Origin of the sequence: Aestuariivirga sp. (genome assembly GCF_041738905.1) — a bacterium.
Lineage (GTDB): Bacteria > Pseudomonadota > Alphaproteobacteria > Rhizobiales > Aestuariivirgaceae > Aestuariivirga.
Window position 1 is genome coordinate 1 of the sequence record NZ_JBGSOZ010000215.1, and the last position, 52076, is coordinate 52076.

Annotated in this window: 54 protein-coding genes; 28 read left to right on the plus strand and 26 right to left on the minus strand. The window is 61.8% G+C overall.

Features of this window, described 5'->3' with window-relative positions; genetic code table 11:
- From ACEW8Q_RS21250 to ACEW8Q_RS21265, 4 genes are all read right to left on the minus strand, one after another.
- Positions 1 to 1021 (minus strand): DEAD/DEAH box helicase (locus tag ACEW8Q_RS21250; RefSeq protein WP_373506071.1); only part of this gene is annotated, 1021 nt, incomplete at its 3' end.
- Positions 1022 to 1281: 260 nt separating this feature from the next.
- Positions 1282 to 1956, minus strand: coding sequence for an HAD family hydrolase (locus ACEW8Q_RS21255; protein ID WP_373506072.1), 675 nt, complete (start codon positions 1954 to 1956; stop codon positions 1282 to 1284).
- A 55-nt stretch (positions 1957 to 2011) separates the two neighbouring features.
- Complete coding sequence (locus tag ACEW8Q_RS21260) at positions 2012 to 2509, minus strand: RNA pyrophosphohydrolase (protein WP_373506073.1); 498 nt, start codon at positions 2507 to 2509, stop codon at positions 2012 to 2014.
- Positions 2509 to 3696 carry a divergent polysaccharide deacetylase family protein gene (locus ACEW8Q_RS21265; protein WP_373506074.1) on the minus strand — a complete coding sequence of 396 codons (1188 nt, stop codon included), beginning with the start codon at positions 3694 to 3696 and terminating at the stop codon, positions 2509 to 2511. The genes ACEW8Q_RS21260 and ACEW8Q_RS21265 overlap by 1 nt, the downstream gene beginning before the upstream one ends.
- A gap of 175 nt (positions 3697 to 3871) precedes the next feature.
- Here ACEW8Q_RS21265 and ACEW8Q_RS21270 point away from each other — a divergent pair, with 175 nt between their 5' ends.
- Positions 3872 to 5251 carry a M10 family metallopeptidase C-terminal domain-containing protein gene (locus ACEW8Q_RS21270; RefSeq protein WP_373506075.1) on the plus strand — a complete coding sequence of 460 codons (1380 nt, stop codon included), beginning with the start codon at positions 3872 to 3874 and terminating at the stop codon, positions 5249 to 5251.
- Between the two features lie 72 nt (positions 5252 to 5323).
- On the opposite strand, the gene ACEW8Q_RS21275 is transcribed toward ACEW8Q_RS21270, so the two are convergent.
- Together ACEW8Q_RS21275 and ACEW8Q_RS21280 are read right to left on the minus strand one after the other, a co-directional pair.
- Positions 5324 to 6676, minus strand: a complete 1353-nt coding sequence (locus ACEW8Q_RS21275; RefSeq protein ID WP_373506076.1) for a S41 family peptidase — start codon at positions 6674 to 6676, stop codon at positions 5324 to 5326.
- Positions 6673 to 7929, minus strand: a complete 1257-nt coding sequence (locus tag ACEW8Q_RS21280) for a murein hydrolase activator EnvC (protein WP_373506077.1) — start codon at positions 7927 to 7929, stop codon at positions 6673 to 6675. The genes ACEW8Q_RS21275 and ACEW8Q_RS21280 overlap by 4 nt, the downstream gene beginning before the upstream one ends.
- 210 nt (positions 7930 to 8139) lie before the next feature.
- Between ACEW8Q_RS21280 and ACEW8Q_RS21285 the strand changes: the two genes are divergently transcribed.
- From ACEW8Q_RS21285 to ACEW8Q_RS21310, 6 genes are all read left to right on the plus strand, one after another.
- Positions 8140 to 9147 carry an AraC family transcriptional regulator ligand-binding domain-containing protein gene (locus ACEW8Q_RS21285; protein ID WP_373506078.1) on the plus strand — a complete coding sequence of 336 codons (1008 nt, stop codon included), beginning with the start codon at positions 8140 to 8142 and terminating at the stop codon, positions 9145 to 9147.
- A gap of 90 nt (positions 9148 to 9237) precedes the next feature.
- Entirely contained in the window at positions 9238 to 11733 is a 2496-nt protein-coding gene (locus tag ACEW8Q_RS21290; protein WP_373506079.1) for an arylsulfatase, read from the plus strand.
- A gap of 116 nt (positions 11734 to 11849) precedes the next feature.
- Positions 11850 to 12500, plus strand: coding sequence for a hypothetical protein (locus ACEW8Q_RS21295; protein WP_373506080.1), 651 nt, complete (start codon positions 11850 to 11852; stop codon positions 12498 to 12500).
- A 90-nt stretch (positions 12501 to 12590) separates the two neighbouring features.
- Entirely contained in the window at positions 12591 to 13604 is a 1014-nt protein-coding gene (locus ACEW8Q_RS21300) for a L,D-transpeptidase (protein WP_373506081.1), read from the plus strand.
- Positions 13605 to 13636: 32 nt separating this feature from the next.
- Positions 13637 to 14359 carry a hypothetical protein gene (locus ACEW8Q_RS21305; RefSeq protein WP_373506082.1) on the plus strand — a complete coding sequence of 241 codons (723 nt, stop codon included), beginning with the start codon at positions 13637 to 13639 and terminating at the stop codon, positions 14357 to 14359.
- Positions 14360 to 14518: 159 nt separating this feature from the next.
- Positions 14519 to 15058: an HdeD family acid-resistance protein gene (locus ACEW8Q_RS21310; RefSeq protein ID WP_373506083.1), complete on the plus strand. Its 540-nt coding sequence runs from the start codon at positions 14519 to 14521 to the stop codon at positions 15056 to 15058.
- A gap of 21 nt (positions 15059 to 15079) precedes the next feature.
- On the opposite strand, the gene rlmH is transcribed toward ACEW8Q_RS21310, so the two are convergent.
- Both rlmH and rsfS read right to left on the minus strand, forming a co-directional pair.
- Positions 15080 to 15562: a 23S rRNA (pseudouridine(1915)-N(3))-methyltransferase RlmH gene (gene rlmH, locus ACEW8Q_RS21315; RefSeq protein ID WP_373506084.1), complete on the minus strand. Its 483-nt coding sequence runs from the start codon at positions 15560 to 15562 to the stop codon at positions 15080 to 15082.
- Positions 15563 to 15581: 19 nt separating this feature from the next.
- The gene (gene rsfS / locus ACEW8Q_RS21320) at positions 15582 to 16148 is read right to left on the minus strand and encodes a ribosome silencing factor (RefSeq protein WP_373506085.1); all 567 of its coding nucleotides are present in this window, start codon (positions 16146 to 16148) and stop codon (positions 15582 to 15584) included.
- Between the two features lie 10 nt (positions 16149 to 16158).
- Between rsfS and ACEW8Q_RS21325 the strand changes: the two genes are divergently transcribed.
- The gene (locus ACEW8Q_RS21325) at positions 16159 to 16647 is read left to right on the plus strand and encodes a hypothetical protein (protein WP_373506086.1); all 489 of its coding nucleotides are present in this window, start codon (positions 16159 to 16161) and stop codon (positions 16645 to 16647) included.
- An 18-nt stretch (positions 16648 to 16665) separates the two neighbouring features.
- Here the strand turns inward: ACEW8Q_RS21325 and ACEW8Q_RS21330 are convergent, their stop codons facing one another.
- Positions 16666 to 17382, minus strand: coding sequence for a winged helix-turn-helix transcriptional regulator (locus tag ACEW8Q_RS21330; RefSeq protein ID WP_373506087.1), 717 nt, complete (start codon positions 17380 to 17382; stop codon positions 16666 to 16668).
- A gap of 189 nt (positions 17383 to 17571) precedes the next feature.
- Here ACEW8Q_RS21330 and ACEW8Q_RS21335 point away from each other — a divergent pair, with 189 nt between their 5' ends.
- Positions 17572 to 18738: an acyl-CoA dehydrogenase family protein gene (locus ACEW8Q_RS21335; protein ID WP_373506088.1), complete on the plus strand. Its 1167-nt coding sequence runs from the start codon at positions 17572 to 17574 to the stop codon at positions 18736 to 18738.
- A gap of 65 nt (positions 18739 to 18803) precedes the next feature.
- Positions 18804 to 19289: an N-acetyltransferase family protein gene (locus tag ACEW8Q_RS21340; protein ID WP_373506089.1), complete on the plus strand. Its 486-nt coding sequence runs from the start codon at positions 18804 to 18806 to the stop codon at positions 19287 to 19289.
- Here ACEW8Q_RS21340 and ACEW8Q_RS21345 read toward each other — a convergent pair.
- The 4 genes from ACEW8Q_RS21345 to obgE are packed head-to-tail and all read right to left on the minus strand — an operon-like array spanning position 19273 to position 23310.
- On the minus strand, positions 19273 to 19875 hold the full coding sequence (locus ACEW8Q_RS21345) for a nicotinate-nucleotide adenylyltransferase (RefSeq protein ID WP_373506090.1): 603 nt from the start codon (positions 19873 to 19875) through the stop codon (positions 19273 to 19275). The two genes, ACEW8Q_RS21340 and ACEW8Q_RS21345, sit on opposite strands and share 17 nt — an antisense overlap.
- Complete coding sequence (locus ACEW8Q_RS21350) at positions 19872 to 21143, minus strand: glutamate-5-semialdehyde dehydrogenase (protein WP_373506091.1); 1272 nt, start codon at positions 21141 to 21143, stop codon at positions 19872 to 19874. The genes ACEW8Q_RS21345 and ACEW8Q_RS21350 overlap by 4 nt, the downstream gene beginning before the upstream one ends.
- Positions 21140 to 22276, minus strand: coding sequence for a glutamate 5-kinase (gene proB / locus ACEW8Q_RS21355; RefSeq protein WP_373506092.1), 1137 nt, complete (start codon positions 22274 to 22276; stop codon positions 21140 to 21142). Before proB ends, ACEW8Q_RS21350 begins: the two co-directional genes overlap by 4 nt.
- Positions 22264 to 23310 carry a GTPase ObgE gene (gene obgE / locus ACEW8Q_RS21360; protein WP_373506093.1) on the minus strand — a complete coding sequence of 349 codons (1047 nt, stop codon included), beginning with the start codon at positions 23308 to 23310 and terminating at the stop codon, positions 22264 to 22266. The genes proB and obgE overlap by 13 nt, the downstream gene beginning before the upstream one ends.
- Before the next feature lie 362 nt (positions 23311 to 23672).
- Between obgE and ACEW8Q_RS21365 the strand changes: the two genes are divergently transcribed.
- Positions 23673 to 24200 (plus strand): transglycosylase SLT domain-containing protein, encoded by a 528-nt coding sequence (locus ACEW8Q_RS21365; protein WP_373506094.1) that lies wholly within the window; start codon positions 23673 to 23675, stop codon positions 24198 to 24200.
- A 20-nt stretch (positions 24201 to 24220) separates the two neighbouring features.
- On the opposite strand, the gene ACEW8Q_RS21370 is transcribed toward ACEW8Q_RS21365, so the two are convergent.
- The 6 genes from ACEW8Q_RS21370 to ACEW8Q_RS21395 all read right to left on the minus strand — a co-directional run bounded on the left by ACEW8Q_RS21370 (position 24221) and on the right by ACEW8Q_RS21395 (position 30455).
- A complete protein-coding gene (locus ACEW8Q_RS21370) occupies positions 24221 to 24745 on the minus strand; it encodes a GNAT family N-acetyltransferase (RefSeq protein WP_373506095.1) in 525 nt (174 codons plus the stop codon).
- A gap of 106 nt (positions 24746 to 24851) precedes the next feature.
- Entirely contained in the window at positions 24852 to 25118 is a 267-nt protein-coding gene (gene rpmA / locus ACEW8Q_RS21375) for a 50S ribosomal protein L27 (RefSeq protein ID WP_373506096.1), read from the minus strand.
- A gap of 21 nt (positions 25119 to 25139) precedes the next feature.
- Positions 25140 to 25778 (minus strand): 50S ribosomal protein L21, encoded by a 639-nt coding sequence (gene rplU / locus ACEW8Q_RS21380; protein WP_373506097.1) that lies wholly within the window; start codon positions 25776 to 25778, stop codon positions 25140 to 25142.
- A 240-nt stretch (positions 25779 to 26018) separates the two neighbouring features.
- The gene (locus ACEW8Q_RS21385) at positions 26019 to 27722 is read right to left on the minus strand and encodes a calcium-binding protein (protein ID WP_373506098.1); all 1704 of its coding nucleotides are present in this window, start codon (positions 27720 to 27722) and stop codon (positions 26019 to 26021) included.
- 340 nt (positions 27723 to 28062) lie between these two features.
- Entirely contained in the window at positions 28063 to 30057 is a 1995-nt protein-coding gene (locus tag ACEW8Q_RS21390; protein WP_373506099.1) for a methylmalonyl-CoA mutase family protein, read from the minus strand.
- Positions 30058 to 30131: 74 nt separating this feature from the next.
- On the minus strand, positions 30132 to 30455 hold the full coding sequence (locus tag ACEW8Q_RS21395; protein ID WP_373506100.1) for a hypothetical protein: 324 nt from the start codon (positions 30453 to 30455) through the stop codon (positions 30132 to 30134).
- Between the two features lie 413 nt (positions 30456 to 30868).
- On the opposite strand from ACEW8Q_RS21395, the gene ACEW8Q_RS21400 reads away from it, so the two are divergent.
- From ACEW8Q_RS21400 to ACEW8Q_RS21410, 3 genes are all read left to right on the plus strand, one after another.
- Complete coding sequence (locus ACEW8Q_RS21400; RefSeq protein ID WP_373506101.1) at positions 30869 to 33454, plus strand: calcium-binding protein; 2586 nt, start codon at positions 30869 to 30871, stop codon at positions 33452 to 33454.
- Between the two features lie 148 nt (positions 33455 to 33602).
- Positions 33603 to 34898, plus strand: a complete 1296-nt coding sequence (ccrA, locus tag ACEW8Q_RS21405) for a crotonyl-CoA carboxylase/reductase (protein ID WP_373506102.1) — start codon at positions 33603 to 33605, stop codon at positions 34896 to 34898.
- A complete protein-coding gene (locus ACEW8Q_RS21410; protein ID WP_373506103.1) occupies positions 34870 to 35157 on the plus strand; it encodes a TfoX/Sxy family protein in 288 nt (95 codons plus the stop codon). Before ccrA ends, ACEW8Q_RS21410 begins: the two co-directional genes overlap by 29 nt.
- 36 nt (positions 35158 to 35193) lie before the next feature.
- Here ACEW8Q_RS21410 and ACEW8Q_RS21415 read toward each other — a convergent pair whose 3' ends face one another.
- Together ACEW8Q_RS21415 and ACEW8Q_RS21420 are read right to left on the minus strand one after the other, a co-directional pair.
- Positions 35194 to 36093: a YihY/virulence factor BrkB family protein gene (locus ACEW8Q_RS21415; RefSeq protein ID WP_373506104.1), complete on the minus strand. Its 900-nt coding sequence runs from the start codon at positions 36091 to 36093 to the stop codon at positions 35194 to 35196.
- 27 nt (positions 36094 to 36120) lie between these two features.
- Positions 36121 to 36819 (minus strand): tellurite resistance TerB family protein, encoded by a 699-nt coding sequence (locus ACEW8Q_RS21420; protein ID WP_373506105.1) that lies wholly within the window; start codon positions 36817 to 36819, stop codon positions 36121 to 36123.
- 60 nt (positions 36820 to 36879) lie between these two features.
- Between ACEW8Q_RS21420 and ACEW8Q_RS21425 the strand changes: the two genes are divergently transcribed.
- Positions 36880 to 37773: a DMT family transporter gene (locus ACEW8Q_RS21425; protein ID WP_373506106.1), complete on the plus strand. Its 894-nt coding sequence runs from the start codon at positions 36880 to 36882 to the stop codon at positions 37771 to 37773.
- On the opposite strand, the gene ACEW8Q_RS21430 is transcribed toward ACEW8Q_RS21425, so the two are convergent.
- The 3 genes from ACEW8Q_RS21430 to ACEW8Q_RS21440 all read right to left on the minus strand — a co-directional run bounded on the left by ACEW8Q_RS21430 (position 37774) and on the right by ACEW8Q_RS21440 (position 39328).
- The gene (locus ACEW8Q_RS21430) at positions 37774 to 38121 is read right to left on the minus strand and encodes a YkvA family protein (RefSeq protein WP_373506107.1); all 348 of its coding nucleotides are present in this window, start codon (positions 38119 to 38121) and stop codon (positions 37774 to 37776) included.
- Between the two features lie 102 nt (positions 38122 to 38223).
- Complete coding sequence (locus tag ACEW8Q_RS21435; protein WP_373506108.1) at positions 38224 to 38403, minus strand: twin transmembrane helix small protein; 180 nt, start codon at positions 38401 to 38403, stop codon at positions 38224 to 38226.
- 94 nt (positions 38404 to 38497) lie between these two features.
- Complete coding sequence (locus ACEW8Q_RS21440) at positions 38498 to 39328, minus strand: SDR family oxidoreductase (protein ID WP_373506109.1); 831 nt, start codon at positions 39326 to 39328, stop codon at positions 38498 to 38500.
- Between the two features lie 96 nt (positions 39329 to 39424).
- Between ACEW8Q_RS21440 and ACEW8Q_RS21445 the strand changes: the two genes are divergently transcribed.
- Positions 39425 to 41092 carry a hypothetical protein gene (locus ACEW8Q_RS21445; RefSeq protein WP_373506110.1) on the plus strand — a complete coding sequence of 556 codons (1668 nt, stop codon included), beginning with the start codon at positions 39425 to 39427 and terminating at the stop codon, positions 41090 to 41092.
- Positions 41093 to 41149: 57 nt separating this feature from the next.
- Here ACEW8Q_RS21445 and ACEW8Q_RS21450 read toward each other — a convergent pair whose 3' ends face one another.
- Positions 41150 to 41512 (minus strand): winged helix-turn-helix transcriptional regulator, encoded by a 363-nt coding sequence (locus tag ACEW8Q_RS21450; protein ID WP_373506111.1) that lies wholly within the window; start codon positions 41510 to 41512, stop codon positions 41150 to 41152.
- Positions 41513 to 41596: 84 nt separating this feature from the next.
- Here ACEW8Q_RS21450 and ACEW8Q_RS21455 point away from each other — a divergent pair, with 84 nt between their 5' ends.
- Together ACEW8Q_RS21455 and ACEW8Q_RS21460 are read left to right on the plus strand one after the other, a co-directional pair.
- Positions 41597 to 41914, plus strand: a complete 318-nt coding sequence (locus ACEW8Q_RS21455) for a YdhR family protein (RefSeq protein WP_373506112.1) — start codon at positions 41597 to 41599, stop codon at positions 41912 to 41914.
- A gap of 35 nt (positions 41915 to 41949) precedes the next feature.
- Complete coding sequence (locus ACEW8Q_RS21460; RefSeq protein ID WP_373506113.1) at positions 41950 to 42519, plus strand: NAD(P)H oxidoreductase; 570 nt, start codon at positions 41950 to 41952, stop codon at positions 42517 to 42519.
- 9 nt (positions 42520 to 42528) lie between these two features.
- Here the strand turns inward: ACEW8Q_RS21460 and ACEW8Q_RS21465 are convergent, their stop codons facing one another.
- A complete protein-coding gene (locus ACEW8Q_RS21465; protein ID WP_373506124.1) occupies positions 42529 to 44172 on the minus strand; it encodes an acyl-CoA dehydrogenase family protein in 1644 nt (547 codons plus the stop codon).
- Between the two features lie 195 nt (positions 44173 to 44367).
- Between ACEW8Q_RS21465 and ACEW8Q_RS21470 the strand changes: the two genes are divergently transcribed.
- From ACEW8Q_RS21470 to ACEW8Q_RS21515, 10 genes are all read left to right on the plus strand, one after another.
- Complete coding sequence (locus ACEW8Q_RS21470; protein WP_373506114.1) at positions 44368 to 44889, plus strand: invasion associated locus B family protein; 522 nt, start codon at positions 44368 to 44370, stop codon at positions 44887 to 44889.
- 3 nt (positions 44890 to 44892) lie between these two features.
- Positions 44893 to 45627: a phosphodiester glycosidase family protein gene (locus ACEW8Q_RS21475; RefSeq protein WP_373506115.1), complete on the plus strand. Its 735-nt coding sequence runs from the start codon at positions 44893 to 44895 to the stop codon at positions 45625 to 45627.
- 53 nt (positions 45628 to 45680) lie between these two features.
- Positions 45681 to 46874, plus strand: coding sequence for a 23S rRNA (adenine(2503)-C(2))-methyltransferase RlmN (gene rlmN, locus ACEW8Q_RS21480; RefSeq protein ID WP_373506116.1), 1194 nt, complete (start codon positions 45681 to 45683; stop codon positions 46872 to 46874).
- An 8-nt stretch (positions 46875 to 46882) separates the two neighbouring features.
- Positions 46883 to 47272, plus strand: coding sequence for a hypothetical protein (locus ACEW8Q_RS21485; protein WP_373506117.1), 390 nt, complete (start codon positions 46883 to 46885; stop codon positions 47270 to 47272).
- A 64-nt stretch (positions 47273 to 47336) separates the two neighbouring features.
- On the plus strand, positions 47337 to 47741 hold the full coding sequence (locus ACEW8Q_RS21490) for a hypothetical protein (protein ID WP_373506118.1): 405 nt from the start codon (positions 47337 to 47339) through the stop codon (positions 47739 to 47741).
- A gap of 106 nt (positions 47742 to 47847) precedes the next feature.
- Positions 47848 to 49068 (plus strand): argininosuccinate synthase, encoded by a 1221-nt coding sequence (locus ACEW8Q_RS21495; RefSeq protein ID WP_373506119.1) that lies wholly within the window; start codon positions 47848 to 47850, stop codon positions 49066 to 49068.
- 203 nt (positions 49069 to 49271) lie between these two features.
- On the plus strand, positions 49272 to 50159 hold the full coding sequence (gene rfbA / locus ACEW8Q_RS21500) for a glucose-1-phosphate thymidylyltransferase RfbA (protein ID WP_373506120.1): 888 nt from the start codon (positions 49272 to 49274) through the stop codon (positions 50157 to 50159).
- Positions 50160 to 50166: 7 nt separating this feature from the next.
- Entirely contained in the window at positions 50167 to 50727 is a 561-nt protein-coding gene (gene rfbC / locus ACEW8Q_RS21505; RefSeq protein ID WP_373506121.1) for a dTDP-4-dehydrorhamnose 3,5-epimerase, read from the plus strand.
- Positions 50728 to 50745: 18 nt separating this feature from the next.
- The gene (gene rfbB / locus ACEW8Q_RS21510; RefSeq protein ID WP_373506122.1) at positions 50746 to 51804 is read left to right on the plus strand and encodes a dTDP-glucose 4,6-dehydratase; all 1059 of its coding nucleotides are present in this window, start codon (positions 50746 to 50748) and stop codon (positions 51802 to 51804) included.
- Positions 51801 to 52076, plus strand: a 276-nt coding sequence (locus ACEW8Q_RS21515; protein ID WP_373506123.1) for a sugar nucleotide-binding protein, incomplete at its 3' end; no start/stop codon positions are given. The genes rfbB and ACEW8Q_RS21515, both read left to right, overlap by 4 nt.

A 52076-nucleotide genomic window follows, 5' to 3' on the forward strand; every position in this document is an offset into this window, starting at 1 on the left:
CGCCGGCGCGCGCGGTGCGGCCGATCCGGTGGACATAGGATTCAGGCACATGCGGCAGGTCGTAGTTGATGACGTGGCTGACGCCATCGACGTCGATGCCGCGCGCCGCGATGTCGGTCGCGACGAGGACGAGGATCTTGCCGGCCTTGAAGCCTGCGAGAGCCCGCTCGCGGTTGGCCTGGCTCTTGTTGCCGTGGATTGCAGCCGCCGTGTAGCCCGCGGTCGAGAGGTGCTTCATGACCTTGTCGGCGCCATGCTTGGTGCGTGTGAACACCAGCGTGCGGGTCATGTTGTTGTCTTTCAGCAGCTCGGCCAGCAGCTTCACCTTGTTGGCGGGATCGACATGGATCACGCTCTGGTTCACGCGCTCGGCGGTGGTGGCGACGGGTGCCACTTCCACGCGGACGGGATTGGTCAAGAGCGCGTTGGCGAGACCTGCGATCTCCTTCGGCATGGTGGCCGAGAAGAACAGGTTCTGGCGCTGGGCCGGCAGCATGCCGGTGATCTTGCGGATCGCATGGATGAAGCCGAGGTCAAGCATCTGGTCGACCTCGTCGAGCACGAAGATCTCGACCTTGGACAGCGTCAGTGCCTTGCGCTCGATCAGGTCGACGAGACGGCCCGGCGTTGCGACGAGCACGTCGACGCCACCGCGCATGATGTCGATCTGCTTGCTCAGCGAGACACCGCCGAAGACGACGGCGCGCGAGACTTTCAGGAACTTGCCATAGACCTTGAAGCTCTCGGCGATCTGCGAGGCAAGCTCACGGGTCGGAGAGAGGATGAGTGCGCGGCAGGTGCCTCTGGCGGCACGTTCCGGCTTTGCGGCCAGCTTCTGCAGGATCGGGAGCGCGAAGGCCGCCGTCTTGCCGGTGCCGGTCTGGGCGATACCGAGCAGGTCCCGGCCTTCGAGAAGGGTGGGGATCGACTGGGCCTGGATGGGGGTGGGGCTCTCATAGCCCTCAGCGGTCAATGCGCGGAGGAGGGGTTCGGAGAGCTGGAGATCGGAAAAGGTTGTCACTTGCTTGTGTTCTTTCGACATTCGGAACGTTGGGTGAAGCGCAAGCCATGTCCGAATCACAATCCGCAGACAATCTGCGGATGGCGTGGCGGGCGCTTAAACCTACCCACGTGAAAGGTATGTTCGGGAACTCGCTCTTCTGGCCGGAACGGCAGCAAATCGACCCTCTAGGGATCAGCTGCGCCTCACGTATTCCTTGGCATCGGCCAAGAGCGACATCGCTCATATGGACGTGCTGCACTGCAATGTCAAAGTATTTGTCAGGCGTCGTGAAGAATTGCTTCCACGAGCACCGGCAATTCCGCCATGCGGGAGAAGGTGCGTGCTGCGCCACAGGCGAGGAGTTTCGGTGCCTGTTCACCGGGATGGGGGTGCGTGCCGGTGAAGCCCAGCACGCGGCAGCCGGCGCGGTGCGCGGCGGTGACGCCCGTCCCCGAATCCTCGATCACGATGCAGTCTGATGGCGCATAGCCCGCTCGGCGTGCCGCCTCGATGAACACGTCCGGCTCGGGCTTGCCGCGCGCCACATGCTCGAAGGTGGTGATGCGGTTGCCGAAAAAGGGGGTGAGATGAACGATGCGGAGGGCTGCTTCCACACGTTCGGCGGGCGAGTTGGAGGCCACGCTGAAATGATGGGGGCCAAGCGCTTTCAAGGCCTCATGCACACCCTCGACCGCCCTCAGTTCACGTTCATAGAGCGCGAGAAGGCGAAGGTCCTTCTGGGTAGATGCATCGGACGGGAAACTCACGCCATGCTCGCGTGCCATCTCGTCGATCATGGCGGCGAAGGTCTTGCCGACGAAGCGGGCATGGGCCTCGGCCTCGCTGATCATCACGCCGTTCTCGGCCAGGATCTCGACGTCGATCTTCATCGACAAGGGCTCGCTGTCGACGAGCACGCCGTCGCAATCGAATATGTAGTGGATCGGTGTCATGCGCCGCTTCTTAAGAGGCTTGGGCGTTGAGGGCAAGCCAGCCCGTCGGCCGGTATCAGCTTCCGAGATGCCGGAATTCGGCGATCACGTGCTCGTAGACGCCGCGCTTGAAGGGTACGATCAGGTCGGGCAGTTCGTCCATCCGCGCCCAGCGCCACCGGTCGAATTCCTGCTTGTGGCCGGGGGGCGCCAGGTTGATCTCACTCTCCTCGCCCAGAAAGCGCAGCGCGAACCATTTCTGGGTCTGGCCACGGTACTTGCCGTTCCACGACTTGCCAACGAGGTGATCGGGCAAGTCGTAATTATACCAGCTGGCGGATTCCGTGATGACCTCGGCGGAGGTGACGGCGGTCTCTTCCTCGAGTTCGCGGATGGCCGCGAGGCGCGGGTCCTCGCCCTTGTCGATGCCGCCCTGCGGCATCTGCCACCAATGGCCCTTGCCTTCGTCATTCTGCTTGTCGAAGCGGCGGCCGATCCACACGAGGCCCTGCGCGTTGAGCAGCATCACGCCCACGCAAGGGCGGTAGCCGGGGGCGGGCTTGTCGGTGCTCATCAGGAGGGCCGCCCGCGATAGGTGGCGCTCACCGGCACCAGGAGGATGCCCTTCTCCTGCAGCGACTTCGCCCACTCGGCGACGGTGTCGATCGTCACCTCGAGGCCGGAGCCGGTGCCAATGGCGAAGCCGTTGGCGATCGCTTCCTTCTCCAGCTTCTCGAGCATGTCGGCGATGGCGGGTGCGGTGGCCTCGCTGTCGATCACCATGCTGGCGCGCTGCATCGGAACGCGCACATCCTGCACGATCCTGGGCGACAGCGTGAGGTTGACCGTCGCATCCTCGAGATAGACGAGGCCGCGCTTCTTGATCTCCTTCATCACAGGCTTGAGAGCTGCCTCGGAAACGAGAAGCCGCGCCCCCATGTAGTTGGTGATCCCCGAATAGCCAGCGAAGCGGCTCATGTGCCAGCGCAGCGACTCGATGTTCTTCTCGGGCTCGACGCTGCTCAGCAGCGTGTTGGGCCCGGGATTGTTGCCGGGATAACCCACGGGTTCCATGGGAACCTGCAGCAGGATCTCGTGGCCCCGCGCGCGCGCCTTGTTCACTTGGGCCTGAAGATTTTCGCCATAGGGCGCAAAGCCCAGCGTGATGTCGCCGGGCAACTCCTTGATGGCCTTCGCGGTCAGCTTGGCATTCAATCCCATGCCGCCGAGAATGATGGTGATCTTGGGCCGTTCCGATGTGCTGACCGCCAGGGGCGTCACCTGAGAATAGACGTCGAAGGGCTTCTTGCCGCGATCCGAAATGCGTGGCAGCGGACCTTCTGCACCGTCTTCCTTCACCGCCGCGATGGGAGCGGGCTTCAGGGGCCGGTTCGGCGCCGTGAAGATGGCGGCTTCCTTCATGTAGGCCGGTTTTTCGGCCGGTTCGTTTGAGCTCTCGGCAATTCCGGCATTGCTGTCGATGATATCCTCGGGCGCCTCGGCGGCATCCGATGCGGATTTCGCTCCGTCCTCGGGCGACGTGGTGGACGAGGTCTGGAGTTCCTGCGGCGGCGGGATCACAGCCACCACCACGGGTTCGCCCGCGAAGGGATGGGGAATGCGCGAAATCCAGATACCGCCCACGACAAAGAGCGCCGCCAGAGAACCAGCCGTCAGCGCAAAGGCGCTCGGCCGCCGGGCCCAGAGCCTCTCCTTCAGGCTCCGTTTCCGCAAGGGTTGCCGCAACTCGTCGCGAGACATCACTGAACTCTGAGAAAAACCATGATTCGATCCCGCCGACATTGAGAGCCCAACCGTTAACGTCCTGTTAACCGCGTTTGCCTGTTCCCTGGGTAACAGCTTAAGCTGGCGCTACCGACTAGACAGAAAGCGAAGCAGCCGGGACCCGGCGGCGCAACAGGAGAGGAACTGAATCATGGCCACCGTCATCACCACCAACACCGGGTCTGTTTCGTCGGCCGCCAGCAACACCGTGCTCTATGAAATGGCTGGCGTCCTGATCGGAACCACGGGTCCCGAGATCGCCATCGATCTCTCGGGCAAGAACAACAGCATCACCATTCATGGCGGCGTGTTCGGCGCCGATACGGGCATACAGACGGGCAGTCTCACCAACGAATTCCTGGATGGCGACAACGACATCGTGATCGGCGCGACGGGCACGGTCGACGGCGCCGATATCGGCATTCACATGCTTGAAACCTTCAACAACATCACGAATCACGGACTTGTTTCCGGCCTTGTCGCAGTCAAGTTCACCTCGCCCGAACTTAGCGGCTTCGATCGTGTTTTCAACTTCGGCACCATTCGCGGCCAGGAGATCGGGATTTCCTCGTCAAGCGGCGAATCTCTCATCCTCGACAATTTCGGCGTCGTCAGCGGACGCAACCAGGCCATCGCCGGAAGCCAGACAGCCGACTTCATCACCAATGCCGGATCGATCTTCGGCGACGTCGAACTAAATGGCGGCGATGACGACGTCGATACCTCGGCCGGATCGATCATCGGCACCGTCAACCTCGCCGAAGGCAACGACAGCTTCATCGGAAGTGCCGGAACCGACCGGGTCGTGGGAGGCGCTGGGTCGGATGATGTTACGCTCGGAGCGGGCGACGACTTCTTCGGCAACGGCGTCATCAGCAACTTCTTTCCAGACGGCAATGACACCGTCGATGGCGGCGATGGCATAGACACCTACGAAGCCGGCTTCGACTTCAATGTCATCAACCTCGAAGAAGGGTTTGCCCATGGAAGTAGCCTGGGCCACGACACGATCCTGAATTTCGAGAACGTGACTGGCGGCTCGCGCGCCGACTCCATCACAGGGAGCAACGCCGCCAACATTCTCAATGGCCGTAATGGCGGCGACACCCTCATTGGCCTTGCAGGCGAAGACCGTCTCATTGGCGGCAGCGGACGCGACAAGCTCGATGGCGGCGCGGCGCGGGACATCCTGACGGGCGGTGCCGAACGTGATGCCTTCGTCTTCAATGCCGTTACGGATTCAAATCCGCTGGCCCGCCAGCGTGACCTCATCACCGACTTCCAGGCGGGTACCGACCTCATTGACCTGTCGGCGATCGATGCCAACGCGGCAACGGGCGCCAACGAGGCCTTCAGCTTCATCGGCGCGGCCGCCTTCACGCTTGGCGCGGCAGGGCAAGTCCGTTCGTCCTTCACTTCCAGCACGGGCAAGACGCTGGTCGAAGCGGATGTGAACGGAGACGCCGTCGCCGACTTCGCCGTGCAGCTGACCGGCCTCATCACCATGCAGGCGGCGGACTTCATTCTCTGACGGGCAACGCGGCACAACAGAAAGCCCGCCGAACCATGTCCGGCGGGCTCTTTTCTTGACGGTTGAAAGACCTCAGTTCGCGGTGGTGTCCGGCGTTCCGGCCGTGCCCGCGGGCTTTACGTCCCTCGGCTTCACGTTGGTGACGACCTTGACGCCGTTGAGGAGATCGATCGCCGCCTTCAGCTGCATGTCCTTGGTCTTGTCCTCGGGCACGTAGGCCGACGAACCGCCGCCCTCGTCGCCGCCGCCCTCGTTGGTGAGGTGGCCCTTGAGGCCGGCTTCGCCCGACGTCGAAACGTCCTTGCCCTGCAATTCGGGCGGAAGTTCCTGCTCGATCACGATGTCGGCGTCGATGCCCTTGGCCTGGATCGAGCGGCCCGCGGGCGTGTAGTAGCGCGCCGTCGTCAGCCTCACGGCACCCTGGCCACCAAGCGGGATGATGGTCTGCACCGAGCCCTTGCCGAAGCTGCGGGTTCCGATGAGCGTCGCGCGCTTGTGGTCCTGCAAGGCGCCGGCCACGATCTCGGAGGCCGAGGCCGAGCCGCCGTTGATCAGCACCACCACCGGCTTGCCATCGCCGAGGTCGCCCTTTGTGGCGTTGAAGCGCTGGGTCTCGTCGGCATGACGGCCGCGCGTCGAGACGATCTCGCCGCGGTCGAGGAAGGAATCCGATACCGAGATCGCCATGTCGAGCAAGCCGCCCGGATCGTTGCGGAGGTCGAGGACATAGCCCTTGACCTTGTCGCCCATGGTGGTGCGGAAGTGGTTCATCGCCTTCTCGAGGCCCTCCTGCGTCTGCTCCGTGAAGGAGGAGATGCGGATATAGCCGATGTCGTTGTTCTCGATCGAATACTTCACCGACTGGACGCGGATGCGGTCGCGGGTGAGCTTCTGTTCGAAGGGTTCCTTGCCCAGGCGCTGGATGGTCAGCACGATGTCGGTGCCGATCTTGCCGCGCATCTTGTCGACGGCGTCGTTCAGTGTCAGGCCCTGGATGTCCTGCCCGTCGATCTTGACGATCAGGTCATTGGCCATCAGGCCGGCGCGCGAGGCAGGCGTTTCGTCGATGGGCGAGACCACCTTGATGACGCCGTTCTCCATCGTCACCTCGATGCCGAGGCCGCCGAACTCGCCGCGCGTCTGGACGCTCATGTCCTGGAACTGCTTGGGGTTCATGTAGCTCGAATGCGGGTCGAGAGAGGCCAGCATGCCGTTGATAGCAGCCTCGATCATCTTGCTCTCGTCGGGCTCCTCGACATAGTCGGACCTGACACGGTCGAACACGTCGCCGAACAGGTTGAGCTGCTTGTAGGTGTCGGCGTTCGATGCCGCTCCGGCCGCTCCAAAGGCGTGCCACAGCAACGAGGCGGAAACCGCACCCGCCAGAACCAGACCGAAATTCTGCACCTTCGAATTCTTCTTCATCCACGCGCCTCTTTCAAACCGCCGATCCACCACGGACCAGAATCGATAGCCTCAGTGCTATTCCTGAATTCTATATACAGCACAGGACGGCCGTCCTGCACCACTTCACCGAAAAGTGTGACGGAAGCGGGGCCGCCGCCCATTTCGCCGACCGGTTCCCCGGCCCGGAGAAAATCTCCCACATTTGAGTTCACCTTATCCATTCCTGCGAGCAGTACGCGGTAACCGCCGCCGGGGTTCAGAATGATGACCTGACCATAGGAGCGGAACGGGCCGGCGAATTCCACCTTGCCATCTGCGGGCGTCGTCACCTGGGCGCCGCTGCGGGTGGCGATCATCACGCCCTGTGCCTCGCCGCCCAGTCCGTCGGGATCGCCGAAGCGGCGCACGACCTGGCCCTGGGCCGGGAAGGCGAGCTTGCCCCTGGCCTCGGCGAAGATCATTTTCGGGCGGCGCTGCAGGTCTTCCTGGCGCTTGCGTTCCTTCTCCTGGGCGGCCAGCTTTTCCGCCGCTTCGGCCTCGGCGCGCTTGCGCTCCTCGGCCAGGCTTGCCAGCAATTGTTTCAGTGACTTAGCCTTTTCGGCCAGGGCCGCGCTGCGCTTGCGCTCGGATTCGAGGTCGGCGCTGCTCCGGCTCACCAGTTCCTTCTTGCGGGCCACCAGCGTGCCGAGGTCGCGGCGCGCTGTCTCCAGCCGCGCGACTTCTTCCGACACGGCGGTCCTGCGTTCGTTGATCCGGGCTTCGAGCTGCTTCAATTGGTCGAGCTGGGCCACCAGCCGGTCGGCTTCTTCCTGAAGTTCAGGCACGATGGTGCCGAGCAGCATGGCGCCACGGAGAGCCGCCAGCACATCATCGGGCTTCACCACGAGGGCGGGAGGGGGGTTCTGTTCCAGCCGCTGCAATCCGGCGAGGAGTTCGGAGAGCACATTCTGCTTCTCGCCCAGATCGGCCAGAAGCGTCACGCGGTCCTTGGCAAGCCTCTCGAGTTCGACCTCGCTTTCGGCGATGATCCTTTCCTGCGCCTGGATCGACTGGGCGATTGCGGCGAGCTTCTCGGCAACGCCATCCTGCTCCTTGATCGCTGCGGCAATCTCGGCGGCGATCCGCTGTTCGGCAGCCTTCGCGCTTTCGATCTGTTGCTCGATCGTCTGCAGCTGCTGGTCCTGGGCAAGCGACGGGGTGACAAGCGTCTGGGTGCCCAGCGCCATAAACACCAGGATCAACGCCGCGCCCTTGCCGGTGACGTGCTGCATGAGAAATCGATAGGAACGCCGGTTGTTCAAATTGCGGCCTGAAACGGTCGTGTTCCGGGCATCCTCCAGAATTGCGCCGGGACGGATTTACAATTCGTTAATCATGATGGCGCCGCTCAGGTGCCGGCCTCCGGATGAAACCTCTCTTGTTGACTTGTGCCAGGTTTCCCGACACCACTGCGGGCCATGACCTCGCCGATCAAACCGCCAATGCAGCGTCTGGGCCCTGGAGCGGGGCTTCCGGACTTTCTTGCCCGGCATGGGCGAAGCATCGACGAGGTGCTCCACGGGCTTCCGGTCACGGCCAGTGATCTCCGCCCCGATGCCTTCATGCCGCTTCCCCTCGTGATCGAGATCTTCGAACGGGCAGCCGCCGCGACGCAGTGTGGCGACATCGGCTTTCAGCTTGGAAAGCAGCAAAGCTTTCCCGCGCTGGGAGCGGTTGGCCAGCTGATGAGCTACAGCCAGACGCTGGGCGAGGCACTCGCTGACTATATCACCGTCCAGATCAGCAATTCCTCTGCCGGGTCCGCCTACCTCCACCGGCTGGGCGACGACTATGCCTTCGGCTTCGGGCTCTATGGTCCCGGCTTCCGCAGTTCAGCCCATATCTACGACATTTCTCTCGCTGTCGGCATCAACATCATCCGCGACCTGACGCGTGGTGCCGTCATACCGCTCGAGGCCCTCCTGATCCGGTTGGTTCCGGACGATCCCGCCCCTTACCGCGAGCATGCCCGCTGCCCGGTGCGCTTCAACCAGAACCAGTGCTGCCTCATCCTGTCGGCACGCGATCTTGACTTCCCGCTCAAGACCTATGACCGGGAGGCCCATGGAAAGCTCCTTGGCGCGCTTCAGGCGAGGCTGAAGCGGGATCACAGCGGGGTTGCCGACCAGGTGCGCCATGCAATGCGGCCCCTCATGCTGACCGGCAAGACGTCGCTCGACGATGTCGCGGCCCATCTTGGCCTGCACCCTCGCACGCTGGAGCGCCGCCTCGATGCCTGGGGTACCACCTTTGGCGCCATCAAGGACTCGGTGCGCTTTGCTGTTGCCCGCGAGCTTCTGCTCATCACCGAACTCAGCGCCTCCGACATTGCCGCCTCATTGGGCTATGCGACGCCCAGCGCCTTTGTCCATGCCTTCCGCCGCTGGGCAAACGTCACGCCCACGCACTGGCGCCGCGAAGCCCGCGCTCAGGGCGCAGGTTCCGAGTAAGCGTCTCGATTTCCGAGTGTCGGCAAAAAGCAAACGTTGTCATCTTGAGTTGATGTAACCTCTCCCGAATCCGAACGGGAGGACTGCGGCATGAAACTCAGATATCTTGTGATCGTTACCGCGGGGGTGCTGTCGCTCCAGGTTGGATCGGCATCCGCCCAGCAGGTGAACGGCACGCTTGGGTCGCCGAGTGCCACCATGTCGATCGATGGCAAGCAGCTACCGGCACCTGATCTGCCCTTCGGCGGGGTCATCAAGGACGGCGCGCTGCAATCGGCGCCATGGTGGGAACCGCGCGTCGTTCCGCCCAGGGGCGCTCCCAACATCCTGCTCATCATGACGGATGATTCGGGTTATGGCGTGCCCTCGACATTCGGCGGCGTCATCCCGACGCCTGCCCTCGACCGCGTCGCGGCTGATGGCCTGCGCTACACACAGATGCATTCGACCGCTCTGTGCTCGCCCACGCGCGCCGCCCTTATCACGGGCCGCAACCATCACTCGGCAGGCTTCGGGGTGATTTCGGAACAGTCCACCGGCTACCCCGGCTACAACTCGATCATCGGCAAGGACAAGGCAACGATCGGTCGGATACTGAAGGACAACGGCTATGCCACGTCCTGGTTCGGCAAGGATCACAATACACCGGCCTTTGCCGCAAGCCAAGCCGGTCCCTTCGACCTGTGGCCGACGGGCATGGGCTTCGAGTACTTCTACGGCTTTGTGGGCGGCGATGCCAACCAGTGGCAGCCCAACCTGTTCCGCAATACCACGCAGATCTATCCCTTCGAGGGCAAGCCCGGCTGGAACCTCATCACAGGCATGGCGGACGATGCCATCGACTACCTGAACCGGATGAACCAGATCCAGCCCGACAAGCCGTTCTTCCTGCACTATGTGCCGGGCGGCGTCCATGCCCCGCATCATCCGACCAAGGAATGGGTCGACAAGATCCATGCCATGCACCTGTTCGACGATGGATGGGAAAAGCTCCGTGAACGGATCTTTGCCAACCAGAAGCGGCTCGGCGTCGTTCCGCAGGATGCCCAGATGGCGCCGTGGCCCAGCGACCTGCTGAAGCCGTGGAACCAGACCACGGATGAAGAGAAGAAGCTCTTCATCAAGCAGGCCGAAGTCTTCGCCGCCTACGTCGCCTATACCGACGATTCAATCGGCCGGGTCATCCAGGCCGTGGACGACATGGGCAAGCTCGACAATACGCTTGTCATCTACATCAACGGCGACAATGGCACGAGCGCCGAGGGTGGTCCGCTGGGCACGCCCAACGAAGTGGCCTTCTTCAATGGCCTCAACAAACTTCCGGTCGACGTGCAGATGAAATGGTACGACGTGTGGGGTACGGAGATGACGTACAACCACATGTCGGCTGGCTGGTCCTGGGCCTTTGACACGCCCTTCAGCTGGTTCAAGCAGATCGCCTCGCATCTGGGTGGCGTGCGCCAGGGCATGGCCATCTCGTGGCCGGGCCACATCACCGACAAGGGCGGCATCCGCAACCAGTTCGCCCATGTGATCGATGTGGTGCCGACGATCCTCGAAGTGTCCGGCATTCCCGCACCCGAGACTGTGGACGGCATCAATCAATCCCCCATCGAAGGCACCAGCTTCGCCTATACATTCGACGCGAAGAATGCCGATGCGCCGACCCGCCACACGACGCAGTATTTCGAGATGATGGGCGACCACGCGATCTACAAGGATGGCTGGCTGCTCAGCACCAAGGTGAAGCGCGCACCGTGGGACGCTTTCGGCCCCGCCAATCCCGATCCGCTCAACAATGTCGAGTGGGAGCTCTACGACCTCAACACCGACTATTCGCAGACGAAGGACCTTGCGGCGGCCAATCCGCAGAAGGTGGAAGAGCTGAAGAAGGTCTTCTATGCCGAGGCCCAGAAGTACAACGTGCTGCCGCTCGATGCGTCCGTTGCCGCCCGCATCGTAGCACCGCGCCCCAACATCACGGCGGGCCGCACGGAGTTCGTCTACACCACGCCGATGGTCGGCCTGCCGCAGGGCGATTCGCCCGGCCTTCTCAATGCGTCCTACACTGTCACCGCCGAGATCGAGATGCCCGCAACAGGCGGCGATGGCATGATCCTCACCTCGGGCGGACGCTTCGGCGGCTATGGCTTCTACATCCTCAATGGCAAACCCGTGTGGCTGTGGAATCTCGTCGATCTCAAACGCCAGAAGTGGGAGGGCACCGACGTATTGTCACCTGGAAAGCACACGGTCGTGTTCGACTTCAAGTATGACGGCCTGGGCGCCGGAACGCTGGCCTTCAACAACTTCGACGGCGTGGGCAAGGGCGGCACTGGAACGCTCTCGGTCGATGGCAAGGTGGTGGCGACGCAGGTCATGGAACACACCTTGCCCATGATCCTGCAGTGGGATGAAAGCTTCGACATCGGCTCCGACACGCTGACCGGCGTGAACGATGCCGACTACCAGCCGCCGTTCCCGCTCACAGCAAAGCTCGGCAAGCTGACTCTCAATGTCAACCGACCGCAACTGAGCGATGCAGACAAGAAAAGGCTCGAAGAGGCGATGCTGACCAAGGATTGAGCAAGACTGCCTGAAACAAGCTACCCGATGAATAGCCCGGCTGCCTGCACAAGCTTGACCTGTCATCAGTTTGTAGAAACCTGCGTTCAGTTTACCTCACACACGGAGACACCATCATGAACCTCATCAGGACGCTCGGCATGTTCGGCCTCGCAGCGGCAATCAGCATGCTCGTCGCGCCGCCCGCAGCCATGGCCCAGAACGCCATCAAGGCCCCGGCGGAAAAGACGATCGGCACGCCCAAGGCCGAGATCGTGCCGTCGCTCATCGTGCTCAATGCCGATGGTGCAACGCTGAACGGGACCACGCTGACCCTCACGGGCGTGTCGAACAACTCGATCATCTTCGCAGACCGACCGGTTCGCTCGGCCGGCCACGCGTTGACCAAGCATCTCATCGAGGAATGGGCAGAAGGCAGCGACAGCTTCGCCAAGGACCCGCCCAATGCCACGGTCTCTGTTTTCACCAAGGAGGCCGATGACGTCGAAGATGCGGTGGTCGTCCTGAGGAACCCGAAGCTCGACGGCACCACACTCACCTTTACCGTCGAGGTGCTCGAGAGCAACCTTGCCAAGGCCGATGGCCCCGCCTCGGTGTTCATCGACATCATCGGCTTGCCGCGCACGCCGCTGTCCTTTGCCGGCATGGCCCGCCGCACGGCATATCGCGGTGCCTTCTACGCCGGTGCCGCCGTTGGAGCGGCGGCAGCTTATCCCTATCATCCGCGTCCGCTCTGCGGCTACTATCCCTATCCTCCCTGCTACTAGACGCAGCCTTGTCACATGCCGCCGCAACTCTGTTGAATCCGGTTGCGGCGGCTTCTATCGTGACCCTGCAGGTTTCGAGGCGGCATTTTCATGTTTCCCAATACGATCCAACGCCGAAGGTTTCTCGGTGCCACCGCTCTGGTCGCACTTGCGCCGGCAAGCTGGTTTGCCGCGCATGTCCCGGGCATCGCCGACACGGTCGAAGACATTTCCCAACTGAAGCCCGGACAGTTCACCTGGCACCCGGACCGCTCGCCGGCAGGGCCTGTCGCCATCATCGTGTCGCTGCCCGATCAGATGGTGCATGTCTATCGCAATGGCATCCGCATCGCGGTGTCGACCTGTTCCACTGGAAAGCCCGGCCATGGCACGCCAACAGGCGTGTTCACGATCCTGCAGAAGGACAAGAACCACCATTCCTCCACCTACAACAACGCGCCGATGCCCAACATGAACCGGTTGACGTGGTCGGGCGTCGCGCTTCATGCAGGACAGCTTCCCGGTTATCCGGCGTCGCATGGTTGCGTGAGGCTGCCGCTCGAATTCTCGAAGCTGCTGTTCACCGTCACCCACGTCGGGACGCCCGTCATCATCGCCGATGCGCACTCAGCACCGAAGCTCGTCTCGCATCCGGGTCTCGTGCTTGGCCAATATGCCGAGCATGAGTTCGACGACGCCACGGCAAAGCTGAAAGCGAAGCCTGTAGCGCATCCCGATGATGCGAATGCCGCCGCCGTCTCGGTGATCGTCAGCGGTGCGGACAAGACGATCGAGATCATCGAGAATGGCGACACGGTCGCCAAGGGACCCGCAACCATTTCGGAGCCGGACAAGCCGCTCGGCTCGCATGTCTTCATTCTCAGTCATCCCGACAATGGCGCCAAGGGCCTTGCCTGGCACGCCATCGGCCATGCTGCGGGAGATGGCTCCGCATCCGAGCCCGACCAGAGCGTCATCACCCGCATCCGCGCCGAACCCGATGTGGTCGAAGCCATGAAGCAGCGCATGCACGCGGGCCTGGTGCTGGTGACCACCGACCTGCCCTCGACACCGGACAGCCGCACAGGCAAGGACTTCGTCATTCTCAACCAGGGCGACGCCTGACGCGCCGAGACATACAAAGGGGGTACTTCCACATGATCAACCGCAGATACTTCGGGTCCGGTCTTGCGCTTGGCGCAGCCATGCTGGCACTCGCCGGCTGCCAGATCGACACGCGGACACCGCTCCGCGTATCGCAGATCATGGCCGTTGCGGCATCCGGTGCGGCCCAACCGGTCAACGTGGCCCTGACCGGAACGTTCGCCAGTGAGGGATGGTGCGAGGACGAGGGCGCCATGGCAATCCAGACACTGTCCAGCCCTGCCGTTCCGATCCAGGCGGTGAGTTGCACCCCGGCCGGCAAGCATGCCACCGGCCAGTTCCAGGTGACGACCAGCCTCGTCCGCACGGCCGGTGGCCCTGACGACGCCACCATCCTTGAGAACGTGCTTGGCAATGATGCCGCGCGCTTCGCCGTCTTCCCGCATGGCAAACACAAGGGTCTTCTGTCCGTCGGCCTGTTCCTCAACCTCCCGAAACTCGCGGAAGGCGAGCAGAAGCTTCTCGCGATGCCGGTGTTCAAGCGCGGCAAGGATACTGGTCAGTTGAAGTACAGCTTCACCGTGGAGGTCATGAACGATCTCGACAAGCCGATGAAGTTCAATCTCGGCAATGTCAGCGCGGGCGGCGACCTGCCGGCGGACGAAGCGGTGCTCACCATTCCGCCCGGCGGGATGGACACGATCACGCTTGATGCCGCCTCGCAGCAGCAGCTGATGCAGAATGGCTGGGTGAATTTCTTCGCGATGCTGAAGTAAGCAAGGGGCGTGCCTCGATCATAAGTCTTTCGGGGCGCGTCGCTTGGCTTTGCCCTGGCAACCAAGTACACTCGAAACTTGTGACGCTGCTCGCGCCACATTACAGCGCTTCGGGGGAAGCGGAATGTCTCACGGCAACCAGCAAGAAGGGGTCGACGCATGAAGGGCTTTCTCGGAAAATACTGGTGGTTGTTCCTGCTGCGCGGCATTGCCGCCGTCATCTTCGGCATTCTCGCCTTCGTCAGTCCCGGCATCACGCTGGCGACGCTGGTGCTAGTCTGGGGCGCCTATGCGCTGGCCGACGGCATCTTCTCGTTGATCGCCGCCATCTCTGGCAAGACAGCCGATGAAGACCGCTGGATGGTCGGGCTGCAGGGCGCCATCGGCGTCATCGCGGGCCTCATCGCGCTGGTCCTGCCCGGCGCCACCGCACTTGGCCTGCTGTTCGCCATTGCCGCCTGGAGCCTGGCGATCGGCGTGCTGCAGATCGTCGCCGCCATCAAGCTCCGCAAGGAGATCACCGGAGAATTCTGGCTGGGCCTCTCGGGCCTCCTGTCGATCCTGTTCGCCTTCTTCGTGATCGCCCGGCCAGGTGCCGGCGCGCTTGCGGTGATCTGGGTGATCGGCGCCTATGCGCTTGTCTTTGGCGTCACGCTCATTGCCTTCGCCTTCCGCGTGAAGAAACACGCAGCACCCTGAGCCGAAGGCTCGGGTTTTCCATCACACACGATGATAAGGGTGGCCGGCGATGATCGTCAGCCCCCGGTAAATCTGCTCGAATAGCAGGACGCGTACCAGCCGGTGGGGCCAGGTCATGGGACCGAAGCCCAGCAGCAGGCTGGCGCGGTCGCGTGTCTCGGGGGCGTGGCCGTCGGGCCCGCCGATGATGAAGGCCAGATCCTGCGTCCCGCCATCGAGGTGGCGGCGCAGGAGATCGGCAAAGGCTTCGCTGGCCATGGGCTTGCCGCGTTCGTCAAGCACGACGCTGAAAGCCTTTGTGGGGTGTGCGCCCGCAATCAGCCTGGCTTCCTCACTCATCCGCGCGGCGGCGGACGAGGCCTGTGACTCGGAAAATTCGGTCACGTTGATCCTGGTGACGCCGGATTTCCGGCCAAGGCCTTCGGCGCGGGTCCGATAGTCCTCGGCCAGAAGTTTTTCGGGACCGGGCTTCAGCCGCCCGACCGCGATGACACCGATGCGCAAGGCGTCAGGTCACACTTCGTCAGGTCACGAGGCGTTCGTTCGGCGCGTGATCCGACCAGAGCTTCTCGAGATTGTAAAAGCTTCGAACCTCGGGCCGGAAGATGTGGACGACGACGTCGCCCGCATCGACCAGCACCCAGTCGCATTGCGGCATGCCCTCGATCTTGAGATCGCGGCGGCCTGCGGCCTTCAGCTTTTCGACCAGATGGTCGGCGATGGCGCCGACGTGGCGGTTCGAACGGCCGGTGGCCACCACCATGGTATCGGCGATTGCCGACTTGTCGTCGAGCGCGATGGTCACGACCTGTTCGGCCTTGGCATCGTCAAGCTGGGCGAGGATCATGTCGAGTGCAGACGCGGGGCGGGCGGGCTCGGCCTCTTCCTTTTTGCCACGGGCCTTGCGGGGCTTTGCAGGCTTCGGCGGATCGACAAGCAGTTCGGCCGGGATTACGGGCGCTGGCGCCGCAGCAATTTCAACGGGCGCCGAAGCGGGCTTCGGGCTGGCCCTGAACTTGAAGTTTCCGGTCCTGCCATCTGGCCGTGCGGGACGGCTCACCTTGGAACGGGGATTGGCGGGCTTGCCCATAGGAGGCTTCTTGCGCGCGGGCGCCCTGGTCTTGGGGGCTGCCTCTGCCTTGGTCGTTGTCGCAACGGCGGAAGAAACTTTCGCGCTGCTCCTGGCCGGGGCCCTCGCCTTGGTCTTCAATGGTGCCTTGGTCTTCACGGGTGCCCTGGACTTCAAAGGCGCCGTTGACTTTGCAGAGGGCTTGACTGACGGTTTGGCCGTGGTTCGGACCGGGGCCTTGGACTTGGCTGGAGCCTTCTTTGCCCTCAATGGAGCCTTTGCCTTCACGGGGGCTTTTGCCCGCGTGGGGGTCTTGCCCTTTGCAGGCGGCTTCGCCTTCGTCGTGGATTTGGATTTCACTGCCGTCTTGGGCCTTGCGGCAGACTTGGTCTTCGCCGCTGCCTTCTTGGCAGCGGACTTCTTCGCTGGAGCTTTCAGTGGACTGGTCCTCGGTTCCGGAAACGGATCTGCATGCGTTGCGAGTCACGTTCTCTTGTGTGGACAACGTTCCCCAAACTAAAGGGTTCGCCCCTTTCATTCAAGAGGCGTGACGAACCGGCTCTTTCGCACGTCTCGGCACGCCTGCAAAGGGGCTTAGGCCCAGCCACGCCTGCATGCTGCGCGACAGGGCACGGTCGCCTTCGATCTCGATTGAATCCCGGTCGATTTCCTCGGCGAGAGTGGTGATCCCCATCCACACCGAGGTCATGGCGCGCAGCGACGCATTGACGAAGATATCGACCTCATGTCCGGGATCGACCTGGCAGAGGTCGTTGTCGCCCGAGGGCTCGACCACCAGCCACCAGTTGCGGCGGGAGTCTGACAGTTCGGCGTAGGTGAAGCGGATGGTCACCCGGCGCTTGGGCAGCGGTTCAGGGTTGATCCCCCGCCGCATGTCCCACATCAGCAGGGTGGGATCGAGATTGCGGAGACTTAGGTTGGAATCGATCCAGCGCTGGCCCCAGGTACCGAGCGCCAAGATGATCGGGCGCAGGTCTTCGCCCGCCTCGGTCAGGTGATATTCGCCAGTGCCGGTCTTCGGGTCCTTCACCTGCCTGACGATCCCGGCATCCTCAAGTTCCTTCAACCGCTTCGACAGCAGCGTGGGCGACATGCGCGGAACGCCCTTTCGCAAGTCGTTGAAGCGGTGATTGCCACAGAGCAACTCGCGCAGAAGAAGTGCTGTCCACCGTGTACAGACAATTTCCGCTGCCATCGCAACGGGGCAGAACTGGCCATAGCCCGCTTGATCCATGTCGTTCTCCGTCCGCCCGGAGGTGATCATGCCCACATTGTTTGGAGATAGTCCAGAAACTGTATCGCGAACTTCGCTATCATTTGCGTGTTTTCAGCGAACCAGAGCCGTGCCGGTACAGTTTCTGCACTATCGGGCGCGTGCCGTTCTGCCGATACTCAACCTCACCAATAGCGAAGGAACAGGCACATGAACGCAACTGCTCTCACTGCTCTCCACATGGTCGAGTCCCAGCCCCGCACCGATATCGTGGCTCTCGCCGAAACACTCGGACAACAATTTGCGGCCAACGCGGCCGCCGCCGACGAGCAGGATTGCTTCGTCGCCGACAACTACAAGGTGTTGAAACAGTCAGACCTCGTCGAGGTGGGCGTGCCTTGCGAGCTTGGCGGCGGCGGCGCCACGATCCCGGAACTCGCCGAAATGCTCCGCTCTCTGGCGCATCACTGCAGCTCGACAGCACTTGCCTTCTCCATGCACACGCATCAGGTGGCGATCCCAGCCTGGCGATGGAACGTGCAAAAGGCGGCACCCGTCGAGCCGCTGCTGAAGCGCATCGCGGCCGAGAAGATCATCCTGCTGTCCAGTGGCGGATCGGACTGGATCTCGGGCTCAGGACGGGCAGAACGCGTGGAGGGTGGCTATCGCATCACCGCGCGCAAGATCTTCACCAGCGCCGCTCCCGCAGGCGATCTCCTGATGACGGGTGCCATCGCGCAGGAGGAGGGCGAAGAGCCTATGGTGCTGCACTTCGGCATTCCGATGACATCTCCGCATGTGAAGATCGATCCTGTTTGGAAGACGCTCGGTATGCGCGGCACCGGCTCGCATGACGTGATGATCGACGGCCACGTGGTGCCAGACGCAGGCATCGCGCTGAAGCGCAAGGCGGGCGAATGGCATCCGCTCTTTCACATCATCGCGACCATTGCATTCCCGCTCGTCTATGCGGCTTATCTCGGTGTTGCCGAGAGCGCTTGCGCAATCGCTACTGATCTTGCCCGCAAGCGCCACGCCGATCACAACGTCGTGCAACTCGTGGGGCGCATGCAGACCGAACTCAAGGGCGCGCAGCTTGCCCACGCCTTCATGATCGAGGCCACGCAGCGCGGCGCGTGTTCGGCAGAGACTGTCAATGACGTGATGATAGGCAAACATCTCGTCACCGATCATGCCATCCGTGCGGTTGAACTGGCGATGGAGGCTGCGGGTGGTGCAGGATTCTATCGTGCGGCCGGTCTCGAACGTCGCTTCCGCGACATACAGGGCGCGCGCTATCATCCACTGCAATCCGGCGCGCAAGCGGAATACGCGGGCGCCATCGCGCTCGGGCTTCCCACGGCCAGGATATTCTGAGCGTCTGATGTCCCCTGAACTGGGCCGGGCTCGTCCCGGCCATTTTCTTTTGCTAAATGGGGCGCATGAATATCCGTGCCTTTGTTGCAACCGATGCCGACGCCGTATGGGCGATCCTCGAACCCATGCTGCGCAAGGGCGATACCTACACGCTGCCTTCGCACTGGAGCCGTGCGGAGGCCATGGACTATTGGCTCACACCCGGCCACCATGTCTTCGTGGCGGAGGAGGGTGATCGCATCCTCGGAACCTACTATCTCAAGACCAACCAGAAGGGCGGCGGCGAGCATGTCTGCAATTGCGGCTTCGTCACCGGCGTCGAGGCGATGGGAAGGGGCATTGCCCGCGCCATGTGCGCCCATGCTCTGGAAACCGCCAAGGCGCTTCAATACCGCGCCATGCAATTCAACTTCGTGGTAGCGAGCAACACGCGCGCCGTGGCGCTGTGGAAAAGCTTCGGATTCGAGATCGTGGGAACGTTGCCCCGCGCTTTCCGCCACCCGCAGCACGGCTTCGTCGATGCCTATGTGATGTTCAAGACCTTGGCTTGAGCTTGCGGCGGATCGCCGTCGAGCTCTCGGCACGCAACGGCATGGGAATGAAGCACCAGGCGGGGGGCTTCATGGTGGAAAGGCGCGGCGCGAGCTGGCTCGGCACTTGTTCATTATCGAAGCGCGTGGCAGCTGGACCGCCGAGCGCGCGAAGCGAATAGCCGGGCCGCGCAAGAACCGCGAGGGGAAGGGTTTCGGTGATCTCAAGCCAGTCATGCCAGCGGTGCAGGTTGGCGAAACTGTCAGCCCCCATGATGAAGACGAAATGGCCGCGCTTCAGCACGGGTGCAAGGCCGCGCAGGGTCTCCGCCGTGGTGCGGGCGCCCATCTGCTTCTCGATGTCGGTGACCACGAAGCGAGGGTGCCGCGCGATCGCCTGCGTGTATGCTAGCCGTGTTGAATATTCTCCCGTCTCGGATGTGTCCTTCAACGGATTTTGCGGCGACACCAGCCACCACACCCAGTCGAGTTGCAGCTTCTTCAGCGCATAGAGCGCCACCATCAGGTGACCGCGATGCGCCGGGTTGAAGGAACCGCCGAAAAGCCCAATGCGCTGGCCCTCGCCGAAAGGGGGCGCGATGATCATGGACGGGTCTGCCCCGAACCCCGCACCTGGTATTTGAAGGTGGTGAGCTGCTCGACGCCGACGGGCCCCCTCGCATGGAGCTTGCCGGTGGCGATGCCGATCTCGGCTCCAAAGCCGAACTCACCGCCATCTGCGAATTGCGTCGAGGCATTGTGCAGCACGATGGCGCTGTCCAGTTCATTGAGGAAGCGCTCGGCGGTGGCTGCATCCTCCGTCACGATCGAATCCGTGTGCTGTGATCCGTAGCGGGTGATGTGCTCCATGGCGTCGCCGACGCCGTCAACCAACTTCATCGAGACGATGGCATCCAGATATTCAGTCGACCAGTCGGCTTCGCTTGCGGGTTTGACGCGCGGGTCCGCGGTCATGGTTTCCGCATCGCCCCGCACTTCGCAGCCCGAATCGATCAGCGTGGCGATGATGGGCTTGAGGTTTCTCCCGGCGCCAGCGCGGTCGATAAGGATCGTCTCGGCTGAACCGCAGATCCCGGTGCGGCGCATCTTGGCATTCAACACGATTTTCCGGGCCATCTCCGCGTCGGCGGCCTTGTCGACATAGACATGGCAGATGCCTTCGAGATGGCTGAACACCGGCACGCGCGCATCCTGCTGGACGCGGGCGACAAGGCTTTTACCGCCGCGCGGCACGATCAGGTCGATGGTGCCGTTCAGCCCTTCCAGCATGAGGCCTACGCAATCGCGGTCGGCATTGGGCACCATCTGGATCGCGGTGCGCGGCAGGCCCGCAATATCGAGACCACGCTGCAGGCAGGCGATGATGGCGGATGAGGAATGGAAGCTGTCGGAGCCCCCCCGCAGGATCGCCGCATTGCCGGACTTGAGGCAAAGGCCGCCCGCATCCGCCGTCACATTGGGCCGCGACTCGTAAATGATGCCGATGACGCCGATGGGCACGCGCACGCGGCTGATCTCGAGGCCGTTGGGTCTCGTCCATTTCGTCATCACCTCGCCCACCGGGTCGGGAAGTGCCGCGATGTCTTCCAGACCCTTCGCTATTGCGTTGAGGCGCTGCTCGTTCAGCGTGAGGCGGTCGAGGAAGCTGCCCTTGAGATCCTTGGCTCTCGCATTCTCGAGATCGCGCTGGTTCTCTGAGAGAATATCGGCGGCCGAGCGCCGGATCTTTGCCGCCATGGCGTTCAGCGCGTCGTTCTTTTGCGCGGTTGGCGCCAATGCAAGGATGCGGGCTGCTGCACGGGCGGCGGTGCCGAGCACCTGCATCAGTTCCTGGTTGGTGATGTTCAAATTCATGTGCGCTCTCCGCCCATCAGGACCATGTCGTCACGGTGAATGAGTTCATCGCGGCCCCGGAAGCCCAGAACGTCCTCAATCTCGGACGACTTGAGGCCGATGATCCGCGAGGCGTCGCCCGCGTCATAGGCCACAAGTCCGCGCGCGATCTCGCGGCCGGATGCCGCGATGATCGACACCGTATCGCCCCGCGTGAAACTGCCTTCAACCTTCCTGACGCCTGCCGGAAGCAGGCTCTTGCCCTTGGCCAGAGCTATCGCTGCGCCATCGTCGACCACGAGGTGGCCGATCGGCTGAAGCGTTCCCGCGATCCAGCGCTTGCGCGACTGCAGTGCCGAGGCATTGGCGACGAACCATGTGCAGCGCTCGCCGTCGAGTACGCGCTTCAGCGGGTGAAGCTCATGGCCAGACGCAATCACCATGTTGCAGCCTGCGCCAAGTGCGATCTTGCCCGCCTCGATCTTGGTGATCATTCCGCCCGACCCCAGGCCCGACACGGGCCTGCCCGCCATCGCCTCGATCTCGGGCGTGATGTCGTTCACCAGCGGCAGGAAGACGGCGCCCTTCTGGCTGGGGGGTGCAGTATAAAGCCCGTCGATGTCGGAGAGCAGCACGAGGCAATCGGCCGACATCATGGAAGCGACGCGGGCCGCAAGACGGTCGTTGTCGCCATAGCGGATTTCGGACGTCGCCACGGTGTCGTTCTCGTTGATCACGGGAATGGCGTCCTGCTCGATCAGGGTCGAGAGCGTGGCGCGGGCGTTGAGATAACGGCGGCGCTCCTCGGTGTCGGTCAGCGTCACCAGCACCTGGGCTGCCACCATGTTCCGTGTACGGAGCGCTTCGGACCAGGCGTGCGCCAGCGCGATCTGGCCTACGGCGGCGGCGGCCTGCTTCTGTTCCAGCTTCAGGTTGCCCTTGGGCAGGCCCAACGTGCGGCGGCCGAGCGCAATAGCGCCCGACGATACGAGGATGATCTCGGCGCCGCGCACGCGCGCATCCGCAAGGTCATCGATGAGGGAGGACAGCCACGAGGCCTTGATCGTTCCGGTCTTGCCGTCGACGAGGAGGGCAGAGCCGATCTTGACAACGATCCGCTTCGCTTTCGCCAGGCGCGAAATCACGGACGCCATTCCTCCGTCTTCACCCCCGGCCCGTCATCGGAACGGCCGCCGCGGCGTGATGTATCGATCACTTCGAGCAGCTTCTTCATTGCTTCGGGAACGCCCTTGGTCGTGGCGCCCGAGAGCAGGATCGGCGTCTTCTTGATGCGCTTCTTGAAGTCCTTCAGCTTGGCTTCGATCTCGTCCGGCTGGAGAAGGTCGATCTTGTTGAAGGCGATCACTTCGGGCTTCTCGGCGAGTTCGGGCGAATAGGCCTTCAGCTCTTTGCGGATGACTCGATAGGCCCCGACCGGGTCTTCACCGGTGATGTCGATCAGGTGAAGCAGCACCGCACAGCGTTCCACATGGCCGAGGAAGCGCGTGCCGAGGCCATGGCCTTCATGCGCCCCCTCGATGAGGCCCGGAATGTCGGCCAGCACGAAGCTCTGTGTGCCGACACGCACGACGCCCAGTTGCGGGTGCAGCGTGGTGAAAGGATAATCCGCGATCTTGGGCTTGGCCGCCGAGACGGCCGCCAGCATGGTCGACTTGCCCGCGTTCGGCATGCCGAGAAGGCCCGCATCGGCAATGAGTTTGAGGCGCAGCCAGATCCAGCGTTCCTCGCCCTCTTGCCCCGGGTTCGCATGGCGCGGCGCGCGGTTGGTGGACGACTTGAAATAGGCATTGCCGAAGCCGCCGTTGCCACCCTTGGCGATACGGTAGCGATCGCCGACATGCGCGAGGTCGGCCAGCATCGTCTCGTTGTCTTCCTCGAAGACCTGGGTTCCCGCCGGCACCTTCAGGATGATGTCGTCGGAATTGGCGCCGGCGCGAAGCCGGCCCATGCCGTGGCCGCCGGTCGAGGCCTTGAAATGCTGCTGGTAGCGGTAGTCGATCAGGGTGTTGAGCCCGTCCACCGCCTCGATCCAGATGTCGCCGCCCTTGCCGCCATCGCCGCCGTCGGGGCCGCCCATTTCGATGAATTTTTCGCGCCGGAACGAGACGGAGCCTGCGCCGCCGTCGCCCGAACGCACATAAACCTTTGCCTGGTCGAGGAATTTCATGATTTCGCCTTGTATCCTGCCAGGGCTTCCGCGCCTAGCCCCCTGTGGCCGATCGGCCACTGTTCCCGTCCGATGTTGCTTTGCAGCATGATTTCCGCATTCAGAACACATTCCGCCGCTTTAGGGGTGCCCTTCACCCGAACATCGGCAGTCGTGTGAAGGTGATCGCCACTCATACGGAGATCATCGCTAGTGTAGTTGCGTAATGCGAAAGGATAAAAATGAGAAAACGATTGTTTGCAGGGCTTATCGCCGGTGCTCTTCTGGGCGCGGCTTCCGCTATACCTGCCGAGGCCTCTTGCCGGGATAGCGGAAACTGCGCGGCGTCTCATACCGCGAAGAAAACCGCGAAACACACGTCGGTGTCCCATTCCCGCACGAAGACCAAGGCCGCCAAGAGCCGGTCCGTGCGCCAGGTGTCCGTCCAGTCGAAGAAGCGCGTTCATGCCGGTGGCAAGGCCCGCAAGTCCGCCAGCCTGCGGAGAACGTCGCGGAGCGGTGCAGCCCTTGCAATCGCTCCGGCGCGCTCCAGCACCGCCGCGCGCGGCCGCGTCGTCTCGCTGATCCAGTCCATGGCGCCAGCCCAGGGCGTGCCCACCTGGTTCGCGCTGCGCATCGCGCATGTCGAATCCAACTACAATTCCCATCTGCGCGGCGCTGCTGGCGAATATGGCGTGTTCCAGATCAAGTGCGCCACCGCCAAGGGCATCGGCTTCCGGGGCAATTGCGGCGCTCTGCTCGATGCGCGCACCAATGTGCAGTGGGGCCTGAAGCATCTCTCGCTCGCCATGAAGTCGTCCGGCGGCAATCTGCGTCTGGCTGCGTCCAAGCACAATGGCGGGCTGGGCCGAAAGACAGAGGTCCGGTCCTACGTCGCCAAGGTATTCTGACCATTCGAAGGAGCGGTGGTTCATCGCCGCCGCTCCTTGGCGCTTTTCCAGTCTTCGCGGGTGAGAGTGAGGCACATCACGTCCACTTCGGCGTTATGGGCCGCCGAGAACTCCCTTCCCGGAACGGTTTCGACAAAGCCGAGACCCAGCAGAATACGCCGCGAGGCCGCGTTGCCGATGCCATAGTTGGCCGCCAGCGATTGCACTGTGGGGTTCGCGAAGTGGATGTCGGTTATGGCCCGTGCCGCTTCGCGTCCAAAGCCTTTCCCCCAGAAGGCTTCGGCCAGCCAATAGCCGATCTCGTTTTCCTCGATGCTGACGACGCCAATCAACTGGTCTTCAATCGTGATGGCGAGGCGCAGCAGTTCCGCCCCGGCTTCGCTGGTCAGTCTCAGGAACGCTCGCGCATCGCCTTCGCCATAGGGAAAGGGAATGCTCGACGTCCATTGCGACACGGCAAAATTGTTCAGCCCCCGGACAATGTCCGGAATGTCGCCCACTTCTGGAGCGCGCAGCACAAGCCTTGGCGTGGCGATGACGGTCATGAGCAACCTCAAAAAGCAAAACGGAGAGGTGGAATGCCACCTCTCCGCTTCGAATGATTGACGCCGGATCGGTGGACCCGGCGGCATGTCAGAAGGAGCCCGCCGGTTACTCCGCGGCCACTGGCGGGATGACAGACACGGTCTGCCGGTCGCCCTTGGTGCGGCGGAAATTCACGGTGCCGGCCACGACCGCGAAGATCGTGTGGTCGCGGCCAATGCCCACGCCCGTGCCGGGGTGAACCTTGGTGCCGCGCTGGCGGATGATGATGTTGCCCGGAATGACGGATTCGCCACCGAACGTCTTGACGCCGAGACGGCGGCCTGCCGTGTCGCGTCCGTTGCGGGATGAACCGCCTGCCTTTTTATGAGCCATGGTGTGTTCTCCTTGATCCTGTTAGGCGCGGGCCTTGTCGGTCTTCGCGCGCGGCGGCTTGCCGGCGAGAAGCTCCTTGGCCTGCTCGATCCACTCTTCGCGGGCAACGCGGCCCACCTGCTTCAGTTCGGTCTCGACGCGCTCGACCTCTTCGGGTGTCCACGCCGCGATCTGGGTCAGCGTGGTGACACCAAGGTCATGCAGACCCTTCATCAGCTTGGGGCCGATGCCACCGATGAGCGAAATGTCATCGGCCGAAACGCCTTCGGCAAGACCAGACGCCAGCGCCATCGGGGCTGCTGCCTCTGCCTTCTTCGGGGCCGCGGCCTTGGCAGCCGGCTTGGCGCCGCCGAGAAGTATCTCGCGGATCGTCACCGAGGTGAGGTCCTGGCGATGGCCGTTGCGCCGGCGGTAATGCTTGCGGCGGCGCTTCTTGAAAATGATGATATGGGGACCACGATCCTGCGATGCGATCTCACCCACGACGGTGGCGCCGGCCACGAAGGGCGCGCCGATGTCGATGGTGGCACCGTTGGTGACCATCAGCACGTCGGTGAAATGGATCTGGTCGCCCGGATTGCCCTCGAGCTTCTCGATCTGGATCTTCTGGTCGGCTGCAACGCGATACTGCTTGCCGCCCGTCTTGATGACTGCGTACATCTGTTTCGTCCTTGTTATACCGCGCCCTTTGGCGGCACCGGGGACCCGTGATCCGGTGCGCTTTGGTCATCGGCGCGAATTCTTTCGAAAGCGCGCAAGTGCCTGATTTCTCAAGCCGATATGGGTTGCCGGAGGCAGCGCAAAACGCACCTCGGGTATCAACCCTCCGCGCGGATGGCGGGGGAATAGGGGAAAAGGGCAGGGGAGTCAAGGATTGGAGGCCGCACGTCCGGCGGGAATTCAAATCACTTGGAAGTCGGTGTCATCAATTGTTGGCCTGCCCAGCAGGCGGGCAAATGCGACCTTTGCGAACGCGTCGCCAACTCCATCTGCATCAAAGTAAAGCAAACCGCTCGATTGGTCATACAGCACCTTCTCGTCTAGGTCTGTAGATGACACCCCGGCTCTGAAATGTTGCTGATGAAGTTGGCCCATCGGTAATCCAGTGAATATCGCATGGTGGAGCCAGATGACATCAGTGAGAGGGTCGAAGTCAGAAATCACATCAATATTCGTCAGCGGATTGAGCACTGAATCAAAAACAAACTTATCCTTCCCCGCGTTGCCCGTCAGACGGTCGTTGCCGTCTCGGCCGTTCAACACATCGTTTCCTTGTCCACCTGCGAATGTGTTGACAATGCTGTTGCCGGTTAGTTTGTCATTAAATGCACTTCCAACAAGATTTTCGATGTCCGGCAGAAAGTCTCTATCCAGTCCAGATATTGCATTCCAGTTGTTCAGGTTGGCAACTACACGTGTCTCGAGATCATGGAATGAAACAGTGTCTCTTCCCTTGCCGCCGTGAACAATATCTGACCCACTGCCAGGAGCAAAGAAATCGGCGCCGATGCTGCCACCAATTTCGTCATTGCCTTGTCCGCTGTAGACAATGCCTCCAGGCCGCTCCAGTAAAATTCTGTCATCAAATATCGATCCACCGAAAAAAGTTCTCTTGCCCAAAAATGCTTCAAGGCTCGAAACGCTGAATGACCCCAAATAGGTATCACCGCCGTAGGCGATGTCGTAGGGAATCAACCCCTCGGAGTCGGCGTCGGGAATGGCATAAGCAATTACGCCCTGGACGGTTGTTTCGGCAATCCAATTGACAAAGTCGGGAGCGAACCAGTCCGCCGCTCGCTGCAGAGCTTCGCGATCCGCCGCCGGAAGATCGTTGAGTAAAATATTCAATGCAGAGTCCTGCGATGTTTGCTGCGCATTCCACAAGGTGCTGTCAAGTACGTCACTGATCTCGCGCGCGGAAAGTTTCTGGTTGGTCATCAAGGAGTCGAGTGCCAAGTACGCGCTTTTGTGCATATCGAGCAGCGCATCGCGGACTGTAGCGACATTTTCCAGCATGTCCCGATAGTTCTTCAGGGCATTTGTCAATCCAAGTTCTGAAAAGGTCTCGCCAAAGAAGTACTCATCGTAAGACTCAAACTCACTTTGTTGCCTGTCCAGGCGTTCCGACATGGTCTTCTTTGAAAACTCGACAAACAGATCCTCGATCTTTGTCCGGTTCGCTTCAGAGACCGCGTTCCCATTCTCATCAACCAACTGACCGTCTTCGTCCAGCTTGTGCCGTCCGAAAAGAACAAACTGACCGTCACCGGATAGCGAAACCCCTTCCGGTACCGCGTATTCAGCGGGAATGATGTAGTCATCAGGAACGAAGAGAACTGCATATTGATTGATGTTAAAATTGAATTTTGAATCAGGTACGAAAAGTTGGGCACTTTCAAGGTCAGCCGGCCTTGTAAAAGATGCAGAATCTATGGCGAACTCTGCGAAGTCAATTTCCAGGGTACGGTCATAAAAGGCGCCATACTTGGTAACGACGGCACGGCCGTCCAGAAGCAGAACTGGAATAGTTTCGGGTGAGTAGTCGCTCGGTTGGTTCTCATGAGTCGAGACATACGCAATCTTGACATAGAGCTCTTTCGTCATTTTGATCCCCCGAAGTTACAATCCCAACTATTGCTTGAGAAAACTGGAAGTCAATAGTGCGTATGCACTCACCGCTCAACATCATGTGCGTTGAAGCCGGGGAGTGAGTATCCGTGGCCGCTCAAATCATGTTTGCATTGCGGCTCCCGGGCGGATTTTGCCCTGCATTTCGGAGGGATGTCACTTGCCAGCGGGGTGGCTCGCTGTCTTCGCGAACACATTTGAGGTGGTGATGGCGACCGAAATTCCAAAATCCCTCGCAACGCGAAATCGACCGGACTATGGCAATGCAGCCCACAGTCAAGTCCGAAGCAAAGCAGTTACGACGAGCAGCACAGGTTCAAGCTGCCCTTGTCCCCGCCGTCTTCTCGATCAGGCCCACAAGGTCGCTCATGATGCGGTTCAGGTCGAAGTCCTTCGGGGTATAGACCGCCGCAACGCCCAATTGCTTCAGCACGTTGACATCGTCTGCGGGAATGATGCCGCCAGCCACCACAGGCACGTGGCCGAGGCCCGCCGCGCGGAGGCGCTGCATGACCTCGCGGATCAGGGGCACGTGGCTGCCTGAGAGAATGGAAAGCCCGAGGACGTGGACCTGGCGCTCGGCAACCGTCTTCACCAACTGCTCGGGCGTCACGCGGATGCCGTCGTAGATGACTTCGAGCCCGGTGTCGGCGGCGCGGACCGCGATCTGCTCGGCGCCATTGGAATGACCGTCGAGGCCGGGCTTTCCCATCAGGAAGCGCGGCGTCTCGCCCAGCCTGTCCGCCAAAGCCTTCACGCGGGCGCGGATCGCTTCCAGGCTATCACTCGAGACCGCCGTCATGGTCAGCGCTACCCCGGTAGGTGCGCGGTATTCGCCGAAGATGGCGCGGAGCGTTCCGCCCCATTCGCCGGTGGTGACGCCAGCCCTTGCGCAGGCAATCGAAGGCTCCATGATGTTGCGGCCTTCCGAGGCGGCGCGGCGAAGCTCTTCGACTGCTGCGGCGACGGTTTTGGCGTCACGTTGGGCGCGCCACGCCTTCAGCCGCTCGATCTGCTCGTACTCGACATTGTCCTTCACCGTCATGATCTGCTCGCCGTCACCGCCTGACAGGGGCGAGGGTTCCGTCGTGGTGAAGACGTTGACGCCGACGATCTTCGTGCTGCCATCCTCGATGGCGCGCAGCCTAGCGGTGTTGCTCTCGACGAGTTGCCGCTTCATGTAGCCGATCACCTCTTCCGAGGTGCCGCCGCCCATGGAAAGCACATTCGCCAGTTCGGCGCGGGCTTCGTCCTTCAGGGCTTCCACCTTGCGTTCGATCTCCTTCGAGCCGTCGAAAATGTCGGCATAGTCGAGGAGGTCGGTCTCGTAGGCCACCACCTGCTGCATGCGGAGCGACCATTGCTGGTCCCAGGGGCGGGGCAGGCCCAGCGCCTCGTTCCAGGCGGGAAGTTGCACGGCGCGGGCGCGGGCGTTCTTCGAGAGCACGACCGAGAGCATCTCGATCAGGATGCGGTAGACGTTGTTCTCCGGCTGCTGCTCGGTGAGCCCCAGCGAGTTCACCTGCACGCCATAACGGAAGCGGCGGTGCTTCTCGTCCGCGATGCCATAACGCTCACGCCCGATCTCGTCCCAGAGTTCGGTGAAGGCGCGCATCTTGCAGATTTCGGTGATGAAGCGGATGCCGGCATTGACGAAGAAAGAGATGCGCCCGAAGACTTCCGCAAAATCCTTCTCGGCCACCGTGCCGCTGGCCTTCACGCCGTCGAGAACCGCGATGGCGGTGGCGAGCGCGTAGGACAGCTCCTGCACCGGCGTCGCACCCGCCTCCTGCAAGTGATAGGAGCAGACATTCATCGGGTTCCACTTCGGGAGTTCCTTCGTGGAGAAGGCGATGGTGTCGGTGATGAGCCGCATCGAGGGGGCAGGCGGAAACACATAGGTGCCGCGCGAGAGATATTCCTTGATGATGTCGTTCTGCGTGGTGCCCGAAAGACTGTTGCGCGAGGCGCCCTGTTCGTCGGCGACCGCCACATAGAGCGAGAGCAGCCAGGCCGCCGTCGCGTTGATCGTCATCGAGGTGTTCATGGTATCGAGGGGAATGCCCTCGAAGAGGGTCCGCATGTCGCCGATGTGCGATACGGGAACGCCGACCTTGCCGACTTCGCCGCGCGCCAGCACGTGGTCGGAATCATAGCCGGTCTGGGTGGGGAGGTCGAAGGCGACCGAAAGTCCGGTCTGGCCCTTGGCCAGATTGGTGCGGTAGAGCCTGTTCGAGTCCGCCGCCGTCGAGTGGCCGGCATAGGTGCGGAAGAGCCATGGTTTGTCGCGCGTGGTCATGATGAGGGCCATGCAAGCATGGCCCATATTGCGCCGCAACCACGACTTTTGGGCAGTTGCCCGGCCCTCTGGCCCCAGGCGGGCCTTCAGTCCCTCACGCTGTCGCCTTGCAGCCACCAGAGCATGACCAGCGAGGAGATCGTCATGCCGATCATGGAGACTGCCATCGGCGTCTCGACCGCACCGTTCAGCGGCAATTCGAAGTTTTGCATCAGCCAGTTCGCGGTCATGGCGCCGATGAAGAGTACCGAGCAATTGATCGGCAGCGTGAGATTGCCGATGGACCCGGTGTAGCGCGACAGTATCAGACCGCCCACGAGGGAAAAGAAACCCGTGAGAGGCAGGATATCGGGTGACAGGCTTTGGTAGTCCCGGAGATTTCCGAAGATCAAGAAGATCAGGTCAGACATGGCACTGTTCCTCCGCTTTGAAATGGGGCCGTTTTTCAGTGATCGGATTATGACTCTGTTTACGGTCGGGGCCAACCGCAGGCTGTAGCGACGGTGGAGGAAAGCTTTACGGCCGGGCCATAAATTTTCTCGAAATTGCGGGGGATTTGAGGAATTGAGTCCGTTCCTCGACTGCAATCTGGTGACCGACGAACGCCAAGGATACGAGCCGATGACAGAAGGCGGCATCAAACTTGTCATGCCTGCGCGGCGATCAATGCGCCGAAAGGTCTGAAACAACCTTGCTTCGGTCCCGGAGGACGTGAAGATGCCGTCAGGTTGTATGCCACTCTGGTGGGGATCCCCGCTATCCAATGTTGACCGACATTCTTAACGAGCATATCCTTTATTTTAACAATTCAAGATGGTGCCAAATGGGCCAAATCTACATCAATGTTCAGTATGTGGGCCATAGCTTTTCGACCAGAGAAGACTTTGTTGCAGAGGCGTTGAGATACCCCAACGGTCTTGAGCTGCAACTTGGAGGAGGACAGCCAAGCATAAATGTCGCGTGGGTAGTCGGGTTCTCTGATGCAAATCCAGGCAGTTGGCAGGGAGCGAAGTTTTTCTCGGGATGGTACGAATCATCCGGGCCGCGTGAAGGGGACGGTTGGCAAGCTTTGGGTCCATTTGAAGTCTTTGCAGGGTCAACCCCATCGATGAGTGGGGGAGACGGCGAGCCACCTATCTCCCCAGTCAGCCCACCGCCTGACTTACCCACTGATACTTCGTCCACCTCAAATCCTGGCGGGGGTCACCCATCTTCACCTGGCAAGGACTGGAGCAGCAGCACATCAACAAACAACAACTCTGGCCCCTGGTATGGAAATGCTGCCGGGAGTACATACGGTCAAACGCATAGTAATGCCGCAGGCAATGGATCGCCTCCCTCGGATGCGGGAAAGGGCGGCATCATAGAAATGATAAGAAACTTCATCAATACGGTTAAGGAAGGCTACAACTTCTTTACGCAGCCGGAACAACAGAACAAATTGATGATCGCTGCCGCTTCGATGGATGCCCTGTCGCTAGCCGATAGGGCTTTCGCTGTGGAAAGCTACAGCTACGAGCAATATCGGGCCAATACCGCTGGCCTCATGGAGGCTAGAGGCGCCACTGCTCAGGATCTGGAGATATTCTCAAATATCCAAATGTTCGCTGAAGTCAGCAATGAACAATCGAAAATGACGAGCTACTATGGCACTTCTTCTGTCACGCTGACAGGCAGAATAACCGTTGCCTGGGGTTCAGACGCTGGCGACACTGTATATGGCGGTGTCGGTATCGACATCATGCTTGCTGCGCGGGGAAATGACGTTCAAGTGGGCCGCGGTGGAGATGACGTCATTCTGGGAGGGACCGGCAATGACAGGTTGTTTGGCGGCTCTGGGAATGACTACCTGGTTGCCGGTGCTGGCACGGACGTGCTCAACGGTGGCGAGGGCAGCGATACGGCTAGTTTCCGCAATGCCAGTGAAGGCGTTTTCGTCGATTTGCGGCTGGCCGGGCCGCAGCGCGTTTCTGCCGGTGACGGCCGCAAGAGTATTGCCGCCATCGAGAATATAGTGGGAAGTCAATACTCCGACGACATCCGTGGCAACGACCTCAGCAATTTCGTCGATACCGGCACCGGCGGCGGAGGTGTCTGGACTTTTGCGGGCGATGATATTGTCATCGACAACAGCACCTTTGCCCGAGACATAGACCTCGGGACGGGAAATGACCGGCTATATGTGAGATCGTATGTCGCTGGCACCGTGAACGGCGGCGCCGGTCGTGATTGGCTTGATTTTTCCGGTCAACCGACGCCTGCTGGGACTGTTGATCTTCGACGCGGCTTCAATTCCGTCGGCGAAACCATCTTTGTTGGTTTTGAGAACGTCATTGGCAGTTCCGGTGATGACGACGTGATCGGCAATGGAGGCGCTAACGCGATCGATCTCGGCGTCGGCAATGACAAGCTGCAGGGCATGGGTGGTGCCGATCGGCTGCTTGGCGGCGACGGCGACGACCTGCTGGAAGGCGGGGCCGGTGCGGATTGGCTGTTTGGCAATCTTGGCAATGACACCGCCAGCTATGCCAATTCGCAATCCGCAGTGACCATTGATCTCGATGTGGGCACAACAGCCGGTGGAGATGCGGCGGGGGACATTGTCGTGGATGTCGAGAATGTAGATGGCAGCATCTATGATGACGTACTGATCGGCGATCAGTTTGCCAACCGACTTTCCGGTGGAGCAGGCAATGACAGGTTAAATGGGCGAGACGGCGATGACGTGCTGCTTGGCGGTTTTGGCAGTGATACACTAGCAGGTGGAGCCGGTGACGATCTCCTTGATGGTGCAGCGGGAGATGATAGCATCGATGGCGGTGCTGGTATCGATACAGTTACATATGCAAACGCGGAAGGAAAGGTGATTGTTAGGCTCGATGCAATGTCCGTCATCGGGGCCGCGGCAAGTAGGGACGCTCTCATTCGAGTAGAGAATGTTATTGGTTCAGCCTTTGGTGACACACTCGTTGGTGATGCCCAAGCCAACACGATTGAGGGTGGCTCTGGCAACGACCGGATCATAGGCGCTGCCGGAGCCGACAATCTTATTGGCGGTTTGGGCTCTGACAAGTTCATTCTTCGCCTTGCCGAAGAGAGCGATACTGCCGGAGGCCCTGACCGCATCTTGGACTTTGATCAGGGAAATGGGGGTGCCGGTTTCCGTGATGCGTTGGACTTCTCGGCCATCGACGCACTCGCCTCGGTCGATGGCAACAATGCCTTTGCCCTAACGGCAAACGAAGGCGTTGACGGTTTTACGAGTAACCCTGGTCAGATTAGATGGTATCTTGACGAAATTGATATCTTGACGATAGTCGAAGGAGACGTCGACGGCGACGGTCATGCTGACTTCACTGTCGAATTGGTAGGACATTTCGGTTTAGGAGCCGTCGATTTTATCCTTTGAGTAGGTCGAGACTGAACCTCTGGGCCGGCTTTTCATCCGGCTGTGTAAAGATTGTTATCAAACGAGCAAGAGTGCTCTACCCCCTCCTTTTGTTGCGGTGCGGAATGGGATAGCGTCAGGTATTCTCTTTCGAAAAGGAGACGACGACATGACAACTGCCGCCGCCAAGCCGCTTCAGCCTGCCAATGGGAACCTGCCGGTGAAGGACCTCTACGCCGTGGGTGAAATCCCGCCCTTGGGCCACGTGCCGGAGAAGATGCATGCCTGGTGCATAAGGCAGGAGCGGCACGGGAGCCCCGACACGGCCATGCAGGTCGAGGTCGTCCCCACATGGTCCATCGGCGAGGACGAGTGCCTCGTGCTCGTCATGGCGGCGGGCGTCAACTACAATGGCGTCTGGGCGGCACTCGGCAAGCCCATTTCCCCCATCGACGGCCACAAGAACCCCTATCATATCGCGGGCTCGGACGCGTCGGGCATCGTCTATGCCGTCGGCGCCAAGGTGAAGCGCTGGAAAGTGGGCGACGAGGTGGTCGTCCACTGCAACCAGGATGACGGCGACGACGAGGAGTGCAACGGCGGCGACCCGATGTTCTCGAACTCTCAGCGGATCTGGGGATACGAGACTCCGGACGGATCGTTTGCCCAATTCACGCGGGTTCAGGCCCGGCAACTTCTGCCGAAGCCGCTCCATCTCTCATGGGAGGAAGCCTCCTGCTATACGCTCACCCTTGCCACCGCATACCGCATGCTGTTCGGCCACAAGCCGCATGTTCTGGGGGCGGGGCAAAGCGTTCTCGTGTGGGGCGCATCGGGGGGCCTGGGCTCGATGGCGATCCAGCTCATCGCGACGACGGGGGCCAATGCCATCGGCGTCATCTCGGAAGACGACAAGGCCGATTTCGTGATGCAGCTTGGCGCCAAGGGCGTCATCAACCGCAAGAAGTTCCAGTGCTGGGGTCAGATGCCCGCCGTCGGCACCAGTGAATACAATGACTGGATGAAGGGTGCGCGCGACTTCGGCAAGGCGATCTGGGCCTTCACCGGCAAGGGCAACAATGTCGACATGGTGTTCGAGCATCCGGGCGAGTCGACGTTTCCCGTCTCGGTGCTGATGGTCAAGCGTGGCGGCATGGTGGTGATCTGCGCAGGCACCACGGGCTTCAACCTCACCATGGACGCGCGGTACCTGTGGATGCACCAGAAGCGCGTTCAGGGGTCGCATTTCGCCAATCTCATGCAGGCCGCCGCCGCCAACAAGCTGGTGATGGCAAGGCGTATCGACCCCTGCATGTCGGAGGTCTATTCCTGGGCCGACATCCCCAAGGCGCACATGAAGATGTGGAAGAACGAGCATCGCCCCGGCAACATGGCCGTGCTGGTGAGTGCGCCGACGACCGGCCTCAGGACGCTCGATGATGCCATCGAGGCCGCGGCGAAATAGCAGGCCCGTTGCGGCGCTGCGCAATATCGGGCCGAAGTCGGCGATGATGCTGGCGGAGGCCGGCATCCGCACGCTGGACGAACTCGAGGCGCTGGGTGCCGTGAAGGCCTATGCGCGGGTCAGGGCGTTGCGCCCGGCTTTTGCATCACTCAACCTGCTATGGGCGCTTGCTGCAGGCCTCGAAGACCGCGACTGGCGCGATCTGTCGGCCGATGAGAAGGATGCTCTGCTCCGGCAGCTCAAGACTTTTCGGGGCTGATCTTGCGCGGTACGGTTGCCACAGGAAACGCACCCGTCACACCTCGTCGTCGCGGTCCCGGTATCGCGCCACCCGCAGCATGCGGCGGACCTCCAGTACGCGGTTCACTTCACCGCCGAGGATCAGCACAAGGGCCGACAGATAGAGGAAGAACATCGCCGCGAAGAGGCCCGAGAGCGAAGCGTAGGTCGAGGCGAATGTGTTGAAGTTGACGAGATAGACCGAGAAGGCCGAGGACATCCCCACCCATACGACGACGGTGAGCACCACGCCGGGCAGGACTTCGAGAACGTTCAGCCGCTTGGCCGGCAGAACCCGGTGACACAGAAGAACGCCCGCGGTGAGCAGCAGGATCGCGATCGGAAAGCGCAGCTGTTCGAAGGTCACCAGATGACCGCGCACGGCGGGCGCATGGGTCTCGATCAGTTGCAGCACCACGGGCGCGAAGACGATCAGCAGCGCGAAGGCCAGGAGGAAGAAGGCCGAGCCGATGACGAAGAGCACGTTCTGGACATACAGCCACCAGGTGCTGCGCGTCTCGCGGATGTCATAGGCGCGGTTGAGGCCCACCCGCACGCTGTCGACGCCACCCATGGCGCTCCAGATGGTGATCAGGGCCGAGAGGCTGAGCAGCCCGGTGCGCGGCACGGTGAGGATCGAGCGGATTTCCGGCACCAGCGGCTTGACGAGTTCCGCAGGAGCCACGCCCAGCAGGAAGGTGACGACGCCCGATGCGAGGTCGTCGTTGCCGAAGAAGCCGGCAAGGGCCGTGAGGAAGATCAGGAACGGAAACACCGAGAACAGGGTGCGGAAGGCGATGTTGCCGGCCAGCGGAATGGCTTCGTCCGCGAAGAGCCGGTAGAAGCTCTCCCGCACGAGTGCGCCGATGGTCGGATTTCCGTTCTCGTCGCCGTCATTCCTGCCTGTCCTCGTCATGGGCGATCAATAGCCCATGCCCAACGGTCAGGCCATCGCCTTGGTAGCTTCGGTCTCGATGCTGTGCTTCAGGCCGGGATCGAGCTTCAGGCGGGATGCGAGCATGGCGAGATAGGCTTGCTCCGCCGGGTCGTCGGGATCAATGGCGAGGAAGGAGGCCGCATAGATCTCGACAGCGAGTTCGAGCGTCGTTGCGGCTGCTACGACGGAATCAATGTCCAGCGGCTTTCTCAGCTCGTCCATCACGAAGGCCTTTTCTTCGGTGCCGAGGTTCAGTTCGTCGAGCCTCCCGAAGATCTTCTGCTGTTCCATTGCGTCGATGTGGCCGTCAGCCTTGGCTGCCGCGATCATGGCGCGCAAAATCGAAAGGCTCATCTCGTCGCGCTGTTTGGGGATCGCGGGAAGAAAGGGCGTGCCTTCCGGCTTCGGCGTGATGTCCTTCATGGTAGCTGGCGCTTCGGCCACCGGGACTGGCTGCTTCGAGGCCTGCCAGTCGTTGTAGACCTTGTAGGCCAAGCCCGCGAGGGCAGCGGTGCCGCCCAGTTTGACGGCGCCCTTGGCGAGCTTCTTCGAGGTCTTGCCGCCGAGCAGGATGCCGGCAAGCCCACCCGCGACACCGCCCGTGGCGAGGCCCTTCACGAAATCGGGCGACATGCCCTTCTTCGAACCATCCGGATTGGTGCCGCCACCCAGAAACTGTTCCAAGAGCTTTTGCGGATCGAACATGCCTGCTTCCCGTTTTTTAAGCCTCGCAAGCCCGCCTGAATCGGCGCATCTGACCGGCGCATGAAGGATACGCCATCGACACGCCTGCTGATCGCAGCGGCACCCGCCTTGTTCGTCCTAATGTGGGCGACTGGCTTCGTGGTTGCAAGACTGTCGGCGCCACATGCCGATCCGCTGACTTTTCTGGCGATCCGCTTTCCCATCGCGGGCGCCCTGTTCGCGGCCATCGCGCTGGCGATCAGGGCGCCCTGGCCCGGCAGGCGGCAGGCATTTCATGCGAGCGTGGCTGGCGCATTCCTGCATGGCGGCTACCTGGGGCCGGTCTACTGGGCCGTGGCGCATGGCATGCCGGCGGGCGTTTCGGCCCTGATCGTGGGTCTCCAGCCGCTGATGACGGCCATTCTTGCCGCCTGGCTGGTGAAAGAAGCGATTTCAACCCGCCACTGGCTCGGGCTTGCCGTCGGAATCCTCGGAGTGGCGCTCGTCGTGTGGCCGAAGCTCCATCTGGGTCTCACCGGCGGCATCACGCCGCTCACTACGGCGGTGAATGTGCTGGGCGCGCTGTCGATCTCGTTCGGCACCGTCTACCAGAAGCGTTTCGCGACCGCGCTGAACCTGGCGAGCGGCGGGGCGTGGCAATATGTGGGCGCCACGCTCGCCGTCTCGTTCTTTGCGCTTGCCATGGAAGACATGCGCTTCGATGGAACGTTCAACGCGTGGTTCGCGCTGGCGTGGTCGGTGCTGGTGCTGTCGCTTGGTGCCATCACGCTGCTGATGCTGCTGATCCGGCATGGCGGCGTGGCGCGCGTCTCAGGGTTGATCTTCCTCGTGCCGGGCGTATCCGCGCTGATGGCCTATGTGCTGTTCGGGGAGACGCTCACACTCGTGCAGGTGGCCGGCATGGCGGTGTGCGCAGGCGCGGTGCTGATCGTGACCCGCAAAGCGCCCGCCTGACTATACCGACACCGGCTCACCCTTGCGCAGGCGGTCAAGCGTTTCGCGGGCGCGATCGCGATGCGCGGGCGTCACATGCGTGCGCACCACGTTGAAGGCCGCGAGCAGCACCGCCATGTCGTCGGTAAAGCCCAAGCCCAGGATCAGGTCGGGAATGACGTCGATGGGGAGGACGAAATAAGCGAGCGCGCCAATGAGCACGCCCTTTGCCCGCATCGGGGTGGCGCGGTCGAAGGCGCAGTAATAGGCCGCGACGAGATCTTCAGCAAAGGGCACCTGCGCCAGCACACGCGCCAGTTTCGGAAAGAACTTGTCCTTCACCTGCGCTTCGTTCCCGGTGAGATTCATGGAAAACCCCCAGCCATGACAACATGCCGGCGAAATTGCCGGATCGACGCAAATAAGTGGCGAGAGCAGCCCTGTTTTTCAAGGGCGAGGCGTTGACCTTTGTCAGCCCTTCGAGAAATAGAGCGACGCCATCAGCACGATGATGGCAGCGAACTGCAGGCCCACGCGCCAGCGCATCAGTTTTTGCGAGGTGTTGGAGGAGCCGCCGCGGAACATGTTCAACAGGCCGAGCAGGAGAACGACAAGCACCGCGCCGACGGCGACATAACTCACATATTGCATGATCTCTTCAGGCTCCGGAGACGGATATCAGCTTCTGGGCAGTCCCATGGCCCCCCGCGCCCGTTCCGTCAAGGCGGCAAGTGTCGCGCTCCCGCTACTGGTCGGAGACCTTGTCGAGCAGGTGGTCCAGCAGGCGCTGTGGCAGAATGCGGCGCGCGATGGCCATGTAGGTTGTGGGTTTCGTCACGAAATAGCGCGCGTGCGGGCGTTCCGATTCCACGGCGCGCACCAGCTTTTCCAGGACCGCCTCGGGCCCCAGCTTGTAGCGGCCCGACCCGCCGCGCCCGAGCCTTGCGCGCTGGCGCTCATAGGCGGCCTTGTAGTTCGATTTCGTCTCGTCAATGTTCTTCTCGAAATTCTTCAGCGACGTCTCGACGAACTTCGAGGTGATGGGGCCGGGCTCGATGAGGCTGACATAGATGCCTGAGCCGCGAAGTTCGAGCCTCATCGTATCCGACAGGGCCTCGACCGCAAACTTCGATGAATTGTAGGCGCCGCGCCATTTCAGTGCGACGAGCCCCAGCACGGACGAGCACTGCACGATCCGGCCGCCACCATTGGCGCGCATCATCGGTAGACAGGCGCGCGTCAACTGGTGCCAGCCAAAGAAATTGGCCGCGAACTGCGCCTCCAGAACTTCGCGGGTCAGGTCCTCAACAGCACCGGGCTGTCCATAGGCGCCGTTGTTGAACAGGGCATCCAGCTTGCCGCCGGTACGAGTCGATACTTCGGTGGCGCAGGCCTCGACCGAGGCACGGTCTGCGTAATCGAGATACAGTGGCTCGACGCCTTCAGACTCCAGCCGCTTCAGGTCCTCGTCCGTCCGCGCCGTGGCGATGACGCGCCAGCCGCGCTGCTTCATGCCGATGGCGCAGTGCCAGCCGATGCCGGTGGAACAGCCGGTGATGAGAATCGTCCTGGTCATGCGCGAATCATCCGGTGATTGAGTCAGGTCTCGCTTATCGCCCATGTCCGCGGGCTTGAAATGTGGTAATTTCTGCACACCACTGAGGAGGCCGGAATGTCGGACTACTACGATCTCGGAAGCTATTCGCGCCGCATCACGACCACCTCACCGGAAGCCCAGAAGTGGTTCGACCGGGGCCTTGCCTGGACCTATGGCTTCAACCATGACGAGGCGATTTCCTGCTACCGGACGGCGCTTGAGCATGACCCGGCTTGCGCAATGGCGCACTGGGGCATCGCCTATGCGGCTGGCCCCAACTACAACAAGCAATGGAAGCATTTCGACCCGAGCGACCTTGCCGCCACGCTGGAACTGGCCTGCAGCGCCACCGAAAGGGCGCTGGCACTCTACGCCGGGGCGAGTGCCGTGGAACAGGCCATCATCAAGCCGCTCGCAAAACGCTATCCCACACGCGATGCCGGCATGGTGACGGCCGTGTGGAACGACAATTACGCGGACGCGATGCGCGAGACATGGCGCGCCTTCGGCGATGATCCCGATGTGGCCGCACTTGCCGCCGAGGCGCTGATGAACCGCACGCCCTGGGCCATGTGGGACATCGTGAAGGGGGTTCCCGCCGAGGGCGCCGACACGATCGAAGCGATGGCGTTGCTGGAGAAGGCACTCGCGCAGCCCGGCGGAATGCAGCATCCGGGACTCTTGCACATGTATATCCATCTCATGGAAATGTCGCCGCACCCTGAGCGCGCGCTGAAAGCCGCGGACGCGCTCCGCAACCTGGTGCCCGATGCGGGCCATCTCTGCCACATGCCCACCCATATCGATGTGCTTTGCGGGCAGTACCGCGACGTGGTTGACACGAATTCGGCCGCCATCGTGGCGGACCGCAAGTATCTGGCGCGCCGGGGAGCGGTCAATTTCTACTCGCTCTACCGCTGCCACGACTATCACTTCAAGATCTACGGCGCGATGTTCCTTGGCGATCCCGACGCAGCGATCTCGGCTGCCGATGAAATGGTGGCGACACTTCCCGAAGAACTCCTGCGCGTGCCGTCGCCTCCGATTGCTGACTGGCTCGAGGGCTTCCTGCCGATGAAGATGCACGTGCTAATTCGCTTTGGCCGCTGGGACGGCATCATCGCCACCGAGCTTCCGAAGGACCAGGATCTCTATTGCGTCTCAACGGCGATGATCCACTACGCAAGGGCCGTGGCCCATGCGGCCACCGGAAACGTGAGGTCCGCCGAAGCGGAAGCTGTGCTGTTCGAGGCGGCGAGGGCGCGCGTGCCTGACACCCGCTATCTCTTCAACAATAGCTGCATCGACATTCTGGTGATTGCCGCTGAAATGATGCGCGGCGAAATCGAATACCGGAAAGGGAATTTCGATGCCGCCTTCGCGCATCTGAGGCGTTCCGTCGAACTTGACGACAACCTGCCCTATGACGAGCCGTGGGGATGGATGCAGCCGACGCGGCATGCCCTTGGCGCACTCCTGCTGGAACAAGGGCATGTGGAAGAGGCAGCCGCCGTCTACCGCGCCGATCTCGGATTCGATTCGACACTCAGCCGGCCATGCCAGCACCCGGACAATGTGTGGAGCCTACACGGCTACCATGACTGCCTGTTGCGGCTTGGCCGCGACGAGGAGGCCCGTATCGTGGGCCGCCGCCTCGACATCGCCAAGGCCCGCGCCAGCGTGCCGGTCGAGGCCTCATGCTTCTGCAGCCGCAACGCAGGCGCTGCCTCCTGCTGTGACTGAAGCTCGGTTCCAGGCGCTGCTCCTGCGATCCGGAGTACAGCTGGTCAAACGGGCCAGTCAGTTCTGGCCGACCGCACGGCTCCTCTGTGCCAGAATGGCTGGATAGTTGGCCACAGCCCACTGCTGCATGACTAGCGTCAGCTCGCTCAGGGAGTGGCCAAGGCCTGTCAGCCGATACTCCACCCTTGGCGGCACTTCCGGATGGCTGATCCTTTCGACGAACCCATTGTATTCGAGGTCGCGGAGGGTCTGCGTCAGCATCTTCTGGGAAATGCCAGTTGCGGCCCGCATCAGTTCGCCCGTGCGCAATGGGCCGCTCTTGAGGCAGCACAGGATCATGATCACCCATTTGCTGCCGATGAGATCGAGCACATCGCGCGGCGGGCAATCCGTGTTGCAGGTGTTGTCGCTATCGAGCATGTCGCTGAATGTTACAAAAAGGTGCGTACTTCACAGTCACAAGCATATCAATAGAATGGCCTCTCAACAAGCAAGGGGCCGCAAATGAGCGAACCGCGACGTGTCTTCCTCTACGCTGAGTTCCAGTCCTCCGTCCCGTTTACCGAAGACGTCTGGCGCCGCGCCAACCCCGCCATGCAGGACGTTCCGGGATTGAGAAGCAAGACATGGCTCAGTGGCATCAACACGCATTCGGTCGGCGGCTTCTACGAGTTCGATTCCGTGCAACACGCGCGCGCCTATGCCGAAGGCATGCTGGCAGGCTTTGCCAGAGGGGCCAATGCCAGCCTTTCCGTCAAGCTGGTCGACGGCGACGTTGTGGCAGAGGCCAGCAGGGCCATGAACTCGCCTTACTATCCTTGACCTCGAAATCATCTCAGCCACCGGGAGCCTTGTCCATGAATATCCTCATCGTCTTCGATCACCCCCGCCGCGACAGTTCCTTCTGCGGGGCGGTGCTCGACCACCTGCGGGATGGGATCATCGCCGCGGGCCATAGTTCCGAAGTGGCCGATCTCCGTGCAGAAGGTTTCGATCCGCGCCTTCCGGTCGCCGACGAGCCCGACTGGGATAATCCGGACAAGGTCTACAGCGCGGAAGTACTGCGCGAGCAGGAGCGCATCAGCCGAAACGATGCGCTGGCTTTCGTCTTTCCGGTGTGGTGGTGGTCGTTCCCGGCGGCGACGAAAGGCTGGATCGACCGGGTGTGGAACAACGGCTGGGCCTATGGCGCGCGCACACTTCCGCATCAGAAAGCGCTGCTGATCGGCGCTGCCTCGAACGATGTGGCAGGCTATGCCAAGCGCGGCTACGACAGCGCAATGCAGACCCAGCTCGTCACCGGCATCATGGACTATTGCGGCATCCCGGAAGCTCGCCTCGAATTGCTCTACGACGTGATGGCAGGGCCTGAGACGCGTAAGGAACAGCTGTCCCGTGTGCGGGACCTGGGCGCCACCTACTTCTAGAACCTCCGCTCAGTTTCCGCCTTCCAGCAGCCGTCTCGCGATCACCTGCGCCTGGATTTCGGCGGCGCCCTCGAAGATGTTGAGGATGCGGGCATCGCAGAGCACGCGGCTGATCTGGTATTCGAGTGCGAAGCCGTTGCCGCCATGAATTTGCAACGCGTTGTCGGCGGCGGCCCAGGCGACCCTTGCGCCCAAGAGCTTCGCCATTCCGGCTTCGAGGTCACAGCGGCGCCCTGCATCCTTCTCGCGCGCGGCAAACAGCGTGAGCTGGCGTGCCGCCATCACCTCAGCCGCCATCAGGGCCAGCTTGTCGGCGATGCGCGGGAAATTCAGGATGGACTGGCCGAACTGCGAACGGTCCTTCGCATATTTGAGGCCGAGGTCGAGCGCGTTCTGCGCCACGCCCACGGCGCGCGCGGCGGTCTGGATGCGGGCCGCCTCGAAGGTCTGCATCAACTGCTTGAAGCCCTGTCCCTCGATGCCGCCCAGAAGGTTCTCGGCCTTCACCTCGAAATCCTCGAAGCGGATTTCATATTCCTTCATGCCGCGATAGCCGAGCACCTCGATCTCGCCGCCCGACATGCCTTTGGCGGGGAAGGGATTATCGTCGCTGCCGCGCGGCTTTTCGGCGAGGAACATCGAAAGACCGCGATAACCCGTCTCGTCGGGATTGGTGCGGGCCAAAAGAGTCATCACGTCGGCGCGGACGGGGTGCGTGATCCAGGTCTTGTTGCCGGTCACCTTATAGATGTCGCCATCACGCACCGCGCGGGTGCGCAGGCTGCCAAGATCGGAGCCAGTGTTGGGCTCGGTGAAGACGGCGGTCGGGAGAATTTCTCCGCTCGCGATCTTCGGCAGCCACTTTTCCTTCTGGGCCGGGGTACCGCCGCAGAGGATCAGCTCGCAGGCGATTTCGGCTCTCGTGCCCAGCGAGCCAACCGCGATCCAGCCGCGCGACAGCTCTTCCGAGACGACGCACATCGATTCCTTCGACAGGCCGAGGCCACCATGTTCCTCGGGCAAGGTCAGGGCGAAGACGCCGAGATCGGCCAGTTCCTGAACGATCTCCATGGGCACATAGTCATTGTCGAGGTGCCACTGGTGGGCGTGGGGCGAAACCTTCGTCTCGACGAAGCGGCGCATGGTCTCACGCATTTCAGTGAGCGTGTCGTCAAGGCCGGATGAGCCGAAATTGCCGTCGGCGATGAGTTCCACCAGCCTCTGGCGGGCCGCAGGGGTGTTGCCGCGCTCGATCAGCACGAGATCGTGCAGGGGAGCCCCGTCGGCGCGGGTCAGCCCCATGTCGGTGAGCCGCGCGAACTCGCCCTGGTTCATGGGGATGCCACCCGCGACATGGTTCAGGTACTCACCGACCGCGATCTGCACGGTGAGCTTTTCCGTCTCGCCAAAGCGGCCTTCGGCCTCCATGCGCGCCGCAAATGCGGAGAGCTCTCGAATCGCGGCCGCGTAGGTCGCGAGCCAGGACAGGCCATGGGCCATGTGCTGTTCGGCGTCGAGGAGGCCCGCGTTCAGCTTGCCGCCCGGCATCAGTTTCGCTGCGAGCTTGGCTTTGGCCCGCGTGAAAACCGTGTCCACGGCATGCGCAGCCTGTTCCAGGTGGCTTGTCAGGTGGGTCACGCAAATGCCTGTCATCGCTTCGCTTTCAACTGCCGCCACGATCAAATCCCTTCAGAATTCAGATGCGAAACGCTAGCGCAGGAGCTTTTGCGCTGCAATAATCCATCCGGCCAATCTTGCGCTGCGTCACTCGATGCCAAAATTGGGCCGGAATCCTCGCGCATTGGGGCCTGATGGATTTTCGGTTTTGCAGGGGGTAAGGTCGCGTACATGATTCCTATACGGCGAAATGGCGCTCTGGCGCTCTCCTTCATGGTGATTTTTTCAGGCGCGGCGCTCGGTCAGGGCAACGAGCCGAAATCGCTCGGCACCTTCGACGACTGGGTGGCCTACAGCTATGACGCGGCTGACAGCAAGGTCTGCTACGTTTCCTCGGTCCCGAAGTCGAGCGAACCGAAAAGCGCCAAGCGCGATCCGGCCTTCTTCCTCGTCACCAACATGCCGGGCCGCAAGCCGCCGGTGAAGGGTGAGGTCTCGACCATCATCGGCTATCCCTTCAAGGACGGAAGCACCGTCAAGCTCACGATCGACAGCCTCGAGTTCGAGATGTTCTCGAAGGGAGATACGGCCTGGGTCGATACCGGCAACGACAAGAAGATCGTGACGGCCATGAAGGCCGGACAGTCCCTGAAGGTGAAGGGCACCTCGTGGCGGGGCACGCAGACCGAGGATACCTATTCGCTCTCGGGCATTTCGGCGGCCCTCGCGGCCATCGACAAGGCCTGCAAGTAAGCCATGCGGGGCTTTCCCGGAGCCCTGCTGGCACTGGTACTGGTGCTGCTGTCGGTCTCTCTGGCCAGAGCAGGCTGCGCACAGGAGAGCTTCGAGGGCAATAGCTACGCCGTCTGCCGCTTTGACCTGCGGCAGGACCGCTTGCAGCTTTTCAGCCTCGATGCCAACGGCCAGCCCTATGGCTCGTTCTCGGCCCTTGCCGATGCCCTGGAAGACAGGGGACAGCTGCTCGCCTTCGCCATGAACGCCGGCATGTATGACGATGGCCTCAAGCCCATTGGCCTTTATGTGGAGCGAGGCAAGCAGGCTAAGAAGATCAACCGTCGCGACGGACCGGGCAATTTTCACCTTAAGCCCAATGGCGTCTTCTACATCAAGGGCGACAAGGGCGGGGTGATGGAGACGGAAGCTTTTCTGAAGTCCGGCATCAGGCCCGACCATGCCAGCCAGTCCGGGCCCATGCTGGTGATCGATGGCGCCATCCACCCGAAATTCTCCGAGGATGGGCAATCACGGCAAAGACGGAACGGCGTGGGCTCGCCCGATGGCCACACGCTGGTTTTCGTCATCAGCGAGTCCTGGGTCAATTTTCACTCCTTTGCCCGCCTGTTCCGAAATCGATTGGGGTGCAAGAACGCGCTTTTCCTCGATGGCTCGATCTCCAGCATCTACGCGCCGGAGCTTGGCCGCCGTGACGGGTTCTTTCCGCTGGGTCCCATCGTGGCGCTGGTAAAATAGGTGGCCGGACCCTATCTCGCATTCCTCCCCGGTTTCATGCTATGGCCCCGCCCATGACCACGCTGCTCAACACTGTCGAAGCGCCGCCGCGCTACATTCCGAACGATCCCCGACCCTCGCTCATCGGCATGACGCGGGATGCGCTCGCCGACGCCATGGGCCGCGCCGGGGTTGCGGAGAAGCAGCGCCGCATGCGGGCCGGGCAGATCTGGCACTGGATCTATCATCGCGGCGTGCAGAGCTTTGCCGAGATGACCAATATCGCCAAGGACCTGCGGCAGCGGCTGGACGAGGAATTCGTGATCGGCCGGCCCGACATCGTGACCGAGCAGGTCTCGAATGACGGCACCCGGAAGTGGCTTCTTAAGCTCGCGCCCGACGAACGTGGCGCGCGCCACGAAGTCGAGATGGTCTATATTCCGGAAGAGGACCGGGGCACGCTCTGCATCTCAAGCCAGGTGGGCTGCACCCTGACCTGCACCTTCTGCCATACCGGCACCCAGAAGCTCGTCCGCAACCTCACCGCCAATGAGATCGTCGGCCAGGTGATGATGGCGCGTGACCGGGTGAAGGACTGGCCGGGCGACATCGAAGCCAATCCCTCGCCGCCGTCGGGCGGGCGCTATATCACCAATGTGGTGCTGATGGGCATGGGCGAACCGCTTTACAACTTCGACAACGTGAAGGACGCGATGGAGATCGTGACGGACGGCGAGGGCATCTCGCTGTCGCGGCGCAGGATCACGCTGTCCACTTCCGGCGTCGTGCCGGAAATCCCGCGTGCCGGTGCCGAGATCGGCACCATGCTGGCAATTTCGCTCCATGGCACCACGGACGAGATCCGCAACAGGCTCGTGCCGCTCAACAAGAAATATCCGATCAAGGAACTGCTGCAGGCGTGCCGCAACTATCCGGGTCTCTCCAACGCGCGGCGCATCACATTCGAATATGTGATGCTGAAGGGCATCAACGATTCACCCGAAGACGCCAAGCGGCTGGTGAAGCTGCTGGCGGGCATTCCCGCCAAGATCAACCTGATCCCGTTCAACCCGTGGCCCGGCACGGCCTATGAATGCAGCGACTGGGACACGATCGAAACTTTCGCCGAGATCGTCAACCGCGCGGGCTATGCCTCGCCGGTGAGAACACCGCGCGGCCGCGATATCATGGCCGCCTGCGGGCAGCTGAAAAGCGAGAGCCAGAAGATCAGGGCGAAGGAGAGGCTGGCGCTGGACGCAGGCGCGTGATCCAGCCAATGCTCCGGCGCCTGGCGACGTCACTGATCGGGGCGAGCGTCGTCACGATCGTTGCCATGGGGTTCGCATGTGCTTTCTGTTCGTGGTGGAACCTGGACAACGCTACGGCCAACACAATCTATCTCATGTATGCCGGCGCTCTGGCCGTCACCATCTTCCTCTTTCTTGTGGGTCAGTTCATCGGGATTTCTTCGCACGCGTATTTTCTGATAGTTGGCGGAGCGGTTTTCCTCGGGCTCGATTTTCTGGTCTGGCAGAACTTCGGATTGATGCCCTCAGTGAAATTCCTGAGGAATGGCTTCGCGCCGAGCGCCATCATGGGACTTCTTGCCGGGGTGGCTTACCGTGTCATCGCCATTCCCGCGGCGATGCCGCGGCGCGATGGTTGAGGATTTGTCTTAGTTTTACGGGAATCGCCCTTCAATCTCGCGGCTGACACAGGGCGGGACCGGCATGATCCTTCACATCCTCAAGCGGACTTTTTTCATCCTGCTCGGCTATGGAGTCGCTACCATCGCAAGCGGCGTGGTGGTGGGGCTGATCTTCGCCTACTCCACCAACTCGATGATGAACGAGATCTTCGGAATCGTGGTGATCGCGATCCTGTTCATCGGCGTCTATGCAGCACTTCCCGCCCTCTTGACGGTGATTGCCGGGGAAGTGCTCCGCCTCCGCATACGGGTGTTCTACATGGTTGCCGCCACGCTCATCGGCATGGCGCTGCCGGTCGTGGTTCAGCTTGACTACTGGTTCATCGCGGTGGGTCTGGGCTTTGGCCCGATTGCGGGGCTGATCTACTGGGCATCGGCCGGGCGTAGCGCTGGTTATGTTCCGGACCGGATTTCGCTTCCGGTTTAGCGGGAGCGTCCGGGCCGACTTTTCCGCAGGCCTGGCGGGACAAAGGGTGGGCTTGCAGGTTGAAGCCCCGGCGTGATAGGCGGCGCATGAAACAGCAGGTGCCTCCATGTCCAAGCAAAAAGTGAAGAAAGTCGTCCTCGCCTATTCGGGCGGGCTCGACACCTCGATCATCCTCAAGTGGCTGCAGACCGAGTATGGCGCAGAGGTCGTGACCTTTACCGCCGACCTGGGGCAGGGCGGCGAGATCGAGCCGGCGCGCCAGAAGGCGCAGCTGATGGGCATCAAGGACATCTATGTCGAGGATGTACGCGAAGAGTTCATCCGCGACTTCGTGTTTCCCATGTTCCGAGCCAATGCCGTCTATGAGGGCGTCTACCTGCTTGGCACCTCGATCGCGCGGCCGCTCATCGCCAAGCGCCTGATCGAGATTGCGGAAGAGACAGGCGCCGACGCCATTGCACATGGCGCCACCGGCAAGGGCAATGACCAGGTCCGCTTCGAGCTCACCGCCTATGCGCTGAACCCCGACATCAAGGTGATCGCGCCGTGGCGCGAATGGAGCTTCAAGAGCCGCACCGACCTGATCGAATTCGCCGAGGCGCATCAGATCCCCGTGGCGAAAGACAAGCGCGGCGAGGCGCCGTTCTCGGTCGATGCGAACCTCCTGCATTCGTCCTCCGAGGGCAAGGTGCTGGAAGACCCGTGGGTCGAGCCGCCGCCCTACGTCTACCAGCGCACGATTGCTCCGGAAGATGCGCCCGACAAGGCGACCTACATCGAGATCGAATTCAAGAACGGCGATCCCGTCTCCATCGATGGCGTGGCGATGTCCCCAGCGACGCTGTTCACCGAACTGAACCGTCTGGGCCATGACAATGGCATCGGGCGGCTTGATCTTGTCGAGAACCGCTTTGTCGGCATGAAGTCGCGCGGTGTCTACGAAACGCCGGGCGGCACGATCCTGCTGACGGCGCACAGGGCCATCGAGTCCCTCACGCTCGATCGCGAGGCAGCGCACCTCAAGGACAGCTTCATCACCAAATATGCCGAACTCGTCTATTACGGCTTCTGGTACAGCCCGGAACGCGAGATGCTGCAGGCCATGATCGACAAGTCCCAGGAGCATGTGGAGGGCACCGTCCGCCTCAAGTTGTACAAGGGCAATGTCATCGTCACGGGGCGCAAGTCTCCGAAATCGCTTTATAAAGATGCATTGGTCACCTTCGAGGACGACCGCGGCGCCTATGACCAGAAGGACGCGGCCGGTTTCATACGTCTCAACGCGCTCAGGTTGAGGACGCTGGCGGCGCGCAAGCGCAATACCTGAGGCCATTGCCTCAGTTTCCTGCTGTGCGGCGCACATTTGTGCAAGTGCTCAATGATGTTGACAAGTCGGTCACCATCTGGCGAAGGTGAAGGCAAGTACGGAATCCGGGCGTGGGGGCGCGGTCGGGGTCCGGGCGGCAAGGCGACTGAATTCGCCGGGTCGGCCTTCGATCACCGAAAAGCCAACAGCATGGAAGATTTTTGATGCGTGGAATTATCTTGGCGGGGGGGAGCGGAACGCGCCTCTATCCCTTGACACTCGCCATATCGAAACAGCTCCTGCCCGTCTACGACAAGCCGATGATCTATTATCCACTGTCGGTTCTCATGCTGGCGGGGCTGAAGGACATCCTGATCATTTCCACGCCGCACGATCTGCCCCATTTCCGCAACATGCTGGGCGACGGATCGGTGTTCGGCATCAATCTGCAATATGCGGAGCAGCCGCACCCGGGAGGCCTCGCGCAGGCCTTCCTCATCGGCGAGGCGTTCCTCCAGGGTGGTCCCGGCGCACTGGTGCTGGGCGACAACATCTTCCACGGCGACCAGCTGCAGCAGAAGTGTGAGGCAGCGGTGGCGCGCAAGAAGGGGGCAACCGTCTTCGCCTATCACGTCTCGGACCCGGAGCGTTATGGTGTGGTCGCCTTCGACAAGCAGGGCGTCGCGACCTCGATCGAGGAAAAGCCCAAGGAGCCAAAATCGAATTGGGCCGTCACGGGCCTCTATTTCTATGATGCGGATGTCGTCGAGGTTGCAAAGTCGATCAAGCCGTCCGTCCGTGGCGAACTCGAGATCACGGACGTCAATCGGGTCTATCTCGAGCGTGGCGACCTCAACGTCGAGCGCATGGGCCGTGGCTATGCCTGGCTCGACACCGGCACGCATGACAGTCTCCACGATGCGGGCTCCTACATCCGCACGATCGAGACGCGCACCGGCGTCAAGGTCTGCTGCCCCGAGGAGATCGCCTTCGCCTGTGGCTACATCGACTCTGAAGCGATGATGAAGCGTGCCGCTTCCCTCGGGAAGACGGAATATGCCGCCTATCTCCGCCGTATCGTTGCGGAACACGGCAACGAGCCCCGGAGGTAGCGTCACGATGCAAGTCAATGATCTTGGCCTCGGGGGTGTCCTCGAGATCATCCCGAAGAAATTTGGCGACCAGCGCGGCTTCTTCTCCGAAACCTACCAGCGCCAGCGTTTCATCGATGCCGGCGTGCCACATGACTGGATGCAGGACAATCAGTCCTTCTCCGCCGAGAAGGGCGTGCTGCGCGGTCTTCACTTCCAGATCGCGCCGCAGGCTCAGGACAAGCTGATTCGGGTTCTGCGCGGCGCGATCTTCGACGTCGCCGTCGATATCCGCCCGGGTTCGCCAACCCTAGGCAAATGGGTGTCTTGCGTGCTGAGTGCCGAGAAGTTCAACCAATTGCTGATCCCCAGGGGATTTGCCCATGGCTTCCTCACTCTCGAGCCAAATGTCGAGGTGCTGTACAAGGTCACGGCACCCTATGCTCCGGACTGCGATCGCGGCATTGCCTGGAACGACCCGGCCATCGGGATCGACTGGCCGCTGGAGTCCGGCCAGCAGCCCGTGTTGTCCGGCAAGGATGCGGCAGCACCCCTGCTTGCCGATATTGCAAATTCGATTTCGTTCTGAGTTACAGGATCGTCCAGCATGAAGATCATGGTTACAGGCGGTTGCGGATTCATTGGCTCGGCCGTGTGCCGGCATTTGATCAACGACCTCGGCCTCAACGTCGTCAATGTCGACAAGATGACCTACGCTGCGAGCGAAGGCTCGACCGCGGCAATTTCCAGCAATCCGAACTACAGCTTCCACAAGCTCGACATCTGCGACCGCGATGCGATGCAGAAGGTGATGGAAACGGAAGCCGTCGATGCCGTGATGCATCTTGCGGCCGAAAGTCATGTCGACCGTTCGATCGACGGACCGGGCGAATTCATCCAGACCAACATCATGGGCACATTCGCCCTGCTGCAGGCGGCGCGTTCCTATCATGCGGCGCTGCCCGAGCCGCGAAAGTCGGCCTTCCGCTTCCATCACATCTCGACGGACGAAGTCTTCGGCGACCTACCGCTCGAGGGCGGGCTGTTCACCGAGGAAACGTCCTATGCGCCGTCGTCTCCCTATTCGGCCTCGAAGGCGGCTTCCGACCATCTGGTGATGGCCTGGCACCACACCTACGGGCTGCCGGTGGTGCTCTCCAATTGCTCCAACAATTACGGGCCCTATCACTTCCCCGAGAAGCTCATCCCGCTGATGATCCTCAACGGCATGGAGGGCAAGAAGCTGCCCGTGTACGGCACGGGAGAAAACGTGCGTGACTGGCTGCATGTGGAAGACCACGCCCGTGCGCTGGCGCTTGTCGTCATGAAGGGCCGGGTGGGCCAGTCCTACAACATCGGCGGCCGCAACGAGCGTTCGAACCTGAAGGTGGTTGAGACGATCGCCGACACGCTCGACGAGCTGATGCCGCTCAACAACGGCTCGCGCCGCCAGCTCATCACTTTCGTTGGCGACCGTCCCGGCCATGACCTCCGCTATGCGATCGACGCCACCAAGATCGAGAACGAACTCGGCTGGAAGGCGAAACACAATTTCGATACGGGACTGCGCGCCACCATCGAGTGGTACATGAACAACGGCGATTGGTGGCAGCCCTTGCGCGAGGCGCGCTATTCCGGCCAGCGGCTGGGGACCGTCAAGGCATGATCCGCATTCTGGTCACCGGCCGCAACGGACAAGTTGCCACCGCGCTTGCCGAGAAGGCCGCTGATCATCCAGGTGTGGCGGTGGTTCTTGCGGGCCGGCCAGAACTTGATCTGGAAATACCCGCCACGGTAGAGGCCGCGATCCTCGCCGCCAAGCCAGATGTCGTCGTCAACGCCGCCGCCTACACCGCCGTCGACAAGGCGGAATCGGAACCCGAGCGGGCCTTTGCCGCCAACCGGGATGGGGCCGCCGCCGCCGCCCGGGCCAGCGCC

What these genes read in the sequence shown, in the direction of transcription:
- ACEW8Q_RS21255 (WP_373506072.1), bottom strand. Translation starts at nt 1,956, where the DNA reads ATGACACCGATCCACTACATATTCGATTGCGACGGCGTGCTCGTCGAC.
- ACEW8Q_RS21260 (WP_373506073.1), bottom strand. Translation starts at nt 2,509, where the DNA reads ATGAGCACCGACAAGCCCGCCCCCGGCTACCGCCCTTGCGTGGGCGTG.
- ACEW8Q_RS21265 (WP_373506074.1), bottom strand. Translation starts at nt 3,696, where the DNA reads ATGTCTCGCGACGAGTTGCGGCAACCCTTGCGGAAACGGAGCCTGAAG.
- ACEW8Q_RS21270 (WP_373506075.1), top strand. Translation starts at nt 3,872, where the DNA reads ATGGCCACCGTCATCACCACCAACACCGGGTCTGTTTCGTCGGCCGCC.
- ACEW8Q_RS21275 (WP_373506076.1), bottom strand. Translation starts at nt 6,676, where the DNA reads ATGAAGAAGAATTCGAAGGTGCAGAATTTCGGTCTGGTTCTGGCGGGT.
- ACEW8Q_RS21280 (WP_373506077.1), bottom strand. Translation starts at nt 7,929, where the DNA reads ATGCAGCACGTCACCGGCAAGGGCGCGGCGTTGATCCTGGTGTTTATG.
- ACEW8Q_RS21285 (WP_373506078.1), top strand. Translation starts at nt 8,140, where the DNA reads ATGCAGCGTCTGGGCCCTGGAGCGGGGCTTCCGGACTTTCTTGCCCGG.
- ACEW8Q_RS21290 (WP_373506079.1), top strand. Translation starts at nt 9,238, where the DNA reads ATGAAACTCAGATATCTTGTGATCGTTACCGCGGGGGTGCTGTCGCTC.
- ACEW8Q_RS21295 (WP_373506080.1), top strand. Translation starts at nt 11,850, where the DNA reads ATGAACCTCATCAGGACGCTCGGCATGTTCGGCCTCGCAGCGGCAATC.
- ACEW8Q_RS21300 (WP_373506081.1), top strand. Translation starts at nt 12,591, where the DNA reads ATGTTTCCCAATACGATCCAACGCCGAAGGTTTCTCGGTGCCACCGCT.
- ACEW8Q_RS21305 (WP_373506082.1), top strand. Translation starts at nt 13,637, where the DNA reads ATGATCAACCGCAGATACTTCGGGTCCGGTCTTGCGCTTGGCGCAGCC.
- ACEW8Q_RS21310 (WP_373506083.1), top strand. Translation starts at nt 14,519, where the DNA reads ATGAAGGGCTTTCTCGGAAAATACTGGTGGTTGTTCCTGCTGCGCGGC.
- rsfS (WP_373506085.1), bottom strand. Translation starts at nt 16,148, where the DNA reads ATGGGCAAGCCCGCCAATCCCCGTTCCAAGGTGAGCCGTCCCGCACGG.
- ACEW8Q_RS21330 (WP_373506087.1), bottom strand. Translation starts at nt 17,382, where the DNA reads ATGGATCAAGCGGGCTATGGCCAGTTCTGCCCCGTTGCGATGGCAGCG.
- ACEW8Q_RS21335 (WP_373506088.1), top strand. Translation starts at nt 17,572, where the DNA reads ATGAACGCAACTGCTCTCACTGCTCTCCACATGGTCGAGTCCCAGCCC.
- ACEW8Q_RS21340 (WP_373506089.1), top strand. Translation starts at nt 18,804, where the DNA reads ATGAATATCCGTGCCTTTGTTGCAACCGATGCCGACGCCGTATGGGCG.
- ACEW8Q_RS21345 (WP_373506090.1), bottom strand. Translation starts at nt 19,875, where the DNA reads ATGATCATCGCGCCCCCTTTCGGCGAGGGCCAGCGCATTGGGCTTTTC.
- ACEW8Q_RS21350 (WP_373506091.1), bottom strand. Translation starts at nt 21,143, where the DNA reads ATGAATTTGAACATCACCAACCAGGAACTGATGCAGGTGCTCGGCACC.
- proB (WP_373506092.1), bottom strand. Translation starts at nt 22,276, where the DNA reads ATGGCGTCCGTGATTTCGCGCCTGGCGAAAGCGAAGCGGATCGTTGTC.
- obgE (WP_373506093.1), bottom strand. Translation starts at nt 23,310, where the DNA reads ATGAAATTCCTCGACCAGGCAAAGGTTTATGTGCGTTCGGGCGACGGC.
- ACEW8Q_RS21370 (WP_373506095.1), bottom strand. Translation starts at nt 24,745, where the DNA reads ATGACCGTCATCGCCACGCCAAGGCTTGTGCTGCGCGCTCCAGAAGTG.
- rpmA (WP_373506096.1), bottom strand. Translation starts at nt 25,118, where the DNA reads ATGGCTCATAAAAAGGCAGGCGGTTCATCCCGCAACGGACGCGACACG.
- rplU (WP_373506097.1), bottom strand. Translation starts at nt 25,778, where the DNA reads ATGTACGCAGTCATCAAGACGGGCGGCAAGCAGTATCGCGTTGCAGCC.
- ACEW8Q_RS21385 (WP_373506098.1), bottom strand. Translation starts at nt 27,722, where the DNA reads ATGACGAAAGAGCTCTATGTCAAGATTGCGTATGTCTCGACTCATGAG.
- ACEW8Q_RS21390 (WP_373506099.1), bottom strand. Translation starts at nt 30,057, where the DNA reads ATGGCCCTCATCATGACCACGCGCGACAAACCATGGCTCTTCCGCACC.
- ACEW8Q_RS21395 (WP_373506100.1), bottom strand. Translation starts at nt 30,455, where the DNA reads ATGTCTGACCTGATCTTCTTGATCTTCGGAAATCTCCGGGACTACCAA.
- ACEW8Q_RS21400 (WP_373506101.1), top strand. Translation starts at nt 30,869, where the DNA reads ATGGGCCAAATCTACATCAATGTTCAGTATGTGGGCCATAGCTTTTCG.
- ccrA (WP_373506102.1), top strand. Translation starts at nt 33,603, where the DNA reads ATGACAACTGCCGCCGCCAAGCCGCTTCAGCCTGCCAATGGGAACCTG.
- ACEW8Q_RS21410 (WP_373506103.1), top strand. Translation starts at nt 34,870, where the DNA reads ATGATGCCATCGAGGCCGCGGCGAAATAGCAGGCCCGTTGCGGCGCTG.
- ACEW8Q_RS21415 (WP_373506104.1), bottom strand. Translation starts at nt 36,093, where the DNA reads ATGACGAGGACAGGCAGGAATGACGGCGACGAGAACGGAAATCCGACC.
- ACEW8Q_RS21420 (WP_373506105.1), bottom strand. Translation starts at nt 36,819, where the DNA reads ATGTTCGATCCGCAAAAGCTCTTGGAACAGTTTCTGGGTGGCGGCACC.
- ACEW8Q_RS21425 (WP_373506106.1), top strand. Translation starts at nt 36,880, where the DNA reads ATGAAGGATACGCCATCGACACGCCTGCTGATCGCAGCGGCACCCGCC.
- ACEW8Q_RS21430 (WP_373506107.1), bottom strand. Translation starts at nt 38,121, where the DNA reads ATGAATCTCACCGGGAACGAAGCGCAGGTGAAGGACAAGTTCTTTCCG.
- ACEW8Q_RS21435 (WP_373506108.1), bottom strand. Translation starts at nt 38,403, where the DNA reads ATGCAATATGTGAGTTATGTCGCCGTCGGCGCGGTGCTTGTCGTTCTC.
- ACEW8Q_RS21440 (WP_373506109.1), bottom strand. Translation starts at nt 39,328, where the DNA reads ATGACCAGGACGATTCTCATCACCGGCTGTTCCACCGGCATCGGCTGG.
- ACEW8Q_RS21445 (WP_373506110.1), top strand. Translation starts at nt 39,425, where the DNA reads ATGTCGGACTACTACGATCTCGGAAGCTATTCGCGCCGCATCACGACC.
- ACEW8Q_RS21450 (WP_373506111.1), bottom strand. Translation starts at nt 41,512, where the DNA reads ATGCTCGATAGCGACAACACCTGCAACACGGATTGCCCGCCGCGCGAT.
- ACEW8Q_RS21455 (WP_373506112.1), top strand. Translation starts at nt 41,597, where the DNA reads ATGAGCGAACCGCGACGTGTCTTCCTCTACGCTGAGTTCCAGTCCTCC.
- ACEW8Q_RS21460 (WP_373506113.1), top strand. Translation starts at nt 41,950, where the DNA reads ATGAATATCCTCATCGTCTTCGATCACCCCCGCCGCGACAGTTCCTTC.
- ACEW8Q_RS21465 (WP_373506124.1), bottom strand. Translation starts at nt 44,172, where the DNA reads ATGACAGGCATTTGCGTGACCCACCTGACAAGCCACCTGGAACAGGCT.
- ACEW8Q_RS21470 (WP_373506114.1), top strand. Translation starts at nt 44,368, where the DNA reads ATGATTCCTATACGGCGAAATGGCGCTCTGGCGCTCTCCTTCATGGTG.
- ACEW8Q_RS21475 (WP_373506115.1), top strand. Translation starts at nt 44,893, where the DNA reads ATGCGGGGCTTTCCCGGAGCCCTGCTGGCACTGGTACTGGTGCTGCTG.
- rlmN (WP_373506116.1), top strand. Translation starts at nt 45,681, where the DNA reads ATGACCACGCTGCTCAACACTGTCGAAGCGCCGCCGCGCTACATTCCG.
- ACEW8Q_RS21485 (WP_373506117.1), top strand. Translation starts at nt 46,883, where the DNA reads ATGCTCCGGCGCCTGGCGACGTCACTGATCGGGGCGAGCGTCGTCACG.
- ACEW8Q_RS21490 (WP_373506118.1), top strand. Translation starts at nt 47,337, where the DNA reads ATGATCCTTCACATCCTCAAGCGGACTTTTTTCATCCTGCTCGGCTAT.
- ACEW8Q_RS21495 (WP_373506119.1), top strand. Translation starts at nt 47,848, where the DNA reads ATGTCCAAGCAAAAAGTGAAGAAAGTCGTCCTCGCCTATTCGGGCGGG.
- rfbA (WP_373506120.1), top strand. Translation starts at nt 49,272, where the DNA reads ATGCGTGGAATTATCTTGGCGGGGGGGAGCGGAACGCGCCTCTATCCC.
- rfbC (WP_373506121.1), top strand. Translation starts at nt 50,167, where the DNA reads ATGCAAGTCAATGATCTTGGCCTCGGGGGTGTCCTCGAGATCATCCCG.
- rfbB (WP_373506122.1), top strand. Translation starts at nt 50,746, where the DNA reads ATGAAGATCATGGTTACAGGCGGTTGCGGATTCATTGGCTCGGCCGTG.